Source organism: Photorhabdus viridis (assembly GCF_040256935.1).
Classification (GTDB): Bacteria; Pseudomonadota; Gammaproteobacteria; order Enterobacterales; family Enterobacteriaceae; genus Photorhabdus; species Photorhabdus viridis.
Genome location: NZ_JBEJZY010000022.1, coordinates 1 through 57,671 on the forward strand (window position 1 = coordinate 1; position 57,671 = coordinate 57,671).

Genomic DNA, 57,671 nt, shown 5'->3' on the forward strand with positions numbered 1-57,671 from the left:
GCCGAGATCGATACCAATCAGTGCGATAGTGTTCATGATGATGGCCTCTTAAAAAAATAAATCACACGCTGTCAATATATCGCTAACAGGGTGAGGGCGACCATCTCATTACCTTGTGGATTGCATCAATAAAGGTTTGGCATTTTTTACCATCTGCCTTTCCACTTTTTTGGTGTTTTGTGTCACATGGCAGGTGGTTTCCCGCTATGTGCTTGGTACGCCGAGTACGGTAACGGATGAGCTTGCCCGTTATCTGTTTATGTGGGTCGCCATGATTGGCGCGGCATATACCACAGGTCAACACCGTCACTTAGCTATCGACCTGTTAATGATGAAACTTAAGGGGATAGGTAAAAATATTGTGGGTTTGGTGATACAGGCGGCGATAGCGTTGTTTGCTGCGGTCGTACTGGTGTATGGCGGATCGGTACTGGCTATCTCAACGCTTGAAACCGGGCAAATTACACCGGCGCTAGGGCTACAGATGGGATATGTCTATTTATGTTTGCCAATCAGTGGAGTGCTGATGATTTTCTATGTACTGGCAGACATTGTTTCTCTGATTCAGAATTTTTCAGGTAAAGACACCGCGGTTTCTGCAAGTCATTAACATCACCAGACAAAAGAGGGGGAGCTTATGGATTGGCAAGTGGTTTTAGCGTTGTTTGGTAGCTTTGCTGTGCTGTTAGCACTTGGTGTACCGGTATCCTTTGCGATTAGTTTGTCGTCATTACTGGCAATTATGATGACTCTGCCAATGGAGGCGGCAATTACCGTTGTCGCTCAACGTATGGCGGCGGGTGTTGATAACTTCTCTTTATTGGCGATCCCGTTTTTTATTCTGGCGGGAAATATTATGAATCAGGGAGGGATCGCTGCCCGGCTGATTAATCTGGCAAAAGTCATTGGTGGCCGTTTGCCTGGCTCTTTGGTTCACGTCAATATTATGGCGAACATGTTTTTCGGGGCGATTTCAGGTTCAGCGGTGGCATCAGCTGCGGCAGTCGGTGGAACGATGGCGCCAATGCAGAGAAAAGAGGGCTATGAGCCGGAATATTCTGCCGCTGTCAACATTGCTTCCTGTCCTGCGGGTTTGTTGATCCCGCCCAGTAATACCTTGATTGTTTATTCACTGGTTTCTGGTGGTACATCCATTGCCGCCCTGTTTCTGGCAGGGTATGTTCCCGGCATTCTGATGGGGGTATCTCTGATGATTGTGGCGGCGATTATTGCCAGGCGCCGTAATTATCCGGTATCGCCAAAGCCGACATGGAACGAGTTTTTTACTACCCTGGTTCGCGCCTTGCCTTCTCTGATGCTGGTTGTGGTCATTATGGGCGGTATCATTGCCGGTATTTTTACCGCGACAGAGGCTTCGGCGATAGCTGTGTTATACAGCTTTATTTTAGCAATACTGATTTATCGTGAAGTCAGTATCACTAAACTGCCAAAAATCATTCTCGATTCTGCTGTGACCACCTCCATTGTTCTGTTGCTAATTGGTGCCTCAATGGGAATGTCTTGGGCAATGGCGAATGCTGATTTGCCCTATTTAATCGCTGATGCATTGACGGCGGTTTCTGAAAACCCACTGGTTATTCTGTTGGTTATTAATCTTATTTTGTTGCTGGTCGGGACCTTTATGGATATGACCCCGGCGATTCTGATTTTTACCCCGATTTTCCTGCCGGTGGCACAGAATATGGGGGTTGACCCGGTACACTTCGGTATCATTATGACTTTCAACCTGGCTATTGGTATCTGTACGCCACCGGTGGGTAGTGCGCTGTTTGTTGGCTGCTCTATCGGTGAGGTCAGCATTAATAAGATCCTGAGACCGTTGGTGCCCATGTACTGTGCTTTGATTATCGCTCTGATGCTGGTGACTTTTATGCCACAACTGAGCTTGTGGTTGCCTCAAATGTTACTGAGTTATTGATTATTCAGATAATCTGCGTCGTTAAAGGAATTATTCCATGATCCGTAATATAGCCAACGGTGAAATCAGTCCTGTTGCTTCTTTTCCTGCTTATGATCGCCAGAAACTGGTTACCCGCATTGTTCATCTGGGATGTGGCGCTTTTCATCGGGCGCATCAGGCAGTTTTTACTCATCACATGCTGGAAAAAACTGGCAGTAACTGGGGGATTTGTGAAGTCAGTTTGTTCTCCGGTCAGACGCTGATTCAGCAACTTAAAGATCAAGATTGCTTGTGTACCATTGCGGAAAAAGGGGCAGAACAAACAGAGCTGAAAATTATCGGCTCGATGATCGATGCTTTACACCCTGAATTGGTTGGTCAGCAAGGTATTTTGGAAACTATGGCACAGCCGCAGGTGGCGATTATCTCGCTGACAATTACCGAGAAAGGCTATTGTACCGATGCTGCCAGTGGCAAATTGGATATAAATAATGCGTTGATTCAACAGGATTTAGTTAATCCAGCCGCGCCCAAATCGGCTATTGGATATATTGTTGAAGCGCTTCGCTTACGCTATGAACGTGGCTTATCGCCGTTGACGGTGATGTCCTGCGATAACGTCAGAGAGAATGGCAAAGTTACCCGTGAAGCGGTGATCGGTTTTGCCCGTTTACGAGATGAAAAACTGGCGCAGTGGATTGATCGGAATGTGGCTTTCCCATGCACTATGGTTGACCGCATTGTTCCAGCGACTACGCCAGAATCACTGGAGGAAATAGCTGAACAATTGGGTGTTTATGACCCATGCGCAATTGCCTGTGAGCCTTTCCGCCAGTGGGTGATTGAAGATAATTTTGTGAGTGGCCGCCCAAACTGGGATGTGGCAGGAGCACAATTTGTTGAAGATGTGGCGCCTTTTGAAACCATGAAATTGCGAATGCTCAACGGCAGCCACTCATTCTTGGCTTATCTGGGCTATTTGGGAGGATATGCGCATATTGCTGACGCAATAGCGAATCCCGATTACAGGCAAGCCGTTTTGGATCTGATGCTGAAAGAGCAGGCTCCAACTCTGACGATGCCGGCAGGAACGGATCTTTGCCAATATGCGCACCTGCTTATTGAGCGTTTCAGTAACGCCAGACTTAAGCACCAGACCTGGCAGATAGCAATGGATGGCAGCCAAAAATTACCCCAACGTATGCTTGATTCTATCACTCATCATCTGGCGAATGGCAGCGATTATTGGCATCTGGCCTTGGGCATTGCTGGCTGGATGCGTTATATCAGCGGTAAAGATGAGCAAGGCGAATGGATTGATGTACATGATCCGTTGGTTGACCAATTTAACGCTATTTATCGGCAACATGGATTATCTGTTGGTGTGGTTCCCGCATTGTTGGCTGTTTTTGGTAACCCATTGTCAGCCAACCCGCATTTTGTCCGGGTAGTGAGTGACGCTTACCAACAATTATTAGACTACGGCGCACGTCGCGTTGTGGCGACACGCTGATCTGGGCGCAGGAAAAAGACATGAAAAATTTTATGTGTGAAGATTTTCTTCTGAACAATGAAACCGCCCGTCAGCTATATCATGAATACGCCGCAGCTATGCCGATTTATGACTATCATTGCCATCTTAACCCGCGTGAAATTGCCGAAAATCGCCGGTTTGATAACCTCGGTCAAATTTGGCTTGAAGGGGATCACTATAAATGGCGGGCAATGCGTTCTGCGGGGGTTGATGAATCACTGATTACCGGCAAACAAACCAGTGATTATGAAAAATATCAGGCATGGGTGAAAACAGTGCCACTGACGTTGGGGAATCCGCTTTATCACTGGACTCATCTGGAATTACGTCGTCCATTTGGTATCGCCGGGAAATTATTCGGGCCGGAAACTGCGGATGAAATCTGGCATCAATGCAATGAAAAGCTGGCGACACCGGAATTTTCAACTCGTGGCATTATGCAGCAAATGAATGTGCGCATGGTTGGAACAACGGATGATCCGGTGGATTCTCTGGAATATCACCGTCAAATCGCCGCAGATGACAATTTCGATATCGAAGTATTACCCAGTTGGCGTCCTGACCGCGTATTTAAAATCGAACTGGCGGGTTTCACGGATTACATCAAACAGCTTGAGGCGGTGGCTGATGTGTCGATCTCTGCTTTTGCTGATGTGTTGCACGCGCTGGAGCGCCGTCTTGATCATTTTGCCGCGCATGGTTGTCGGGCTGCTGATCACGGCATAGAGAATCTGCGCTATACAGCGGTTCCTGATGAAGCTGTATTGGATAAAATCCTGCAAAAACGGCTGACAGGCGATATTCTCTCTGAACTCGAAATTGCGCAGTACACAACGGCGGTTCTGGTGTGGCTTGGGTGTCAATATGCAGCTCGTGGTTGGGTCATGCAGATGCATATTGGCGCTATCCGTAACAACAATACCCGCATGTTTCGTCTGCTTGGTGCGGATAGTGGCTTTGATTCCATTGGTGATAACAATATCGCTTGGTCGTTATCCCGCTTGCTGGATAGCATGGATGTAACAGACGAATTGCCGAAAACAATTCTCTATTGCCTGAATCCACGAGATAACGAAGTGATTGCCACGATGGCAGGCAACTTTCAGGGGGGCGGTGTTGCCGGTAAAGTGCAGTTTGGTTCGGGCTGGTGGTTCAATGATCAGAAAGATGGCATGTTGCGCCAGCTTGAACAACTTTCCCAACTTGGGCTGTTGAGTCAGTTTGTCGGCATGTTGACCGATTCCCGTAGCTTCCTTTCATATACACGACATGAATACTTTCGTCGGATTCTTTGTAACTTATTGGGCCAATGGGCAGAAAATGGAGAAATTCCTCATAACAGAGCAATGTTAGGGCAGATGGTCGAGAATATTTGCTTTAATAATGCCCGCTGTTATTTTGCCTTGCCGGGAGAAAACCAATGAAGCGGATTGCATTTCTTGGGGAATGTATGATTGAACTTAATGGTGCGCCTTTCGGCACTATGCATCAGACTTTTGGTGGTGATGCGCTGAATAGTGCGGTTTACTTAGCACGGGCAAGTCAGCAAAAGATTGCTGTGAATTTTGTTACTGCGCTGGGAATGGACTCACTCAGCGAAGGCATGATCAAATGTTGGCAAAATGAGGGCATTCATACGCATCTGGTGTTGCGTGATCCTGCTCATCAGCCAGGGTTGTATCTGATTCAGCTTGATGGGCAGGGAGAACGCACTTTTCTGTACTGGCGTAATGATTCCGCCGCTCGTTATATGGTTCGCCATCCTGATTTCTTTTCTATTATTCAATCGTTGCAGCGGATGGATGCTATTTATCTCAGTGGCATCAGCCTGGCTATCTTGCCTGCCGATGATCGTGAAATATTACTGAATCAATTGGCTGCACTGGCTGCGCAAGGAAAAACAGTGGTTTTTGACAGCAATTACCGTCCGACATTATGGGAAAGTGTGGCAGAAACCCAAGCCTGTTATCAGAAATTGCTCTCTTTCACTGCATTAGCTTTGGTGACAGATGACGATGAAGGCAATTTGTGGGGTGATAAATCAGTGACAGAAATCATGACTCGCCTCAAATGGTCAGGGGTTAAAGAAGCTATTGTTAAAGTGGGTGCCGCCGGTTGCTATTATCAGAATTTGGTGCAAGGTACGCCGATTGAGCAGATCCCAACCGATCCGGTTGATAAAGTGGTCGATACCACGGCGGCGGGAGATGCTTTTAACGCCGGGTTTTTGGCCGGATATCTGACCGATTGCTCAGTACAACAAGCGGTAAAAATGGGGCATGGTCTTGCGGGTATCGTTATTCAGCATAAAGGGGCGATTATTCCAATCAGCGCCACCAAAACGATAACAGACAGCTTCTTTTAAGGGCAGGAGAAAAAACGATGAAACAAATGATTGAGCAGTTACGCCAGCTAAAAATTGTTCCTGTGATTGCGGTTGATCGTGCGGAAGACATTATTCCGCTGGGTAACGCGCTGGCTGACAATGGCTTGCCGGTAGCAGAAATTACTTTCCGTTCTACGGCGGCGGTGGCAGCGATTCGTCTGCTAAAAGCAGCTCGGCCGGATATGCTGATTGGCGCAGGAACCGTTCTGAATCGTGAGCAAGTGGTTGCGGCCAAGGAAGCGGGAGCGACTTTTATTGTTTCTCCGGGTTTTAATCCAAATACCGTCAAAGCCTGTCAGGAACTGAATATTCCCATTATTCCGGGTGTGAATAACCCAAGTGTTATTGAAGGTGCAATGGAATTAGGGCTGAAACTGTTGAAATTCTTCCCGGCAGAGCCTTCCGGTGGTTTGCTGATGATTAAAGCGATACTGGCTCCTTATACTGAACTCCAGATTATTCCTACCGGAGGTATCGGGCTGAAGAATGTCCGTGATTATCTTGCAGTACCGCGTATTGTGGCGTGTGGCGGCTCATGGATGGTGAGTAAAGCGCTGGTGGATAGTCAGAATTGGCAGGAAATTGGTCGTCTGACCCGTGAGGCGGTAGATTGGGTGAATGTTTAGTCACTAAATGGCTAAACTTCCAACGACCTGCACCTCGGTTTTTTTCTCAGCTATTTGGTAAGCTTGGTAGATTAGAAACAGAATAGACGGGCAGTAAGGAAATAATTCGATGGGCGTAACCCTACAGGAAATACTCGATCTCCAAACATTGGTTGAAACCAGCGAAGTTGAATTCAAATTAGCCAATGGCAGAGACGGCAAAGGCGAATTGCCCCGCGATTTTTGGCCAAGTTACAGTGCTATGGCGTATACGTCATGAGAAAGAGCCTTAAAACCTCCATGATTATTTGTACGTAATGACTTTCGATTGTTTAAATATGCTTTAATTTGAATGTCCCTTTGCTGATAATAGTCTAGGTCAATCTGGCCCAGGGTTATTATACCCTTCATCTTTCAAGTTGCTGCTTTGTTGGCTGCGTTCACTTGCCGCCGCGCTGCAACTTGAAATCTGTTGTTTAATTTTTGTGATAATTCTTCAGGTTGAAAAATAGACAATTGAACTGATGAGGTATATGATGTGTATATCTGATGTGTGACAGGGGGAAATAAATATGGTTGCTATGGTAAGAATCAATATAGATCTGCCGGAAGAAATGATTAGAAAGCTTGAAGTTTTAAAGGAGCGTTCTCCTGATAAGTCACGTGCCGCGCAGATTCGAAAAGCAATAGATGCTTATCTTGATGCTAATATTTCAGAACAGAATAATAGTGCTTTTGGTTTATGGGGAGATAAAAAGTTAGATGGATTGGAATATCAAAATAATTTACGCGAGGAATGGCAATGATTGCTATGAAGTCGCTATTCGATACTAATATATTGATTGACTATTTAAATGGATATGAACAAGCTGCCGAAATATTAAGAAAATATGGGAATAACCCAGCTATTAGTTGCATAACATGGATGGAGGTTATGGTGGGAGCTAAGAAGCTGGATAAGGACAAAGAAAACGCAACAAGAATCTTTTTGGATGGTTTTGAGATTCTTAATGTCACAAGTGACGTAGCAGAACGTGCGGTAATTATCCGACATGAGAAAAAAATAAAGCTCCCTGATGCAATAATCTGGGCGACAGCTCAAAAAAATGGGCGGTTATTGATTACCAGAAACCCTAAAGATTTTAAAGATGGTGATGGGGTTATTCTTCCTTACGATCTGTCCGGCTCAAAAATAGGTTAACACTTTTATATATTCTTCGTGATATAAAATGCCTGATAAGTTTCCTCGGATATTTTTTGTTTCGGTAAATAATACTGTTGTTCGTTGGCTAAATCGTCCATTCTATGGAGTGGAAATTATTCTTTCAATATATTATTAGTTTATTTTTATTAATTTAATGATTACTCTGAATTTTAATATTTAATAATAGAATTTCTATATTTTTTGTATTAATGGTTACTGGAATAATAAGTAATAAAATTATATTTATCCATCTGAGATATTTTTAGTTGCAACTTGGGTGAGCATAAATAGAGAACAAGAACAGGCGCAGTATATATTTTGCGCCTGAAGTTTACGTCAATTTAATTTTTGTTCACAATAGCTTCGCATTCTCTGCTAGCCATACTGCAATGCGCTGTTTCTGCTCTTCATTCAGCCACATACCCAATTTGGTACGGCGCCAAATTGCATCATCCAGTTCAACAACCCACTCATTGTTAACCAAATAACAAAGTTCTGCTTCATATAGACCTTGGCCGAAGAATTCACCCAGATCAGCTAGACTGTTGGCACCTTGCAGAATCAGTTCACTATTGCTGCCGTAAGTACGGGCATAGCGCACGGCAATGCCTTCTGGCAACCAGTTGTAACGTTTACGCAGTAAGCGGGCGTAACCGTCGCGATCGCAGCCTTCCAGATTACCGCCCGGTAATTGACCATTTTTAGTCCAGGCTTCCCCGGCATTTGGATAGTATTGAATCATCTTCTCCATTGCGTGTTCTGCCAGCTTACGGTAAGTGGTCAATTTACCGCCGAATATAGACAGCAATGGCGCTTTGCCCTGCTCATCATGAATATCGAGTGTATAGTCACGGGTAATTGCCTGAGGTGAATCAGATTCGTCATCACACAGTGGGCGTACGCCGGAATAGGTCCAGACAATATCTTCACGGCTAATTTGCTTCTTAAAGTGATTGTTATAGACTTCCAATAGATAGTTTATCTCTTGATCGTCAATTTTCACCTCTTTTGGATCGCCGTTATATTCCACATCGGTTGTTCCGATAATGGAGAACTCATCCATCCAAGGAATCACAAATATAATACGATTATCTTCGTTTTGCAGAATATAAGCTTGCGGCTCATCATGCACTCTTGGTACCACAATATGGCTGCCTTTGATCAGACGAATACCATAAGGTGATTTCAGTTTCAGACCATCGTCAAAGAATTCTTTAACCCAAGGACCAGTGGCGTTAACCAGACCTTTTGCACGCCAGGTATGGGTTTTACCTGTCCGCAGATCTTCGGCTTCAACCATCCAGCCATCTTGTTCACGCCATGCACGGGTAACTTTTGTTCGTGTACGGACTTCCCCACCGTGTTTTTTGACTTCCTGAGCGTTAAGGACAACTAAACGAGCGTCATCAACCCAGCAGTCGGAATATTCAAAGCCACGGACTAATTCTGGCTTCAGAACGGAATTAGCGCCGAATTTTAGCCCTCTACTGCTCGGCAGGCTGACACGCTTGCCTAAATTGTCATAAAGGAACAGACCAATGCGGATCATCCATGCCGGGCGCAGGTGTGGCTGGTGCGGCAGACGAAAACGCATTGGGAAAGCGATGTGTGGTGCGAGATTCAATAAAACTTCACGTTCTGCCAGCGCTTCGCTGACCAAACGGAATTCATAATGTTCCAGATAGCGCAGGCCACCGTGGATCAGCTTTGAACTGGCGGATGAAGTGGCTTTAGCTAAGTCTTGCGCTTCCAGCAGCAGAACAGAGAGTCCCCGGCCAGCGGCATCTGCCGCGATACCGGCGCCGTTGATCCCGCCACCGATCACAATCAAGTCTTTGGTTTCCATGCATCCCCCTAAAATGTTCGAAATAGTTCTTTAATGTTCGTTTTCGCTCACAATTGTAATCAGAAATTGCTTAATAGCCAACTATATAACTAAGAAAAAATATATTCGCGTGATATAGGTAACAAATATTATCGTACTAGCATGATTTATATGGCATTAATTAGAAGGCTATTAAAGATAGTATTCCGTGGAATGAGAAGAGAGAGCTGGGGATAGAGTTATCCCCATAAGAGAGAAATGATCAGCAGAGTTCGAGCTGAACATTATGTTGTTCAATCACTTTTTGGATGCCCGGTGGGGGAAGTTGGTCAGTAAATAAGTAATCAATGAGATTCATGTTACCCAGATTGACCATAGCGTTGCGACCAAATTTAGAATGGTCAGTCACCAGCATGACGCAACGGGAATTTTCGATAATCGCGCGTTTAATGCGTACTTCATGGTAATCAAACTCCAGCAGTGAGCCATCCATATCGATACCACTGATGCCGAGAATGCCGTAATCGAGCCGAAACTGGGAGATAAAATCCAGTGTAGCTTCACCGATAATCCCCCCATCACGGGTACGAATCTCCCCACCCGCCAGGATTAAACGGAAGTCTTCCTTTGTCATCAATAAGGTAGCGACGTTGAGGTTGTTAGTGACAATCCGCAGATTTTTATGATTTAGCAGTGCGTGGGCGACGGCTTCCGGTGTCGTGCCGATATCAATAAACAGTGTTGCGCCGTCTGGGATATGGCTGGCAACACGTTGGGCAATACGGGCTTTTTCTTCTGACCACATGCTTTTGCGGTCATGATAAGCGGTATTGACTGAACTTGATGGCAATGCGGCACCGCCGTGATGTCGCTGTATTTTGTTTTTGTCTGCCAGGTCGTTCAAATCACGGCGGATAGTCTGGGGGCTGACATTAAAGTGTTCAACCAACTCTTCAGTACTGACATAGCCCTGAAGACGTACCAGCTCAACTATTGCATCATGCCGTTGAGTTTGCTTCACGATAGTCCCCTAATATTCTTAAAAATGCCGGTTGTGAGTGTTATTTTTGAAGGTATGACGGTTATCCCACAGCGCCATCAGTAAGCCGATAATTAAACCGGAAAAATGGGCCGCGTTGGCAATAGCGAGTCCAAACGTGTCGAAGTAGCCAATAATCAGCCAGAGGATCGAAAAAGCCATCAAACCGCGGGGAACGCCAATGCCGCGCTCGGGTGCACGTTCGCCGGTTAACCAGACATAACTAATTAAAGCGTAAACAACACCGGAAAGACCGCCAAAATGAGAACCACTGAATAATGATTGTCCCCAGCCACTGAAAACAGCGGAAACGATAGTGATAACAAACAGCTTTCCTGTACCAAGGCGCTTTTCTGTTTGTCCGCCAAGATACCACCACCACATCAGATTAAAGATGATATGCAATAGTGAGAAATGCAGTAAACCGTGAGTAACCCAACGCCATAGCTCCAGATGTTGACTGTTGTCAGGCCAGGCCAGCCAGGACATAACCTGATAATCCCCAGAGAATTGCATCCAGAGATAAACGGCGATATTCAGGATCAGAACTGTCATGGTCAGCGGGCCAGCCTGACGACTCAAATATTGCCAATTCAGGTTGTTATGGTATTTCAATGAGTGATTCACATCGCCGGATTGCCAGCTGGCCGCCTGGTAACGTTCGTTCAGCGGATCTCGGGTAAATTGTTCCAGCTCTTGTTGAACGATGGTGAGTTTAGTGTCATCTTCCAGCCACAATTCTACGTGCTGCCCATCGTGACCCGGACGCATGGTCAGATGTACTTGATGGGTTGCCATATAATCGATAAAAGCTTGCGCCAGGCGCGGGTTTGAAATAGCTATTACGCGGATCATGAGGTGTTGTTATGCCAGATTATGTAATGAGGAATCAACAGTTTGAGGATAGTCTCTCTGCCAGGCTTCAAAGCCGCCATTAATGCTGTAAACCACTTCAAAACCCATGTTCAGTAAATACTGAGCGGCGCTCTGGCTGCTGTGACCGTGGTAACACATGACCATGACAGGTTGCTCGAAATTGGTCTGCAACATAAATTCATTTAATGTGTCATTGGTTAAATGAAAGGCCCCGGATGCATGACCGCCCCGGAAACTTTGTGGATCGCGAATATCCACCATAATGGCGGATTTATCTTGCCAATGTTGATAAGCCTGCTCAGGGCTGATTGTTTGAAAATGTTCCATATATATATTCTGAATTACTCCTTAGAACTTAGAGATTATCCCATTAGATTATTATTGTAGTGACATTTTCCCGACGGTTATCCGAACGGGAAAGTCAGTTGTCAGTAATAAGAGTGTTCACCGCGTTGATGCTCAGTTAAGTCTCTTACACCTTTTAATTCCGGGAACATGTTCAGCAACTCTTTTTCAATTCCTTCTTTCAAGGTGACATCGACCATTGAACAACCATTACAACCGCCGCCGAACTGAAGGATAGCAAAGCCCTCATCAGTGATTTCCATCAGGCTGACGCGGCCGCCGTGACCCGCTAATTGTGGGTTAATTTGTGACTGTAAGACATATTCCACCCGTTCGATCAGTGGAGAATCATCAGAAACTTTGCGCATTTTGGCGTTAGGGGCTTTTAGTGTTAGTTGAGAGCCTAATTGATCAGTGACAAAATCGATTTCTGCTTCTTCAAGGAACGGCGCACTCAGCTCGTCAACGTAAGCGGACAGTTTCTCAAATTTCAGCTCAGTATCTGTTGCTTCAACAGCGTCAGGCGGGCAGTAAGACACACCGCATTCTGCGGTAGGTGTGCCCGGATTGATGACAAATACGCGGATTTGAGTACCAGGTTCTTGGTTTGCCAGTAATTTGGCAAAATGAGTTTGCGCTGCTTCAGTAATATTAATCATATCATTTGCTCAATAGTTGACTGCTTTAGTTGGTTATAATACGCCCATTCTCATCTTGACTACAAGGTTCGGCAAATCGCCCAGACCTGCACTGAGCGGGCGCCAGCACGAATTAACAAACGGGAAATTTCGGTCATCGTCGCTCCAGTGGTAATCACATCATCAATTATGGCTATGTGTTGTCCTGTGACGGGGCCACAAAGCCAGAACGCTTTCCTGAGATTAGTTTTACGACGTGCCGCTGATAAATTTCTTTGTGGTAGTGTAGCACGCGTCCGTTGCAGAATGCTTTGCTGATAATCGCATTGTAGCCATTCTGATAGTTGCTTTGCGATTAATACACCTTGATCAAATCCCCGTTTCCAGCGTCTGTGCCGATGCAGTGGCACACTGAGCAGAATATTGGGTTTATATCATCGTCCATCACGGTAGCCTTGTTGCCAGTGCAGCAGAAACAGACGCGCCAGAACGGATGCGAGTTGTGGGGTACTGTAATATTTATAGCGGCGAATAAGGCCGCTCAATGGCGGGCTATAATCTGTCACCGCGATCATATGTTTCCACAGCGGGGGATTCTTGATACAGCGTCCGCAAGGCAGTGAAGTCAATTCTGAGGGCAAGGCGCAGCATGGACACACGTTTGTCAGACGTTTCAGCCGCTTGTTGCAAAAGCTGCATATTCCGTGATGTGGAAACCAAAGGGGCTGATGGCATAGCCAACAGTACCCAACCATTGTTAGCATAAGCTTCTTCCTTGATGGCAAATAAAGTCGAGAATAACAATGGCTGATCTGTTTTGGCAGACTTCTGCGAGAGATTCACGTGATCTTGTGTTGCTGCACGGATGGGGGTTGAATGCGGAAGTTTGGCGTTCCATTGAAATGCGATGCGCTCCGCATTTTCGTTTACATTTGGTGGATTTACCGGGCTATGGCCGCAGCCAGAAATACGGTCCGATGAGCCTTGATGATATGGCGGATGAAGTCTGGCGGTATGCACCTGAAAATGCGTTGTGGCTGGGTTGGTCGTTAGGTGGGCTAGTTGCCAGCCGGATTGCGCTTGACCATCAGGATAAGGTTGCCGGATTAATTACTGTGGCGTCTTCACCACATTTCAGTGCAGAAGGTGACTGGCCGGGGATCAAACCTGAGGTTTTGAGCAGTTTCGAGCATCAGCTTAGTGAAGATTTCCAGCGCACAGTGGAGCGTTTTCTTGCTTTACAGACATTGGGTACAGACAGCGCCCGTCAGGATGCGCGGTTACTGAAATCCGTTGTATTGGCGCAGCCGATGCCTTCTGTTGAAGTGCTCAATGTTGGTTTGGAAATTTTGCGTACCGAAGATTTAAGGGAACCTTTAGCTGAACTTTCCATACCGTTCCTACGGATTTACGGTTATCTGGATGGTTTGGTACCAAAAAAAGTTATCAGTATTCTTGATGAGAAATGGCCGCGTTCAGTGTCAGCGATGATGCGTCATGCCGCCCATGCGCCTTTTATTTCTCATCCTGATGAATTTGTTGAATTATTGATTGAATTTGTCAGAAAAGAATCGTTTTTAGGCTGATAATGTAACAAACTTATTATCGGCGTGGTTTGGAAGAGTAAAACGTCCGCCGCATGGATGCGGCGGTTCGATTTTACGGGTTGAGATTAACAGAGCGTTAATAAGAAACAGGTGACTGCTCCCCGCCGTAAAAAACGGCGAGGCTTCCCACTTCTCAGGCCGCAACCGTTGGTGCAACAGATTTACGCAGGCCTCCATGAGCAGAGACGACGTGTCCCGCCGCCTGTAATTCAACTATCCCTTTTTGCCGAATGTTGATCGCCGCATTGATGTCGCGGTCATGTTCTACCGCGCATTCAGGGCATTGCCAGCGCCGTTTATGCAGCGGCATTTCCGACATCTTGTCACCACAACAATGACACCTTCTGGAACTGGCGTACCACTGATCGAGTTTCACCACATAAACGCCTTTTTGTTCCGCTTTGTATTCCAGCCTGCTGATGAAACTATGCCAGCCTGCATCCCCGATGGCACGGGCAAGTCTGTGATTTTTCATCATGTTTGCCGTTTTCAGCGTCTCCACAATGATCGCTTGGTTTTCGTCAATCAGTGTTAGGGTGGTAGCTGGATTGTTTGCCATGCTTGCTTTTAAAGCGGGGGAATTTTGCCCGTTTTTGGAAGAAATTTTGAAACGCCCTGTCCAGATTAATGACCGACTGCTGTAAGGCTTGAGAATCATAGTCTTTTAGCCAGTGATAACGGCGAGATTTTTTCGCTTTCACCAGTAACGGCTTTAAGTCGCGTTTCGGATTTAACGATAATCCATGGCGCTGGTACATGTGGCGGCTGATATGGAGCGCTTTGTTAAAGACGCAACGCACTGCACCGAACTGGGCATTCAGAAATTCAGCCTGTTCAACAGTGGGATAGAGGCGGACTTTAATGGCTCTTTTCATGATAACCGCTCATTGATAGCATTCTATCATTCTAGGGATTTTCAGAACGCATTTCAAATGAGTGCGCACAATGATGAATTAAAAAATTATCGACGCCGGCGACACAGTGTCAGCAGGTTAGTTGTCCATTTAATCTTTACAACAAAATATCGTCGTCAGCTCCTCGATGGAACGATGATCCAACAAATCCGAGAGGCTTTTTTATCCGCAGCCGCCATGTCAGAATTTTAAAAACGCATTTATCTCGTCAGTTAAAAACCAGTGCACTATGGTCACGATCTTATTTTGCATGTAGTGCAGGCGGCGCAACGATTGAAACGTTGAAAACCTATGTCAGATCGCAGGAAACCCCCGGTTAGCTCCCCTTATATCGTCGCCCGATTGGGCGACGATATAAGGGGCAATTGCTAACGTACCTTGGCGATCCGATAAACCGCCGTATCACATTTCTGGGTTTCAGGGCATTGTTTGCAACTGCCGCTCAGGCAGGCAGTTGCATCAACCTTTTCCAGTTTGCCCATCACGGTAAGCTGTTCAAGCATAGCGGCAATCATCTGTACGGACGCACAAAGCTGGCGGCTCAACAGCCTGGCATCTGCCCGTCCATTTAGAGCGACTGCGTCCCTTACTTGTAACAGGCTAATCATTTTTAATTCCTAGTGACAGTTTCCACTGGAGCAGTGGCAGCTATTTCCAGTATTGCTGCTGCTCAGTTTCATCGTCACGCGGCTGCGTGTGCGTCGCAGGAAGAAAAACACCAGTGCGTTAAAGAGGGTTACTGTCAGAATGATGATCAAGCTGCTTTGTCGGTGCTGTGAGAAAGTCCCCATCTGATAGAACAAGGCTGAGATTGAGTAAGCGACATTCAGCCCCCACAGGATGGAGAATGTCATCCAGCCACGGCTTGTTTCACGGGCGATAGCGCCCATTACAGAAACACATGGTACATACAACAGGACAAAGATTAAGTAGCTGTAAGCTGAAATAGCGGAGCCAAATTTTGTACTCATGACTCCCATAGAACCGCTATCCATCTCTCCGTCGCCTTTACTGGCTTCGATTGGGTTGGAAAGCACACTCAAAGTGAAGGTGTCTTTCAGGCTCCCCCAGGTTTCACCAACAGCCTCTCTCAGTTCACCAAGCAGGTTGAACCCCTCTGCGTCAAATGGCTCATTTGTAATGCTTTCTGCGGTGTACAAGGTATTCAGCGTTCCCACGACCACTTCTTTTGCCATCGCGCCGGTTATCAGTCCCACGGCGGCCTGCCAGTTATCTGGGTGAACGCCAATTGGTTGTAACAATGGTGTAATAACTTTGCTAACCGAAGCCAGTGCTGATTCGTTGATGCTATCCACGGTTTTACCAGAGAAAGAGAAGCTATTGAGCGCGCCAATAAACATACTGGCGATAACGATAACTTTACCTGCACGGATAACAAAACCTTTTAGGCGTTGCCATGTTTGCAACAACAGGGTTTTTAGGTGTGGAATATGGTAAACCGGAAGTTCCATAACGAATGGCGAGGCTTCACCACGCATGATGGTGTATTTCAGCATCAGGCCAGTCAAAATCGCGACGACAATGCCTAATATATAAAGAGAGAAAACAACGGTTGCACCGTTTTTGCCGAAGAATGCAGCGGCAAAAACGGCAAAGATTGCTAGCCGTGCACCACAAGACATAAATGGCGCCATCATAATCGTGATCAGACGTTCACGCGGTGCATCCAGCGTTCTCGCGCCCATAATTGAGGGTACGTTACAACCAAAGCCAACGATCAACGGAACAAAAGATTTACCTGGCAGCCCCAGAACCTGCATCAGACGGTCCATGACAAACGCAGCCCGCGCCATATAGCCGGAGTCTTCAAGGAAAGAGAGGAACAAATACATCATGCCGATTTGTGGTACCAATGGCAGAACTGTGTTGATACCGCCGCCAATACCTTGCGCGAGGAAAATAGTCAGCCATTCAGGAAAACTTAATGTATGACCAAGCCATTGAACGCCATGAATGAAAACAGCGATAGAACCACCGTCGAAAATAGGCTGTAATGCACCACCGATATTAATCGCCAGTACGAACATTAAATACATAACAGCCAGGAAAATGGGCACACCCAACCAGCGGTTGAGAATGACGTTATCAATTGCCTGGGTCAGTTTGTTTGGCATAGCTTTTTGGCTGTCGATCACCGCCATGCATAATGTGTTAATACTTTGATAGCGTGAATCGGCAATAACCAGTTCAAGTTCTGCGTATTGCTGTTGTTGCAAGCGTTCTTTGGATTCAGCCAGCATTGAAGTCGGAAGGCCGGAATGTTCCAGGCTGTAAATGTCCCCTTCAAGTATCTGAAGAGCTAACCAACGGCGTTGTTGAGCATTAAAATCGTCTGAAATTGTACCAGATAACTGATCAACTTCTTGCAACAAGCAATCAGGATAGCGAATCAGCGACTGCCCGGAGTTCTGTTTATGGCGGTCAATCGCTTGTTTCAGCTCATTGAGTCCGGTTGCACGGGTCGAAACCATTGGAATGACCGGGCAGCCAAGGCGCTTCTCCAATTCAGCAATATTGATTTGAATATGCTGGCTTTTAGCGATATCCAGCATATTCAGCGCAACAATGCATGGAATGCCTAATTCCAGCAGTTGTAATGTCAGATAGAGATTTCGCTCAAGGTTAGAAGCGTCTACGACGTTAATTAGCATGTCAGCATCACCGCTCAAGATATAGTGGCAGGCTATCTGCTCATCAAGTGATGTTTGTTCAGAAATTGTGGTCAAAGAGTAGGTTCCCGGCAGGTCAACCAGCTCAATTTTATGGTCTTCAGTGGTAAAACGGCCAACTTTGCGTTCTACCGTGACGCCTGCCCAGTTGCCTACACGTTGACGGGCACCAGTAAGTTGGTTAAATAATGTCGTTTTGCCGGCGTTGGGATTGCCGATTAAGCCAATGGTTAGTGCTTTCATGTTCTTGGTGCCAGATTAGGAGTAACAGTTTTATTGCTTGCAATGGATTATGCATTGCATTGGACGTTGTCTAATGTGAGAAATTCCAAGTCTTTTTTTCTCAGAATCAGGTTAACTCTACGGGTCTCAATTTGTATCGGATCACCTAAAGGCGCTAAACGAACAACATGAAAAGAGGAACCGGGCAACATGCCTAATGACAGTAATTTCTGTCGGTAAGCCGGGCTGATCTTGGGAGAAAAGCCAATAATCTTGTAACTGTGGTCTGGAAGAAGTTGCATATAACCTTCCGGGATGTGTGATAAATAAAATAATCTCGAGAACCAGGGCCGTACTAAGATAGTATATAAAGTACGATTTTTATCCTATGTATGTTAATTGCAAATAAGAATAATAACCAACATTAATTTCAACGTTAATCGCATTTTCAATCATTGATGTTCAATAAGTAACCGAAATTGGCAGAGGTAAGTGCATTTGGATTTTGCTTGATCACCGAACCGAGATGAGATACGCACTGCCAAAGCAGTGCATATTGTTGCGATTATAAAACTATCAACGTTTTTTTCCGAATGCGGCGGCCAGTGCGTCGCTCATGGCACTGTTTCCGGCTGGCGTTGAAGCGCGCGGAGGAGTACGGTTTCTGTCATTGCGCTCAGGGCGGCGGTCAGTTTGAGTATTGCTACTGCGGCGCGAGTTGGTCTCTCCCGGTTGTTCATCAAGACGCATGGTCAGAGCGATACGCTTACGGTTCAGGTCAACTTCCAGCACTTTGACTTTGACGATATCGCCTGCTTTTACCACAGTGTGAGGATCTTCCACAAAGCGATCTGACAGCGAAGAGATGTGCACCAGGCCATCTTGATGAACACCAATGTCAACAAATGCGCCGAAGTTAGTCACGTTAGTGACCGCACCTTCTAGTACCATCCCCGGGCGCAGATCATTCATCGTTTCCACACCGTCGGCGAAGGTCGCGGTTTTAAACTCTGGGCGTGGGTCACGGCCTGGTTTTTCCAACTCTTTCAGAATATCGGTAACGGTTGGAACACCAAATTGTTCTGTGGTGAAATCCTGAGGCTTCAATCCACGCAGTGAGGATGGATTGCCCATCAATTCCTGGAGTTTTTGTTCAGTGGCCGCCAGAATTTTCTCAACCACCGGATAGGCTTCCGGGTGAACAGTCGATGCATCCAACGGGTTATTACCGTGATTGATACGCAGGAAGCCGGCGCACTGTTCAAACGCTTTTGGCCCAAGACGGCTGACTTTCAGTAATTGTGCACGGTTATTGAAGCGGCCATTCTCATCGCGCCAGTTTATGATGTTCTGGGCAATCATACGGGTCAGTCCGGCGACTCTGGTTAATAGAGGAACAGACGCGGTATTCAGATCCACGCCGACGGCGTTTACACAATCCTCAACTACCGCGTCCAGTTTTTTGGCAAGTTGGGTCTGGCTGACATCATGTTGATATTGACCTACGCCGATAGATTTCGGATCGATTTTCACTAATTCAGCCAATGGGTCTTGCAGGCGGCGGGCGATAGAGACTGCACCGCGCAGTGAAACGTCCAGGTCAGGAAATTCCTGTGCTGCCAGTTCAGATGCAGAATAAACAGATGCTCCTGCCTCACTGACAATGACTTTTTGGGCTTTTATCTCCGGGAACTGTTTTTGGACATCTGCGAAGAAACGTTCTGTTTCGCGGGAGGCGGTTCCGTTACCGATAGCGACTAGTTCCACCTGATGTTTGATACACAACCCGGCTACGCTTGCGGCTGCTTTGGCCGTTTGCCCGGTGTGCGGATAGATAGTGTCTGTGGCAATCAGTTTGCCGGTTGCATCAATGACGGCAACTTTAACACCGGTACGCAGACCCGGATCAAGCCCCATTGTTGCGCGCATACCTGCTGGTGCGGCCATCAACAGATCTTGCAGGTTACGGGCGAATACCTTGATAGCTTCATCTTCTGCTTTTTCACGTAAAGTGCTCATCAATTCCGTTTCGAGATGCAGTAATACTTTGACACGCCAGGTCCAGTTTACAACGGCTTTGCGCCAGCTATCCGCCGGGGCATTATTCAGGCGCAGATTAAGATGTTGGGTAATAATCTGTTCGCAGTAACTCTCTTTGGGTGGTTCATCAAACTGGGGATCAGCATTTAGGGAAAGTTGCAGCATGCTTTCATTGCGGCCACGGAACATGGCTAATGCGCGATGAGAAGGGACCTGTGCGATAGGTTCATGGTAATCAAAATAATCACGGAATTTAGCGCCTTCTTCTTCTTTTCCTGAGGCGACTTTGGCGACCAGATGGGCATTTTTCCATAAATAGTCACGAACTTTTGCCAATAATGCTGCATCTTCAGCGAAACGCTCCATCAGGATATAACGAGCGCCATCCAGAGCGGTTTTCGTATCGGCTACACCTTTATCGGCATCAACAAAGGTGGCGGCAATTTGTTCTGGTTCTTGTTGTGGATCTTGCCACAGAGAGTTAGCCAGAGGTTCAAGACCTGCTTCAATAGCGATTTGCCCACGGGTACGACGTTTCGGCTTGTATGGCAGATAAAGATCTTCCAGTTCTGTTTTGCTCAGGGTTCCATTAATTGCTTCGGCCAGTTCTGGTGTCAACTTGCCTTGCTCGTCAATGGATTTAAGAATAGTTTGGCGGCGGTCCGACAGTTCGCGCAGATAACCAAGGCGGCTCTCAAGTTGGCGAAGTTGGGTGTCATCCAGACCGCCGGTGGCTTCTTTACGATATCGTGCAATAAAAGGGACAGTATTCCCTTCATCGAGCAGACTCATCGCTGAAAGTACTTGTTGTGGCTGGGCCTGTAGCTCACTTGCAATAATTCGGCTTAAAGATTCATTCATGTTGTGTTTTCTTCTGGTGGATAGGCTTCAAGTATTCACAAAAACCCCTTTATACGTTCTGAGAGAAACAATTTCCAGTTCACGTCCGATCTTATTCTGATGAGTTACGACATAATTTGGCTAACTTATTGTCGGTTACGTTATAGTGATTGCAATTAAATCAAATTTTTTCATTAGATTTTTCGTGTAAAGAATTGGCTACATTGCCTGCGAAGGTGAGTTTGCTCTAGGCTTTTACACAGAAATATTGATGGAAAAGGCTACACTCGTATGTGAATTAGGCTGTTATCGTAACTGTAGCCCATTATTGTTACTTTTCCCGCTTCTGGCATTAGAGGAAATTTAGAGAGAGAGATAATAAAGTTGTGGCACTTCTATATGCTGTTAATATAAAAGTGTTTATTATGTTTTAAATATGAATGATGATATTTCACACAGTCAAAGTGATTAGCTGCTATGATAGAAAATAATGGTTTATTTGACTTTTATCTGAATATTTCTAATGCTATCGAATATATAAATCACTATCGAAATATTAATGAAAATGAGTTCTATTTCGATAGGGAAGATATAATTAAAAAGAGATTTTGGATTGGTGGAGATAATTTAATTAAAGGAATTTGAAATGAAACATGAGTTCAGAGTAATTTGGTTTTTTTATTAATTCAGGCCAGAAGACTTTGAGGTCTTCCGGCTTTACTGATGATCTATCTAGATGAGTATCCACTCCAGGCCAATGTGGACAGGAGTTTACTTATTGTATCTTTAATCTGGCAAAACTATTTCTTTATTATTAGCAGCTCAGGCATATATCTCAGCTTTATCCCGTTGTGATAATATCAATGTTTCAATATGTATCAAATTGGAATAGTAATATCAATTCGCTTCGGTGATATATTTCTGATTGTATGTAGATTACTACCTGCCTTGATTGGCTCAATAAAATTGTGTACTAAAATTTGAACGACATTGCAGCAAAAACCATTCCACCGCTTCCTGCCCACCCCATGCAGAACTGCTCTTTCTCCAACAGACCTTGGTGAACAGCATCAATGATTCCAAAAGGAATAGATGCAGTAACAATGTTACCTGTTTTATGCCCAACATGATGCATTTTGTTCTCAACATCGATCGACTGTCCAAATTCATGCCACATTTTTGGTGAACCAGTGTGAATAAAGATCTTGTGAATATCATTGTTGGAAACTTGGTGCTTATTAAATACCCCTATTGTTCCTTCCCGGCCATATTCATGTAGTAGAGCTGCGTATGAATTAAACCGACATTGTCCACCAAGAGGTGAAATGCGTTCAACATCAGAATCGTTACAAAACAGTTCCCAGTTAGGTAAGGAAATGGTAGACAAATCACCTAAATCTGGTCTGTTGATATAAGAAAATTTGAAGTTATCAGGTGATTCATTACTCAGTATGGTAACAGTTGTTGCTTCTCCTATCGTAAAACTTGGAAATTTATAAGCCAGCTCTGATGAAGAATTCAAAGAGAAGTTCTGTGGGAAGATAGGTCCACCATCGGACATACCAAACTCCATATTAACAATAGCAGCATAGCGTATTTCACCTGCCTTCATTTTACTATTGATAATATCCATCGCAGTCACCCAACCATTACAAGCGTCTATGACATCGTAATTCCTGCAATTGAGTCCCAGCATTTTTGCGATAAAAGTACTATTGGCCGGCTCAGTGAAGCCTCGAGTGACGCTGGGGTAGATCAACAGATCGATTTCCGCTTTGCTTATATTAGCTTGTTCTAAAGCGCGATCGAATGTTGCTTCCATGAGTTGCATGGGTTTTTCACCTTCAGCAAGCCAATATCGGGTTTCTATACCGCTTTTATTGAGTAATTTTCCTATTGATTTTAAGGTCTTAGATAAATCTCCCTGAAAGGTTTCTTTTGAATGTTCCTCAATTAAATTAATAACTTCCTGATTTGTAACAAACCGTGATGGAAGTGTTCCTGCTATGCCTGCTATTTTCATTAACGTATCCTCTAGGTAAATCTCTTGAAAATTCTGTTTTGTTAGTTTCTTAGTGAAAAAATGAAATTTAATTTCCACCCTATATAGTACAGATTTATATTATAAATAATTAGAAATTAATTTTAACGAAATATAAACAAGGGAGTCACATGTCAGTAAAGTTTATTGTAGGTTTGAATTTCCCCATTGAAATAATTTGATCGCTTATATTTCTAACATAAGTCCAGCCCAAATCAAGGGAGAAATATTATTTTTTATTTTTTTATATTCAGGTCTTGTAAACTTTAAAATACATTAATTATTTGTGATTCTTCATTTATATACGTTATTATTATCAGGACTAAATAAAATCTAATTGTGTCATATTGAAATAGTATACAGACTATTTCACATATTCGATCTCATTCACGTACCACAAAACTTCTCCTTTCGGTGTATAAACGATTACACTGTCTCCAACCTCTTTCTTCAATAAAGCCCGGGCCATTGGAGAATCGATTGATATGTAGTCTTTGCGACCAAAGATTTCATCGTACCCGACAATACGGAAGCGTTTAATCTCCCCTTGATCATTTTCGATTTCTACCCATGCACCAAAGAACACACGCCCATCTTGTTGAGGGGAGTAATCAACACACCGCAGTTCTTCCAGACTCTTGGTCAGGTATCTGACTCTTCGATCAATCTCCCGTAGTCTCTTCTTGTTATATTGATAATCTGCGTTTTCGCTCCTGTCTCCGAGACTTGCCGCCCAAGTGACTTTTTTAGTGACTTCCGGGCGTTCTTCACGCCATAAATAATCTAATTCTTCCTTTAGTTTGTTGTAACCTTCGCGGGTTATAAGCTTAGTCTTCATTTTATGTTGTAGATACAGTGAATTGCATTGATAAACATCATTATAAGTAATTATGGCAATTCTTATATAGTAGACTTTGACGAAACTGCGGAATTTTCCCCCTAAATTCTCATTGAGAGTGAAGCGAACTGTTAGGATTAGGAGGCAATGGATAGCTAACAACCCATCGGGCTGTCAGCGGTCTGTCCAATGTGTGGACAACACCTTGACGATAATAAGAAAAAGGAAAATAGTAATAGATAATAGTGGAGAAAGTATCATGGCTACAAATGTTGGAAGAGCATGAACAGGCGCAGAGGCTGGCAGAGCTACGTGCAGCGGTGAGTGCTGGCATTGAAAGTGGGGAAGGTCTAGCGGCAGGTGAAGTGTTCGGAGAGTTAAAACATAAATATCAGCGGATGAACACAAACAGACAGGATGTCACAATGCTGCTGGGTAGGTAACAGGTAAATAACCTGTTACCTATAAGGTCGCCGGAGTGAGGTGCAGGGCAAGTTTGTTACCAGCCTTCCCACCTTCTATTAAAAGTATGATGACATCGGAATGTGTCCGATGATATCAGATAGGCATCTCAATGGTGGTCTGAACCTGTATCAGTATGCACAGGATTCGGTGACCTAGATTGAATTGCCATTTTATACTGTCTCAACCATCTAGGGTAAATATCAGGGAGCTTTTGATATTCTGTTTCAATGTTGATTCAGGCGCTAAACGCATGGACAGATCTCGTTTCAGTCGAGGGAAAAAACGCGCCTCCTGCTCAATATCACTCATCGATCTTGAGGCATTGACCATCATTTCTGCTCTTGGGATGCGTGTTTTTTCATAAAAACGCAACGCAGCTATAGGATCAGCTTTCTGTATGATAGCGTGAGCCAGAACAGCTGCATCCTCCATTGCCATTCCGGCGCCTTGCCCTAAGCTGGCCAGCATGGGGTGCGCGGCATCGCCTAATAATGTGATACGGCCTTTTCCCCAATGTGGAGAAAAATGACGATCCTGAGCGGGAACGGCGATAATGTCTGTCGAAGGCGTTTTTAAGATGATATCTGAGACAATATTTGGCCAGCCTTGGTAGAAACCTGCAACGTCTTGGTTGGAGCCTTGCCATGTTCGCGCCTGTTTGTCTTTCATATTGGCCGTTCCCCACCAATAGATTTCTCCCCCGCCAATGTCAATTAAACCAATCCGTTTACCGGCTCCCCAATAATGCACGATATAACCTGGCGTAATTTGCTGATGCTGGTAACGCGTGATAGCCAGCCAGCAAATATAATCAGCAGTGCGGATAGGTTCTGAACCATGCATTAGAGTTCGCACAGTAGAATAAATACCATCGGCACCGATGAGTATGTCTCCCTGGGCTTCACGGCCATCAGTAAATTTCACAGATATACCAGTGGCAGATTGGTTAATCTCAACCGCCCTGGCGGACACTTTGACTTCAATATCAGGTAACTGTTGCAACAATGCCTGTTGTAACGCCTTACGTGAGATACAAACACTGGCAGCGCCATTTTCTGCGGAAACCTCTGTCACAGGTAGTCGCCTTAATAAGCGATCACTCGCGGTACGTATTTCAAAGGTTTCGACAGGAGCACCGAAATGCTCCAAATTAAGATTGATGCCCAGGGCGCCAAGCGCAACTGAAGCATTAGACATCACTGATAACCCAGAACCACTGGTCCTCAGCTCTGGTGCTTGTTCGTAGATCTCAACGGTGCAACCGATGTGTTGCAGAGCGACGGCGGTCGTCAATCCACCAATTCCTGCACCTATGATAATGACTTTCAAAGGTTTATTCATTTTATGCTCTTAATTGATGTTACGGTTAGAGAGGAGGAGATACGCATTTCATTCAAGATCACTTTTGCTACCTCGGCAACGTAGGGTTCTTCCATTATTTCCAGATGATCGCCAGGGACATCAATGACATTTAACTTACCTGTGGTCTTATTACCCCAGCCATTTTTGGGATCATGATATTCACTGCGAGCAGCGTCATGCATCGAACGTAATACGTCTGGTAAAGGCCGGGTTGCATGCAACAATGTCATATCAATATCGGCAATATTTTGAGTTGAATAATCTGCCGCAGCCTGCCAGTTAGCCTTGTAGACATTAAACAGTCTCTGCACCACAGCTCTTGAACTCGCTTGTGGAATGGCTCCGGTAGCGATGGCATGTTCGGTAATATGTTCAAAACGCCCCTGTAAGGTGGTGATGTATTCAGGAACAATTTGTTCAGGTAAATCCGCCCCTTGGTTAAGCCATAGCAGTTCCCAGAAGAACCAATTCAACAAGGCATTATCATCTGTTTGCCAGCGTGAGTGTGTATTCAGCGTCATCGTATCCAGTACAAATAGATTAGCTGTTTTTTCGCCTGACTCTTGCAATTGCCGGGCCATTTCAAAAGCGACAAAACCGCCATATGACCAGCCGCCGAGTGAATAGGGTCCTTGTGGCTGTACCTGGCGGATAGTTTGAATATAATTAGCGGCCTGCTGCTGTACCGTGGCGAGAGGTGTTGATCCAGCGTCAACACCATGAGCTTGCAATGCATAAAATGGCTGGTCAGCTGGAAAGTGTTTCACTAAACGCAGGTAAGACAGAACGTTACCGCCCATAGGATGGACAAAAAATAGCGGGCGGTGTTTACCGGTGGTACGCATTGGCACCAGTGGGCTAAAGTGCGCTTGTGCATCACTGTGGCGAACCCGCAGAGCCAACTGAGCAATTGTTGGATCACTGACAAATACCGATAGCGGGATATTGACGCCAAAATGTTTTTCAACCAGTACCACCAAACGCATGGCTGTCAGAGAGGTTCCTCCCAGATCGAACAGATTCTGATGTACAGAAATCGATGAGATCTTTAATAAATCGGCGGCCAGTTCGCATAATATACGCTCATAGCTATCGTCAGGTTTCCCATCATGACTGTCGATATGTTGCCGGGTGATAGCGGTTTGGCTTAATTTACGGTCATCCCTTTTGCCACTCGGTGTTTTAGGCAGGGAATCCAACCATTCGATATGGCTGGGGATCATATATTGCGGCAGAGTGGCAAGCAGATGCTCAGATACCTTATCAACTATATTGTCACTCTTTTCTCCTACCAGAAATGCCACTAGGAAACGGTCATTGGTGTTACGTTGTTGAACAACAACGGCGACGTCTTTGATGAATTTATCTACACCTAGTGTACTGGCAATAGCGAGTTCCACTTCGGCCAGCTCGACCCGGTAACCACGAACCTTAACTTGGGAGTCTTTACGTCCTAGGCACAATATCACGCCATTATTCAATTTGATGCCCAGATCGCCGGTACGATACCATTTCCCCGGGGAGTTTGTGAGTGTGATAAAACGTTCAGCGCTCAGTTCCGGTTGATTGTAATATCCCAAGGCTAATGAGGGGCCGCTGACATAAATCTCGCCGCGTACTCCAGGTAAAACTTCCTGTAATTTGTCATCCAGGATCAATACGTTAGCATTATCAATCGCGGTTCCGATAGGCGGCAATGCCGGGAAAGCTTCAGTATTGCCGCTCATGGTAAATGAAGTAATAACGTGTGTTTCCGTTGGTCCGTACTGGTTTTCAAGGAGCCCATCTTCGAGTTTGCCAATGAACTTCCTGATTTCATCCGTAACGCGTAACTGCTCTCCTGATGAAATCACTACTTTTAGCTTTTCAGGGTAAATATTCAATGTATCCGCTGTTTCTGCCAATTGTTGCAAGGCAACATAAGGCAGATAAATGCGCTCGATTTGGTGCTGATGAAGCAATCGGAGCAGGTTAGCCGGATCTTTGCGCTGCTCATCACTGACAAGATGTAATGTTCCGCCCGAGGCTAATGTGGAGAAAATTTCCTGGAACGAAACATCAAAACTCAGTGGCGCATATTGCAGTGTCGATGATGCCCGGATTCCACTGGCTGTTGCGTTTTGCCATTTCACTAAATTAGCCAGACTTCGATGCGGCATGGAAACGCCTTTTGGTATACCGGTAGAGCCGGAAGTGAAGAGTAAATAAGCTATCTGTTCAGGAGCAATAGTAACGGCAGTAGGTTGTATTAATGAGTCTGGCCCTTGAAGCAGCTTATTCACATCAATTAATGGAGTAGAGGAAAGTAGAAGGCTTGCTGGCGGCTGTTCTGTATTGGTAATAATGATCAATGGCTTTACCTGCTCAATCATTACTGCAATACGTTGGGCTGGATAACTTAAATCCAGCGGTAAACAGATCCCTCCTGCACGTAATACACCGATCAATGTTGCAATCAATTCCGGAGAACGTTTCAGCGCAATTCCTATTGGTGTTTCTACGCGAACGCCCCGTTTTACTAAAGCATCAGCGATAAATGCCGATTTATGCCAAAGTTCATCAAATCGCCATTTTTCATCACCATATTTCAGTGCGATTGCCGACTTATGCTGGCTGACAGCCCAACTGATCGCATCAATAACAGATGTGAAAGTTGAAGAAGGAGTAATAGCATGAGTGGGTACTTTGGGTATTGTGCTAAGTGAGGCTTTTTCGTCACTCCGGCTGACAATATTTCTGAGAATGGTTAAGTAGGTATCAATAAACATATCAGCCTGAACTGATGAGAACACCGTACCATCAAAGTCACAGCGTAATACGTTACGGCCGGTAGCAAAATCGGTCATAACGTTGACCAGGATTTCAAAGTTGGTTTCTTCCCAGGGCGTGAATGAAATCAAACGTAAATCGGGAGAATTAAAGACTTCTGCTAACGCATGGAAATAGACATAGTTAAAAGCGGTGCTGATTTTTGCTCCATCCCCCGCAGCTTGCTGGATAGCATTCAGAGGGTATTTTCTATGTGGTGAATGGCGTTGCTCTGTGATAAAGACGTCATTGACACATTCTATCCAGGTTTTACCTGTTGCTGAAAAACGAACCGGTAATGTATTAAGGAATAATCCCAATAAATATTCTGAGTTCTGTACCTCAGGCCGGCTATGAGTGATCAAGCCTGTTGCAATTTCATCTTGTTCAGCAAATAAGGCAATTGTGGCGCAGTGCGCAGCGAAAAATACGGATTTAGTTGATACATGTTTTTGTTGTACCCAGTCTTTTAGCTGTTCTTTTATATCATCAGGTATTGATACTGATTTCGATATCAAAACTTCATCAGATGGAACATCATAGAGTCTATAGCCTGTGACTTGTGTTCGGGATAATCCGGAAAGTTCATTCTGCCAATAGATTTTGTCCTCTATGGATGCCAACGATAGTAGCTCATTCCGCACAGATAATGCGGGTGACGGCAGACGGATATCAGTAATACCATTACTATCGCTATCAATATAGTGATGCAGTAATTCGCGTATCAGATTAGCCACACTGCCGCCATCCAGGATTGCATGGTGAAAACTCAAAATGAGTTCAAGCGCTTCTGCTGTTTTAAATAATCTGAGGTTAAATAGTGGGGCACGATCGAAGAGATAATGATGGTGTGTCTGCTGATGCATATATTGGATAATTTGATATTCAGCGCGGACAATATTAATTTCACTGAGATCAATAATTACAACGGTTGAATCAATATCAATAGATTCATTCACAATTTGCAGAGGTTCTTTAAAATCAGCCAGATTAAAGTGTGAACGCAGGGCTGAGTGTCTTTGAATCAATATTACAGCACTTTTCCTGAAGTGATTGGGTTCCCACTTAGCTTGAAGGGTATAGCGGAAAACATCTTTGTACTTTGCTGAATCATTGGCCTGCTGGCTATGATAGATCAAACCCAGTTGTAGCTGTGTCGCCGGATAGGCATCCGCAAAACCAGATAATCTGGCCTTTTCAGCTTCATCAATCAGGGCAAATGGCAACAGATCCAACGTGTCTGCAATAGGTTGTGAGAGTTCAACCTGATGGCTCAACGCAGAAATGGTCGGGTATTGCGTCAACTGTGACAGAGTGACTTTGATACCTGCTTTTTCAGCTTCAGAACGGATTTTCAGCATCAGGATTGAATCACCACCGATAGCGTAGAAACTATCCTTGATCCCAACATTGCTGATGTTCAGAACGCTTTGCCATATTTTAACCAAGGTTTTTTCAAGTTCGGTCGAAGGCATATGTACCGTCTCAAGAACTTTATCCAGCGTTAGCTGACTCAGCGCATTGCGATCCGCCTTACCATTCGGCGTCAGGGGAATAAAGGGTACAGCAATAAATTTTGCGGGTACCATAAATTCAGGTAAGGAGTCTAACAGGCGGTCACGCAGCGTATCAGCGGTATAATTTTTACTGGCGACATAATAGGCGCAAAGATAGGCGCCACGTTGTTCATCATGCTCAGGCAGGACTTCTGCACTGGTAATGCCTGATATTCTCTCCAGCGTGTTCTGGATTTCGCCCAGTTCGATCCTGTTTCCGCGGATCTTCACCTGATTATCAATACGTCCAAGATATTCGATGCTGCCATCAGGCAACCATCTGGCCAGGTCTCCTGTGAGGTACCAACGCACTGTTGTTGCTAAACCGGATATATCACGGATAAACTTCTCATCGGTTAATTCAGGATTGTTAAGATATCCACGAGCCAAGCCTACGCCGCCAATTTGCAGTTCCCCTGCTACACCAATCGGCTGACGGGTGTTGTGAAGCGACATAATACGCAGCGCGGTATTATTGATCGGATAACCAATTGGCACCCGGGTAATGTTTTCTGTTGAATTAGGAAGGATCTCATAATAGGAAACATCGACTGTTGCTTCGGTTGGCCCGTACAGATTAACTAATAACGGCATGTCTTTGCCAAATTGCGTAAATATCCTCCTGAATTGATTTACCCGGGCGGGGGATAATGCTTCGCCACTGGTGAAAATTCTGCGCAAACTGCCGATCTGAGTGATCAACTCAGGTTGTATTTCCAGTGCGTTAAGAAAAGGAAACAGCATCGAAGGAACAAAATGCACGGTCGTTACATCATGTTCTTTAATCGCTTGAATGATCTTTAAAGGATCTTTTTGTGCTCCGGGCGGCAGCAAAGCGACAGAAGCGCCAGTCATTGACCACCAGAATAGTTCCCATATGGAAACGTCAAATGAGATCGGTGTTTTTTGCAAAATAACATCGGTTTCATTTAACGGATATTTTTCCTGCATCCATTCCAGCCGGTTAACAACTGATCTGTGCTCAATCATCACACCTTTCGGCCACCCGGTGGAACCTGAGGTATAAATGATATAAGCCAATGAATTGGGGGCAGAACGGTTAAGTAACGGTAATGTTGCGGTATCAGATGAATACCGGCTGTTTAGTACTCGATAATGTTCAGCAAATGTTCCATTTATCGGGTGTTCTGTCAGAATGACGGAAACGCTGCTGTCTTGCAGAATATATTCTATTCTTTCAGCAGGGTAAGAAATATCAATGGGCAGGTAAATTGCCCCTACTTTTAGAGTGGCAAAAATGGCAGCCAGCATTTCCTCGCTGCGTTCCATCATAACGGCAACAACATCCCCGAATTGCACTCCATGCCCGACCAGCATAGATGCGATACTATCGGTATGCGCTTGTAATTGTTGATAGTTACAGGATTGTGGCGCGTGTTTTGCCGACTTAATGGCAATTGCCCCAGGATGTAAAGCAGCCTGTTTTTCAAATAAGGTAGAAATGGTTTCTCTGTCAGAGAAAGAGATGTTTGGCCCCTGTTCAAAGGCTTGCAGTTGTTGTCGCTCCTCTATTGGAGAGATATCAATATGTGAAATACAACTGTCCGGTGCGGTGATGATTTGTAAAATTATTTGTGAGAGTGATGCGGCAAACCGTTCAAATGAATAGTCAGGATTGAAAACATCAGCGGCACCCCAGAAATTAATAGCGACATCATTGTTATCACCATTGGTAATCATATGAATAGCTAAAACATCTGCTTCATGACCATTGGCACAAATATTTGAATGATATTCAATTTTTTCGAACGCAGGAATCTTCTGTAATTGAAGATAGGAAACGGTGACATCAAATAGCTGGCGGGAAATATTGCCGGCCTTATTATTGCGTGTTTTTATCAGTTGGCTCAGAGGAACATGTTCATATTGTTTCAGAAATTTAATTTTTTTCTTAATTTGCTGTGCTAATACCCGCAAGCTCATCTCGGAGTCAACTGTTACGGAAATTGGCAGTGTATTGGCCCATTCACCAGTGATATTGATATTACTTTGCTGACGGTTAAATAGCGGGATGCCGATAGTGATATGAGAATTATTGTGTATCCGTGATAATAAAATAGCAAGTGCCGTGGTCATAACAGTAAGAGGGGACATTCCAGTTGATAATGCACTTTTAACCTGAGAACCGGTTAATGTCATCTGTTGTTTTATAAATTGGGTATTTTCGGCTGACTTCTTACGGGTAAATAAAACGGGTTCAATCCCCTCTATAGTTTTCGTCAGCGCAGAGACATCATTCACCATGGAATGATGTTTTAACTGTTCTAACGAGCGGATAATAGCTGCCAGATACTTTTTTTGAGCGTTAACATATTCTGGGACAGGTTCTGAACTTTGATATTGCTGGAGGATTTTTGTACTGATTAAATTCATCCCCCAGCCATCGCAAACAATATGATGGGTACGTAACAAAAAGGCGACATAATTAGCCTGGTTCGGGGCAACAATGGCGACTTCTAACAGAGGAACACCGGTTAAACTGAATACCTTAGCCGGCCATGCCGAAATAAAGTCTTCACCAGTTTGAGATTGTGATTGTAAATATTCGCTGTTGATTATCTCGACTTTAACCTCAGCCATACAATGATTGATACACTGGGTTAATAACTCATTTTCTTCTAAAATTTGTATTTTGCCGATGATTTCCTGATTAATAACATTGTTTGCCGCCATAACGAGCTTATCAAGATTAATATCCCTAAAAAGGTACCGTATCTGTGCCAAAGTGTATTGAGCGCTTTGTGGGTTGCGCTGATTTTCAAAAAAGATATCTTGTTGATATGGAGTAAGAGATATTACATTTTGTAATTGTTTCATATCGTAATCCTTGGAGACGAATAGGAACACTCTATGTCATTGCAATTATGTCGAATTTTCATCGTCAAGCAAAAAATGACATAACAAATTGATTCATTATAAAAATAATCATATTTTTATTCTGGCTGAGTGATCTCTGTATTATCTTTCATATTTACTGATAATAGCTATAATTTGTCATCTGTGACATAACGTATGAATTATATTTATGTCTTTTAACCCCTAAAGAGTAAAGTTTTTGCTCCGAAATTGTGAGTCAATAAATCTTTCCCATTTTGCAAGGTCAGCGCATTGGCTACATTTTAGTGGTCAAGGCATCGTCGTTCCTTCAGGCTACTGCCAGCGAAAAAGTGAGTAGCTATTCAGTTGTCTGGGTAAATTTATTTGTATCAGCGTTGAAGAATTGTATTGGTTGCATGACAGAAAATGTGACGCGCTTCCTACTTTACTGATAATGAAAAACAGGCCAGAGGGTTCAATTGGAGAAAAAGCGAACTAAATTGTTTATTATAGGAAGAAAAAGTTTACGCTAGTGCGTGGATCAGATAGGAAGGTGATATGAAACGGAAAGCATTATTCGTTTAGCCTGCCTGATGAATTTGATTCAGTTAGCTGGTGGATTTAGGTTAATTCTCCGGTAGCCGGAATACTGATGAGCAAACCAACAGGTGACGAAATTATCGTAAAAAAATCAATGCTTAACAGTCAGTTGTAGGATTTTGGCAGTCAGTGGTTTACCACTGAATTAATCATTCAGATTAATAACGTACGAAAATAAGTCCTATAGAAATTATCTTAAAATATATATATCTGGATTCTATCTTTGGTTTAATCTTCTTCATAATGATAAATTTAGCAAAGCATGTAGTATTTATTTGGAGTTCAATAATGCAAGAAGGTAACAAAATCCTTGTGGTGGATGATGACATGCGCTTACGAACGTTATTAGAGCGTTATCTGACAGAACAAGGTTTTCAGGTACGTAGTGCTGCTAATGCGGAGCAGATGGACCGCTTATTGACACGGGAATCTGTTAGCTTAATTGTATTGGATCTCATGTTACCTGGGGAAGATGGGCTTTCTGTTTGCCAAAGACTGAGAAAACAAAATAATCCGGTGCCAATTATTATGGTGACGGCAAGAGGGGAAGAAGTAGACCGTATTGTCGGGTTGGAGATCGGCGCTGATGATTATATTCCTAAACCATTTAATCCTCGTGAGTTATTGGCGCGTATCCGGGCAGTATTACGCCGTCAGGCGAATAAGTTACTAGGCATACCCGCTGAGGATGACGCAATTATTAATTTTGGTAAGTTCAGTCTTAATCTAAGCACCCGGGAAATGTTTCAGGGAGATGAACATATGGTACTGACCAGTGGCGAGTTTGCCATATTGAAAGTGCTGGTTTCTTATCCTGGTGTACCGCTGTCCCGTAATAAGCTGATGGGATTAGCCCTCGGCCGGGAATACAGCACTATGAAGCGATCTATTGATGTTTTGGTTTCACGTCTGCGCCGTGTGATTGAAGAAGATCCTGCACACCCGCGCTATATCCAGACCATTTGGGGACTGGGTTATGTCTTTGTGCCTGATGGAAGCCGTGTATGAAGAGATTGCGATTCTCCTCTCGCAGCACTTTTACCCGTACTTTATTTCTGGTCATGGCTATGCTGTTTATCAGTCTGGTAACCAGTTACCTGATCGTTGTGAATTTCGTTATCATGCCAAGCTTGCAGCAGTTCAATAAAGTGCTAGCGTATGAAGTTAGTACTTTAATGGCTGAAAGATTAAAGCTGGAGGACGGAATCTCACCGGTAGTACACCGGGAGATTTATCAGGAGCTGGGTATTACGCTGTATTCTGAGTCTGATGCGGAGATACAAGGTTTACGCTGGGCCAAACATTATGATTTCCTGAGTGAGAAGATGAGTCAATACCTCGGTGGCAAAGCTGATCTGCGTCTGGAAATAAACAAAGAGAGCCCTATACTTTGGCTTAATTCTTATTTGGCTCCCGATATTTGGGTCAGGGTTCCTTTGACTGAGATCGAGCAAAATCAATTCTCACCCATTTTCCGTTATATATTGGCAATTTTATTACTGACGTTTGGTTGTATCTGGCTTTATATCCGTTTTCAGAACCGGCCTTTGCTGGAAATGGAGTATGCTGCCAGACAGACGGGTAAAGGTATTATGATGCCTACGGTGCGGGAAGCGGGTTCGCTGGAAGTTCGCGCTTCTATTCGTGCATTTAACCAAATGTCCGCAGGAATAAAGTTATTGGAAAGTGACCGGACGATATTAATTGCCGGGGTAAGCCATGATTTGCGTACTCCACTGACACGTATCCGGTTGGCAACAGAAATGATGAGCAAGGAAGATGCTTATTTATCTGAATCTATCAATAAAGATATTGAAGAATGTAATGCCATTATTGCGCAATTTATTGATTATCTCCGTACCGGGCAAGAAATGCCAATGGAATTCTGTGAACTGAATTCTATTCTCAAAGAGGTTATTTCCGCGGAGAATGGCTATGAGCAAGATATTGAAAATAATCTGTCTCTTCCCCCAATAACCGTTAACGCGAATCCGATTTCTATTAAACGGGCATTGGCTAATATGCTGGTTAATGCCAATCGTTATGGTAATGGTTGGATTAGAGTCAGTAGTGGTCAGACTCATGAATTTGCCTGGTTTCAGGTGGAGGATGATGGAGCAGGAATTAAGCAGGAAGATTTGCCACGGTTATTTCAGCCATTTGTCCGAGGTGAAAGAGCGCGCAGCAACAGTGGAACAGGGTTAGGTCTGGCTATTGTTCAGCGGATTATTGATGCTCATGACGGGAAAATTGAAATTGGTACCAGCCCCAGAGGGGGATTATCTATCCGTGCCTGTATTCCTGTTGTGGAAGATAATTTTTGATAGCCTGAGAGGATAACTTCCGGCTTCAATTTCATGGCCTGTGGAGATGACAGTTTTATGTCAGCATCAAGCTGAGTTTGCATTGCGCTGTCATAAAACTGTCATAATTAAGACATTTTGCTGTAACTAAACTGACCTATTTTCCCTTCTGAACCTTTTTTAATCTGACGAACACATTTCTTTATTGATTCTCAATGTCCCATTAGGAGGGATTATGAAACTGATGCGTACCACTGTAGTCGGCATAATGGCAGCGACGTTTTCTTTGATAACCCTGCCTGTATTCGCGGCTTCCAGCTTGACGGGGGCAGGTGCGACATTTCCCGCCCCAGTGTATGCCAAGTGGGCAGATTCTTATCAAAAAGAGACCGGTAATAAAGTCAATTATCAAGGCATCGGTTCTTCCGGCGGCGTAAAACAAATTCTGGCAAATACCGTTGATTTCGGTGCTTCCGATGCACCCTTATCCGATGAAAAATTAGCGGCTGATGGTTTGTTTCAATTCCCGACGGTCATCGGCGGGGTCGTACTGGCGGTTAATATCCCTGGTATTAAATCTGGTGAATTAACACTGGATGGTAAAACGTTGGGTGATATTTATTTAGGTAAAGTGAAAAAGTGGAATGATCCGGCGATTACTAAATTGAATCCGGGGGTAAAACTACCGGAGCAGGATATTGCGGTGGTACGTCGTGCAGATGGCTCCGGCACCTCTTTTGTGTTTACCCGTTATCTCTCTAAAGTGAATAGCGAATGGAAAGAAAAAGTTGGTTCAGGTTCCACGGTAAGCTGGCCTGCTGGTTTAGGTGGTAAAGGCAATGATGGCATTGCTGCATTCGTTCAGCGCCTGACGGGTTCCATTGGTTATGTTGAATATGCCTATGCTAAACAGAATCATTTGGCTTATACCAAATTGGTCTCTGCTGATGGCAATGTTGTCAGCCCGACAGAAGAGAGTTTCAGCGCCGCAGCGAAGAAAGCGGAATGGCACAAAACGTTTGCTCAGGATTTGACACACCAGCAAGGTGAAAACGCGTGGCCGATCACTTCCACTACATTTATTCTGGTTCACAAACAGCAAAAAGACGCCGCCAAGGGGGCAGAAATACTGAAATTCTTTGACTGGGCTTACGAGAAAGGCAGTAAACAAACGAATGATCTGGATTATGCAACCCTGCCAAAAGAAGTGGTTGAGCAAGTTCGCGCGGCTTGGAAAACCCATGTGAAGGATAGCAGCGGTAAAATTCTGTATTAAATCGTGTTGATGGCAACGGTTTAAAGTATCGATTAAATTTGTAGTTTTGATTTCTCCCCCGTTTTAAAGGGGGAGTTAACCCTGATGAGAATAAGCTCTATGGCCGAACAGAAAACGGCAATAAAAGCACCCAGTAAAAACGGCGATATTATTTTCAGTGCACTGGTTCGGCTAGCTGCGCTGATGACTTTGTTTTTGCTGGGAGGCATCATTATCTCGTTGATTATTGCCTCCTGGCCTAGTATCCAGCAGTTCGGCATCTCTTTCCTCTGGCATAAAGAGTGGGATGCCCCGGCAGAACAATTTGGTGCATTGGTGCCTATTTACGGTACGTTGGTCACTTCGTTGATTGCTTTGATCATTGCGGTGCCTGTCAGTTTCGGGATTGCACTGTTCCTGACGGAACTAGCGCCTAATTGGCTGAAACGCCCGCTTGGTGTAGCAGTTGAGTTGCTGGCTGCAATTCCCAGTATTGTCTATGGCATGTGGGGGTTGTTTGTGTTTGCGCCTCTGTTTGCCGCCTATTTCCAGCAGCCGGTCGGTAATGTCCTTTCCGGTATGCCAATTGTGGGCGAACTGTTCTCCGGTCCTGCCTTTGGTATCGGCATTCTGGCGGCGGGCGTCATTCTCGCTATCATGATTATCCCTTATATCGCCTCGGTTATGCGTGATGTGTTCGAACAAACGCCGGTTATGATGAAAGAATCTGCTTATGGTATCGGTTGTACTACCTGGGAAGTTATCTGGCACATTGTGTTGCCTTACACCCGCAATGGCGTGATTGGTGGTGTCATGCTGGGCCTTGGCCGTGCGCTGGGGGAGACAATGGCAGTGACTTTTATCATTGGTAATACTTACCAGCTCGACAGTTTTTCACTGTTTATGCCGGGCAACAGTATTACTTCTGCGCTGGCGAACGAATTCGCTGAAGCTGAATCTGGCTTACATACCTCAGCATTGATGGAGCTTGGTCTGGTTCTGTTTATGATCACCTTTATTGTGCTGGCGTTGTCAAAATTAATGATCATGCGTCTGGCGAAGAATGAGGGGCGTTGATATGGCAACAATGGATGGACAAAAGCCTGTTGATGAAAATGCACGCAGTCGTAAGCAGGCATGGCGCCGTCAGAAAAACCGGCTCGCTCTGCTGTTATCAATGGCAACCATGTTGTTTGGTTTGTTCTGGCTGGTGTGGATTCTGTTCTCCACAGTCACCAAAGGCCTCGATGGTATGTCACTGGCGTTGTTCACGGAAATGACGCCGCCACCGAATACCGAAGGTGGTGGCTTGGCAAATGCCATTGTTGGCAGTGGATTGTTGATTTTATGGGCGACGATTATCGGTACTCCGTTGGGGATCATGGCGGGTATCTATCTGGCCGAGTATGGCCGCCGTTCATGGCTGGCAGAGGTGATCCGCTTTATCAACGATATCTTGCTGTCAGCGCCTTCTATTGTCGTCGGCTTGTTTGTTTACACTGTCGTTGTAACGAAAATGCAGCACTTTTCCGGTTGGGCAGGGGTGATTGCCTTAGCGTTGTTGCAAGTGCCGATTGTCATCAGAACCACTGAAAACATGTTGAAACTGGTTCCTGATAGCTTACGTGAAGCCGCCTATGCCTTGGGAACGCCTAAATGGAAGATGATTTCGGCCATCACGCTGAAAGCTTCGGTATCCGGCATTATCACCGGTGTGTTGCTGGCAATTGCCCGAATTGCTGGGGAAACAGCGCCGTTGCTGTTCACCTCTCTTTCAAATCAGTTCTGGAGTACTGATTTGAGCCAGCCAATTGCCAACTTGCCGGTCACTATTTTTAAATTTGCGATGAGTCCATTTTCCGAATGGCAACAACTGGCGTGGGCAGGCGTATTATTGATAACCCTGTGTGTATTGCTGATTAACATTGTAGCGCGTGTGCTGTTTGCCAAGAAAAAGCACTGACTGATATTTTCAACAGAGAGAAATAAATGAACATGGCTAATGATATCGCTGGCAGTAAAATTCAGGTACGTGATCTGAACTTTTATTACGGCAAATTTCACGCGCTGAAAAACATTACGTTGAATATTGCAAAGAATAAAGTAACGGCTTTTATTGGTCCGTCTGGTTGCGGTAAGTCTACGTTGCTACGGACTTTCAATAAAATGTATGAATTGTATGGAGAGCAGCAGGCAGAGGGAGAAATTTTGCTGGATGGCAATAATATCCTGACGGATAAACAGGATGTAGCGTTGCTGCGTGCCAAAGTGGGAATGGTATTCCAGAAGCCGACCCCATTCCCGATGTCTATTTATGACAATATCGCTTTTGGTGTCCGTCTGTTTGAGAAACTCTCAAGAGCAGAAATGGATGAACGTATTCAGTGGGCTTTGACCAAAGCCGCATTGTGGAATGAAACCAGGGATAAATTACATCAGAGCGGATACAGTCTGTCTGGTGGTCAGCAGCAGCGTTTATGTATTGCCCGCGGCATTGCGATCCGTCCGGACGTTCTATTATTGGATGAGCCTTGCTCCGCACTTGACCCAATTTCTACCAGTCGTATTGAGGAGCTGATCAGCGAATTGAAATCTGAATATACCGTGGTAATTGTGACTCACAATATGCAGCAGGCCGCGCGTTGTTCAGATCATACCGCGTTTATGTACCTTGGTGAATTGATTGAATTTAGTGATACAGACACATTGTTTACCACACCAAAAATGAAACAAACTGAAGACTATATTACCGGTCGTTATGGTTGATTATGGGGCGTAACATGGACAATCTGAATCTCAATAAACATATTTCAGGTCAGTTTAATGCTGAACTGGAGCATATCCGTACTGAGCTGATGGTGATGGGCGGGCTGGTGGAAGAACAACTCTCCAAAGCGATTACCTCAATGCATAATCAGGATGCGGAACTGGCGCGTGAAGTGATTGAGGACGATCATAAAGTCAATATGATGGAAGTCGCTATTGATGAAGCATGTGTTCGTATCATAGCCAAGCGCCAGCCGACGGCCAGTGATCTGCGGCTGATTATGTCAATCTCGAAAACCATTGCTGAACTGGAAAGAATCGGTGATGTGGCAAAGAAAATTTGCCAGACGGCACTTGAGAAATTTTCACATCAGCATCAGCCACTGTTGGTGAGTTTGGAATCGCTTGGCTGCCATACTATCCAGATGCTGCATGATGTTTTAGATGCTTTTGCCCGCATGGATCTGGAAGAGGCTATTCGTATCTATCACGAAGATAAAAAGGTGGATAAAGAATATGAAGGCATTGTCCGCCAACTGATGACTTATATGATGGAAGATCCCAGAACCATCCCAAGTGTGCTGACAGCTCTGCTTTGTGCCCGTTCTATTGAACGGATTGGCGACCGTTGCCAGAACATCTGTGAATTTATTTTCTACTTTGTCAAAGGACAGGATTTCCGGCATGTAGGTGGTGATGAATTGGAAAGGCTGCTGACTAAAGATAACAAGTAACTCGCTGACAATGCTGGCATTTTTTGCCGGCATTGTTTTGTCTTATAATTCTTAATAGTTATAAATATAGTTTTTTATATTATTTCCTGCACTATAGTGAAATTGATAGCTTGTGATGATTAATAAATATTTAATTACCGTCAGGAGTTTTCAATGAAATCCCGCGTTCTTGTCGTGGCGTTGCTGGCTGGGTTAACACTGGTTACTGGTGTTGCGAAGGCCGATAAACTGGATGATATTAAAAAAGCCGGTACAGTGCGGATCGCTGTTTTTGACAGTAATCCCCCGTTTGGTTTTATTGACCCGCAAACCAAAAAACTGGCGGGTTATGATGTGGATATCGCAAACGCGATTGCAAATGACCTTGGTGTTAAATTGGAACTGCGTCCGACTAACCCGGCAAACCGTTTACCCCTGTTGGCATCAAAAAAAATTGATCTGATTGCCGCCAACTTTACGGTAACGGATGAGCGTGCTAAACAAGTTGATTTTTCAATCCCTTATTTTGCCACTGGGCAAAAATTTATTGCCCGTAAAGGCGTTCTGAAATCTCCGGATGACATTAAAAACCTACGTATCGGTGCTGATAAGGGAACAGTACAGGAAATTACTCTGCGTGAGCATTATCCAACGGCAAAAGTCATCTCTTATGACGATACGCCTTTGGCATTTGCTGCGCTGCGTAACGGCAATGTACAAGCAATCACTCAGGATGACGCTAAACTGGTCGGTCTGCTGGCTAACGTACCGGCAGCACAAAAAGCGGAGTTTGAGATCTCTCCTTTCAGCATCACCCGTGAATATCAGGCTGTGGCTGCGGCAAAAGGGGAAGAACATCTGGTTGAAGCAGTGAACCAAACGCTGCTGAAACTGGAAAAAGAGGGTGAAGCAGAGAAAATTTATAACCGTTGGTTTGGCCCGGAGACCAAATCGTCTCAGCCGCGAGGTGACTTTAAGTTTGCGCCTTTGGAGCAGCAAGCTAAGTCCTGATAGTTATAAACCTTGGTAATCAGCCCTGCGCCTTGTGTTGCGGGGTTTTGCCATTGGTAATGTTTGGTAATCGTAAGATATGTTTGAGTTATTTGTTACAGAATACGTGCTTGCTCCCCAATACCTGGCGTGGCTTTGGCAGGGTTTCCTGATTACGCTGTGGATATCCGCTTGTACCGTTGTGGCTTCCACATTGCTGGGCTTTGTTCTGGCTGCTGCCCGTGACAGCCAACTAAAAATTCTCCGTTGGCCGGTGACGGCTTACACCACCTTGTTTCGCAATACGCCTCTGCTAGTGCAACTGTTTTTCTGGTACTTTGCATCAGGGCAAATATTGCCGCAAGAGGTGATGTTCTGGCTGAATACACCTCATGAAATCAATCTGTTAGGTCTATCATTGGCATGGCCTTCGTTTGAATTTCTGGCTGGATTTATCGGTTTGACCCTCTATTCTGCCCCATTTGTCGCGGAAGAATTACGGGCAGGTATTCAGGGCGTAGGGCGGGGGCAGAAGTATGCGGCTCATGCATTGGGACTGACCGGCTGGCAGGCAATGCGTTATGTCGTACTGCCGCAGGCGTTGAAGATAGCAATGCCGCCATTACTGGGACAGTACATGAATATTGTGAAAAACTCGTCGCTGACAATGGCGATTGGTGTGGCTGAACTGTCATATGCTTCGCGTCAGGTGGAAACTGAAACACTGAGAACATTTGAAGCATTCGGTGTTGCGACGGTGTTGTATATCGTCACGATTGCGGTCATGGAAGGCTGGGGACAATGGCGTCAACAACAAGCTATAGCAAGAGGACATTAAAATGGATTTTTCAGTCATTGCAGAAAACTGGCGCTACCTACTGTTAGGAACCTTCCCTGATGGCCCCCTTGAAGGCGCGGCATTGACATTAGTTATTAGCCTGATGGCTGGTGTGATTTCTATTGTATTGGGTACAGTTGCAGGTGTTGCTTTGGCAATGCTGAAAGGCTTCTGGGTTAACCTGTTAGCCGCAGTATTGGGCTTTTTCCGTGCAATTCCCGTCATTATGCTGATTTTCTGGACTTACTTCCTGTTGCCTGTGATGCTTGGTATGGAAATTCCTGAAATCACTACAGTGGTTTGTGCTCTGGCGTTGATCACCTCTGCTTATCTGGCTCATGGGGTGAAAGCGGGAATTATTGCGATTGGTGCGGGTCAGTGGCAGGCTGGGTTATCATTAGGTTTCAACCGTTGGCAGGTACTTTGGTACATTGTTTTGCCACAGGCATTACGCATGATGGCGCCTTCCTTTATTAATCAATGGATCGCTCTGATAAAAGACACTTCTCTGGCCTATATTGTTGGTGTGGCAGAACTGTCATTCCTGGCAACTCAGGTGAATAACCGCAGTATGGTTTATCCGACAGAAGTCTTTTTATTTGTCGCGTTGATTTATTTTGTGATGTGTCTGACGCTGGAATTGACAGCAAACTATATTGTTCGCCGTTTTTCTCTGCAACCCAGGAAAATGTCTATTTTCCGTTTTTGGCGGAAGGAAAAATTAATTTTGGCTCCCCAATATTAATTCTTTCTTTATTTAATGGTTTGTATTTACGGCATAATCTCCCTATTTTAATTATAGGGGGATTTTTAATGTTAATTTATTTTTCTGGTTTTATGTTATTGAAACGTAAATAATAATTAACTCATTGAATTAAATAAATAAGTGGTTATACCCAATAGATTTCAAGTTGCAGCGCGGCGGCAAGTGAACGCAGTCTGTTGCCAGACTGCGCTTATCCGACTTAAATACCGTCAAAGAGGAAATCGAGTGCCGCTTTTACCTGATTACGATATTGCGATGCATCGCAAAATTCAGCACCCAAAGCATGAACAGATATACTGGCCAGTTCGTGAGTCATGACAGCATATTCTTTGTCGTTTATCAGCCTGATAAGGGGGATCATTCGAACAGGGCGACTGTTGTCAGGATATTTTTCAACTGGCAGCAGTGGGATCACAATTCGGCGGTTTAACCGCCCGATAATGTCACTCGTGACGTCCAACAACAGGGGATAAACAACGTTTTTCCCAGTATTACGGTAAACAGTGAATTGCATCGTTAAAATGTCCTGTATTCATCACTGAAACAACCATGTTCGTCATGGAAACGGTTTAACGCCTCCAGAGCCTCCCTATTATCTTCCTGCCATTTCAGCGCTTCGTGATGGCGTAATTCAGCATCCAAGGCGGCGGTCAGTGTGGCGCTAAAGTTAATACCTGCTTCACGAGCCCGGTTCAGTAAGCCTCGTTCTACGGTCATTGTGACGCTCTGTGTGTTGCGTTGTCTTGCTGTCATGATTTATCTCCGGCATTTGAGTATGCGTGTAATATACACGTATACTTACACGAACTGTAGTTCTGAATGTCGGTTTTTTCGTCTTGTTTAACATTATGGAAAGCTACTTACACGCCAGCGTATTTATCAAATTATTAGCAAAATATTCATGCAGCCGTGTCGATTTCTATTGTGATCACCACGGTAATTGGCCTGATATTGGGAGATGTGGAATATAACGGGATATTTGATTTACCGCCAAGTTTGACAACGGTTGTTTGTACTGAAAATGGTGTTTATTGATGCACATTAAAGGCGTATGAAGTGTTGAAAGCCTGTTAAATCAGGCTTTCAAATTTCAGAGAAAACTACGGATATTTTTCTGGCGACACAAAACCTACGCAGATCAGTATTGGTTGCGTTTCAGGTTCAGGCTGGAAAAGAAACTCCTCAGTGCTGTTTATTTTCAGTTTGGGCCAGTCTTGTAAAACGTCGTGAAAATCTTCCTGTTCACAGGTTTTGCCCTTTCCTCCGATCAAAATAGCGCCGTCACGTACAATATCGCTTGCTTTAACATGGCGGTTATAGACATTTGGCGCTTGCCCTTCCAACGTCCAGGGTTGGATCGTATCTGGTTGACTTGGTGCGTAGAAAGTTAGCCACTGATGCAAGTATTCGCCCCCGACATAATGCAATGGTGTTGAATAGAGCTGATGCCAGCGTTGATCCAACTGCCAGGAAAAATCTTTGATACCTTCAAATTCATGGCCGGCGCCACGGATATTAGCGGCCATAACAAAAACATATCCCATCAAAACCAATACTGCGGTGACTGCCAACCCGCGCAGAGTGCTGAGTAATGATTTTTGTGGAAAACGGGTGATAGAACCAACTAACAGCGCTGATGAAACAGACATAAAGGGCTGCAACCATTCAGTCATTCTTCCGCCCTCATTGAATGAGAACCAGCAATAGATAATCAGTAATGGCAACAGAACAACCATGTTTGCCAGTCGGCCCGCTTGCTCTTTTGGCCAGCCAATACGGCCTCCAAGAGTGTAGATAATGATGCCAACAATAATCAGTGGATAAAACACAGATAATAACGATCTGGTAGTATGCAAATTAAAACCACGATCAATCTGTGAATCTACCCATTTGAAAGCAGCAAAATCATTGTTCCACAACCACCAAACATTAGGTAATACCAGCATAAACCAGATAGCCAGGGCGATATAGAGAGCGGGTTGGCGGTAACACTGACGAACTTTGGGTACAAACAGGGTCAGTAGAAAAACCGAACCAACCAGTGCCAGGGAGGAATATTTCCCCATTGTTGCCAGCCCGGAACTGAGTGCAAATGCCATCCACCAGCGTGGATTGTCATATACCGCTCGTAGGAAGAACAGCATAGTCCACGGCCATAGCATAACCAGTAGATAATTATCGTTGTAAGGAATAATATCAAAATTGATAATACCGGATAGGTTCAATGTCATCATGGCGAGCCATGCTAGCTCTTTTTTCCCTGTCAGCCGGAACGCCAGATGCCATACACCCAGCATACCAATAGCGATAGCGACAAAGTGTATGAAGTACCAGTAAAAACTTAATGAAATACCGTTTATATGGATAGCCGGCAGCATCATTGCGCCCACCAGCCACGGATTTTTAGGTGAGCCCCATTCTCCATTTTTACCCCAGTTCAATGCTTCGACGGCATCATAGGGGACAGTTGGGTCAAATGAATAGCTCACTATAATCCATAACAAAGCATAACTAATTACCCATAAATAGATGGGCTTGTAGGAAGAAGTATCAGAAAAAAGCATATCAATTCATCACTTATTGAAAGCCAAGATTAATAGAATATTCGCTGATGGTTAAACCAATCATGAATAATAAAGGACTTTGGCTAGATTTTTAAGAGAAAGAATTGCTTGTGGCGCTTTTCTATACGTGTGGTTTCTGCTAGATTCCGCCGCAGCAATACCCTGATAAACCAAACTGAGTAACGGGCTATGAACCAGTTAAAGAAAAAAGTACCGGCGAAAGCATCTGCTGGTAAACAGAAAAGAAAAAGCCGCGAAGAATTGAATGCGGAAGGGCGTGAGCGTAAACGCCAGAAAAAGCACAGTGGTAATCCGGCAGGCAGTCGTCATAAGGAACAAAGCAGCGACAAACATCAAGCAGGCAGGAAGCTGCGTGATCCACGTCTTGGCAGTAAAGTGCCCGTTCCACTGATTGTCGGAGAGAAACCGATGAAACCTGTGGCGGCCAACGCTAAAACTGAGACAAAACCGCGTCTGTCGCTACAGGAAGAGCTGGCAATGCTGGAAAACGATGATCGTTTGGATGCATTGTTGGAGCGATTGGAAAATAGCGAAAAACTGTCTGAAGAAGATAATGTTTATGTTGACGCCACACTGGATCGCATTGATGTTTTGATGGAAGAGTTGGGGATTGAGCTAGGTGAGGAAGAAAGCGAAGAAGAGAAGCCAGATAATATTATGCAACTGCTGAAAGGCAATTAATTTAATCCTCCATGATCAAAGGCGGATTAATCCCAATAACCATACTTTTAGTGTGTTATCTGTTGTGGTTATTGGGTAAACTATGGCGATTATCGCGGCGTAAAACCCGGCTGCGCAGAGTCACCATCGCGCAATATATCAAACATCTGCAAGCATTGCGCTTTGGTAGACAGAAACATCGGAAGGAATAAGAATGTCTGAGCAAGCCATAGTTTGGGATCTGCCTTTGATCCAGAAATACAACCACTCCGGCCCCCGTTATACTTCATACCCTACGGCGTTGGAATTCAATCAACAGTATGATAATTCTGCATTTATGCAGTCAGCTGCCCGTTATCCTGAACGACCGCTTTCTCTCTACGTCCATATCCCGTTTTGCCATAAACTCTGTTATTTCTGTGGTTGCAACAAACAGGTGACTCGCCAGAAGCATAAAACAGATGAATATCTGCAACTGCTTGAACGTGAAATCCGTGAGCGTTCGACACTGTTTTCTGGCCGTAACGTTAGCCAGATGCATTGGGGTGGTGGTACGCCAACCTATCTTGACAAAAACCAAATCAGTAAATTGATGGGAATGTTGCGTCACCATTTTAATTTTTTGCCGGATGCTGAAATTTCTATTGAAATCGATCCGCGTGAAATTGAATTAGATGTGATTAATCACCTGCGCAGTGAAGGTTTTAACCGTCTGAGCATGGGAGTGCAGGACTTTAATAAAGAAGTACAACGTCTGGTTAATCGAGAACAGGATGAAGATTTTATCTTTGCTCTGGTAACACGAGCCCGTGAAACCGGTTTCAATTCCACCAGTATTGACCTGATTTATGGTTTGCCGAAACAGACGCCTGAAAGTTTTGCTTTCACTTTGAAACGAGTATTAGCGTTATCACCGGACAGAATGAGTGTTTTCAATTATGCTCATTTACCGAATCTGTTTGCCGCCCAACGTAAAATCAAAGAGCATGATTTACCAAGCGTCGAACAAAAGTTAGATATTTTGCAAGAAACCATCGCAACACTGACGCAAAATGGTTACCAGTTTATTGGCATGGATCATTTTGCTCGCCCAGATGATGAGCTGGCGGTAGCTCAGAGGGAAGGGCGGTTGCACCGCAATTTTCAGGGTTATACCACTCAGGAAGCGTGTGACCTGCTGGGAATAGGCGTTTCTGCTATTAGCATGTTGGGTGATAGCTATTCTCAGAACCAGAAAGAGTTAAAAACCTACTATACACAGGTCGAAAAACAGGGGCATGCCCTGTGGCGTGGTTTAACTCTGTCTCAGGATGATTGTATCCGCCGTGATGTGATTAAAGCGCTGATCTGTAATTTCCGGCTAAATTTTGCTGATATTGAGCAACAATATAATCTGAGTTTTACCCAGTATTTCGCGGAAGATTTGCAATTATTGGCACCATTGGTTGCAGATGGGCTGGTGGAAATGGATGAAAAACAGATCCGGGTGACATCACGGGGCCGGTTGCTTATTCGTAATATCTGTATGTGCTTTGATATTTACCTGCGCCAGCCGGTTCGCCAGCGACAGTTTTCGAAAGTGATTTGATTATTCAACTGAATAGGGCTGGGTGATTATCCCTGCCCTTATATCTTAAAAATATCAATATCACTTGGCAGGTTTTGGACAATCTTCTGACCATTTAACGAATTTAGTGTTACTTCCAACTCTTTTGATAGCCATTGAGAGATCAATTATAAATTGCTTTACGCCATGTTTTTACTCTGCTGATGTTTTGGTACTTTTCAGTAAATTATACCGGAGATGTTTATGGCAAAAACTATATTATCTATTACAGTTAATATCGATGATCTAACTAAAAGTATAAGTAGATATAGTTATGGCATTGTCGGATATGAAAAAGATTATCCTCTGGCTATTTAAGCAAAATAATTTTTTAAAATAATATACAGGAGCCACCTATGATTGATTTACGTAGCGATACTGTTACCCAACCCTGCGAGGCTATGCGTAAGGCCATGGCATTAGCAGAGGTAGGCGATGATGTGTATGGCGACGATCCTAATGTTAACCAGCTTGAACACGAAGGAGCTGTACTGGCTGGTAAAGAAGCTGCGCTGTTTCTGCCTACTGGTACGCAAGCTAATTTAGTGGCGTTGCTCACCCATTGCCAGCGGGGTGATGAATATATTGTGGGTCAGAAAGCGCATAACTACCTATATGAAGCGGGTGGTGCTGCCGTATTGGGCGGTATACAGCCGCAACCGATTGATATGGCGGCTAATGGAACATTGCCTCTGGATGTTGTCGCCAGTGTTATCAAGCCAGACGATATTCATTTCGCCCGGACCCGTTTACTCAGCATAGAAAATACATACGATGGTAAGGTACTACCACTTGCATATTTGCAGCAGGCCAGAGTTTTTACGCAGGAGAAAGGCTTGGCATTGCACGTTGATGGGGCGCGTATTCTCAATGCGGCTGTGGCGTTAGATGTGCCACTGAGTACTCTCTCTCAGTATTGCGATACTCTGACCATCTGTCTGTCCAAGGGGTTGGGAGCGCCGGTGGGTTCTTTACTGTGTGGTGATGCGGAATACATCAGGCAGGCACGGCGTTGGCGCAAAATGACTGGAGGAGGAATGCGTCAGACGGGAATATTAGCTGCCGCAGGGCGTTATGCATTGCAGCATAATGTTCAACGGTTACGCGAGGATCATGATAATGCCCAGTGGCTTGCTGAACAATTGAGTGAGCTGGGTGTGGAAGTTTTGGCGCCTGGGGCACAGACTAATATGGTATTTTTACGCATACCAGCACATGAAGCCACGCAGTTGGGGCCTTGGATGAAAGAACGAGGTGTGATGCTGAGCGTAGAGTCTATCACCCGCTTAGTGACACACCTTAATGTTTCTCGTGCTGATCTTGAGCGACTGATTACGTTGTGGCGTGAGTTTCTTACTGTTGCTGGATCTGATAAGTGCGAGAATGTGACTGAAACTCGTGCTATTTATGGTTAAATTTTTTGAATAGTTTTTACAGTATTTTGAGTACTATTTATCAAATTCTGCTCTATTTATTTATACATGAAGGAGTGCTATTGTCATTAATAGAATTTTCTTGATTAATATAAGAAGATAAGTAATTAATCGTTCCCTTTATAAAAAGGGAACGACAGAAGATTTAAAATTTGTTTTTGTAATGATTATTGTTTATTAAGTCTATATTACAGAGTGATTTAACTATTCAAGGCACAATTTTAAATAAAAAGCATTTAACTTTTCAAGAATAGATTTATTTTGCAGCGAATATGGCCGTATCGACAGTTATCACATCGCAGAGTTCTTCATTGCCCTGCGTGAAACCTATCCGGTCAATCAAAAGGTTCATATTATCCTTGACGGAGCCGGTTACCACCGGAGTGGGCAGGTAAAAGACTGGTTAAAGTTAAATAAATTAAGTTTGCCATTTACATTCCTATTTAGTGTTTTATCAATCTTCATAACACCTGAATTTGACTGTTTTTCGCTCTACAAAATTAAATTCCAGATTGGAAGCAAATTCATGGCATTGGTACTTCCCCCCTATCTCATATTAACTCAGTCATAAATTTAGTTACCTACAATGAGTTAGACATGAAAATCAGCAGAACACACAAAAAAGCCTTATTTCCCACTACATTGAACTACTCAGTGGTTACAACAACTCAAATAATGGAATTTATGATTAATTTCATTATATAAACCGTACTTATTATCAAAATATCATCACATTAAGGGATTAACGCTTCTGACTATTACCATCTGGTATCGGCAACAATCACCACAACTTGACCGCCATTTTATGTCTTTGCCCAAATTTAAGCCACCCGAAAGGGTTTTTTTGTACTATCTGACTATCTTTCCTACAATAAATATAAGGCGTCACCGCCTACAGTTTTGATTTTTTTCCTTTTGTGACAGCTTTGGCTAACCATTCTAAGGAGGGGATTATGTTCAGTTCAATTGCACTGTTTTGGGCGCTGTGTCTTGTCTGCATTATGAATATGATGCGCTACTTCTCTTCACTGCGGGCATTGTTGTCTATTCTTCGCCAGTCCGATCCCTTGCTTTATCAATCAGTAGACGGTAACGGTTTTTTTACTGCTCATGGACAGCTTAATAAGCAGATAAGGCTTGTGCACTATATCAATTCGCAACGTTACCTGGATCATCATGATCCAGCAGTGGTGCTTCGCTGTGAGCGGCTGAGGAGGCAATTTATTCTGACGAGCGCGCTGAGTGGATTAGTTGTTGTTTGTCTGATTTCGATGTTGATTTGGTATTAAAACAAAAGGCGGTATAGTTAACCCATACCGCCTTCAAATTATTCGTCAAAACAATTAAATCAGTTTCAAAGCGAACCAGTAGAAAATACCGGATAACCCAATTGAAACCGGCAGGGTCAGTATCCAGGCCAACATGATGCTCTTGATTGTTTTACCCTGAACACCACCACCATCAACCAACATCGTCCCCGCTACCGCAGAGGAAAGAACCTGTGTAGTCGAAACCGGCATCCCGGTATAACTCGCCACACCAATTGAAACAGCCGCAGTCATCTGAGCTGAAACACCCTGTGCGTAGGTCATACCTTTCTTACCAATCTTCTCGCCGATAGTCACCGCAACGCGTTGCCAGCCAACCATAGTTCCCAGAGATAGTGCCAGCGCCACTGCAATGATGATCCAGATAGGTGCATACTCAACAGTATACAATAAGTCTTTACGCAGTTTATTCAGGAAACGGGCATCTTCAGCACTGGTTTCCGGCAGTTTAGCCACAGATTCCGCAGTATCGGCAATACACATCAACATGCGGCGCATATTATTACGCTGTTCAGGATTCAGCCCACTATAGCTCTGAATGCCCTTCAATATGCTTTCTGTCTGGTTAAGAACAACTACAGCGCGAGTGCTGTCACAATGAAATCGCTCTTCCGACTCATCTTCTGCAACAGCAACCAATGGCGTCAGTTCAATGGCATGAGATAACGCGGTACCATGCCGCTGATAATATTGTTGCAGGTGAGTAACCGCATCGTAAGTACGGGCAATGTCATAGCCATTAGCATTCATGTTTACGACAAATCCCGCCGGAGCTACGCCGATCAGCACCAGCATAATCAAACCGATGCCTTTCTGACCATCATTCGCCCCATGAGAGAAACTGACTCCTACCGCAGACAAAATCAGCGCAGTACGCGTCCAGAACGGCGGCTTACGCTTACCATCTTTCTTTTCGCGTTCAGCGGGCGTCAGATGAATACGTTTGCGTTTCTTAGTGCTACTCCAGTAACGGCGTAGCAGAAACACAATTGCCCCGGCAATGATCAATCCGATTACAGGAGAGAGGATCAACGACAGGAAAATCTGTATCATCTTCGGCACATTCAGCGCATCAACCACAGAAGAATTGGTCACAATGGCATTGGTCAAGCCAATACCAATAATGGAACCAATCAGGGTATGAGAACTGGATGCAGGTAAACCGAAATACCAGGTACCAAGGTTCCAGACAATGGCAGCCAGCAGCATGGAAAACACCATGGCAAGACCATGAGCAGAACTGACATTGAGCAGAAGATCGGTAGGGAGTAAATGTACAATCGCGTAGGCGACACTTAATCCACCAAGAAGAACACCAAAAAAGTTAAATACCCCAGCCATGACGACTGCGAACTGTGCTCGCATAGCACGGGTATAAATAACTGTTGCTACCGCATTCGCGGTATCATGAAAGCCATTAATGGCTTCATAAAACAGCACAAACAGCAGTGCCAGTACTAACATTAGGCTGGTGTGAAAATCCAGGCCAGTAAAAAGATGTAGCATAAACGTTAAGCCAGTTAGTTGGACATGAACGCGGCGCATTATCAGTGACAAATGCTAGCGGGGAAAGTGAAATATGAACTTTTTTTGATTTCATGACAACCAGATAACAATAAGAAATGGGAATATTCCTTATATATCATAAAATTGCATATCTTTTAAAAAATTGACAATTTTAAGACAAAAAATAAGTTTACCTGACAAATTCAGGTCATACGGGGACTTTTTTCCGCAAAATTATCAAAAATGCAACACTTTAAGGGAAGTTCCCGCTAAATTATTCGGTTATAAAGAGAGAAACAGTGGAAAGATTTGATGTAGTTATTGTTGGTGCCGGCGCAGCCGGTCTGTTTTGCGCAGCTCAAGCTGGGCAACGTGGTTTACAGGTGCTGGTTCTGGACAATGGCAAAAAAACCGGGCGTAAGATTTTGATGTCCGGCGGTGGGCGTTGTAACTTCACTAATATGTACACAGAATCATCAGCTTATCTTTCCGCTAATCCCCATTTCTGTAAATCTGCCCTAGCCCGCTATACACAGTGGGATTTCATTGAGCTGGTCCAACGCCATGGCATTGTCTACCACGAAAAAACCCTAGGACAGCTTTTTTGCGATGATTCAGCCCAGCAGGTAGTTGATATGTTGTTAAAAGAGTGTGAGGCTGGTCAAGTCACTATCCGCCTACGCAGCGAAGTTAGCCACGTAGAAAAAAAGGAGCTGGGTTTCGTTATCACTGTTAACGGAAAGGAAGTAAGTACACGCTCACTGGTCATCGCTTCCGGTGGGTTATCTATGCCGGGTCTTGGCGCAACCCCTTTTGGTTATCGGATTGCAGAACAGTTTGGTCTGAAAGTCTTGCCAACCCGCGCCGCTCTCGTGCCTTTTACTCTGCATAAACCACTTCTGGAGCAACTTCATGTGCTTTCCGGTGTGTCCGTTCCCGCCATTGTCACCGCGGAAAATGGCACGCTGTTCAAAGAAAATATTCTGTTCACCCACCGAGGACTTTCTGGTCCAGCAATTTTACAAATTTCCAGTTATTGGCAACCGGGAGAGTTTGTGAGTATTAACTTACTTCCAGACATTGATCTGGAAACGTTTCTGGAGACAGAACGGAGTGCTCACCCAAACCAAAGCGTAAAGAATACCTTGGCAAAATTATTACCGAAGAGGCTGACAGAATGTCTGCAAACACTCGGCCAACTCCCGGATGTTTCTCTTAAACAGCTGAACTCAGTTCAACAAAAACAATTGATGACAAACCTCCAGTCATGGCAAGTACAACCCAACGGTACTGAAGGCTATCGTACTGCTGAGGTTACTATGGGCGGCGTGGATACTCATCAGCTTTCATCCAAAACAATGGAGGCTAATCAGGTAAAAGGACTCTATTTTATCGGTGAAGTGGTAGACGTCACCGGCTGGCTTGGCGGCTATAATTTCCAGTGGGCATGGAGTTCCGCCTGGGCATGTGCGCAAGCGTTGTGACTTTTGTGGAGAGACAATAAAGTTTGCCCGTAAGGAGCAGTTTTTGATGCGCAATTTACTGATATTTCTGTATTCAACCCATCAAAAACTGCAAATTTAGCATAATCTATTTCATCGGATAAAATTGGCATTATTGAAATAAATGAACACTGGTGTAACGGGGCGCACGTTGCACTTATTGCGTTAATCCAGCTCTAACTACCGGAATCATGACTTGGGTGGTTTAGCGCTGTCAATTGACGCAATCATCATTCTGAAAATGACAGATATGGAGCATATTTTTAATTGAAGATTCTAATATCTTTCTAGGACAAGCAAAATTCAATCTCGCAAACCCATGTCCTTCCGCACCAAATTTTTCACCATTATCTAACCAAACTTTTCCTTGTTGAATTAATGTATTATTCAAACTATCTAAATTGATATTTGTTTGCCGAAAGTCTATCCAAGATAAAAATAATGCATCAGATTCAATCACTCGAATACCCTCAACACCATTCAGCATAGTATGTAATAAATTATAATTTCCCTTTAAATATAGTAAAAGCGCTTCTAACCACTCCTGCCCTGTTTTATAGGCTGCTTCACACGCGGCTAATCCTATCATGTTGGGGCGGGACATATCGTATCGCAGAAATTCTTTTTTTACTCTTTCACGTAGCTTATTATTTTTAATAATAATATTAGATGTTTGCAGCCCTGCTAGATTAAAGGTCTTACTTGGTGAGGTACACGTAATACATATCTCAGAAAAATAAGGGTGCAGAGCTGCTAAAGGTGTGTATTGCGAACGGTTATTGAAAATTAAATCTTGGTGAATATCATCTGATATGATGATTATTTTATGTTTCAAACAGATATTACCAATGATATTGAGCTCGTCAATAGACCAAATTTTACCAATTGGATTATGGGGATTACAGAGGATAAGCATTTTTGTTTTTACTGTAATGCTTTCTTCTAGCTCATCAAAATCAAGTAAATATCGACCAGTAATATTATGAAGAGAAACAGTTATTGCGGAGCGTTGATTGGCGAGTATAGAGCGCGAAAATGCCCCATAAACAGGTGTCATTATAATGATAGAATCATCGGGCTCCGAAAGTGCATTAATTATAATATCAATCGCAGTAACAACACCTGGGCTCTGAACAATCCAATCAGGTTCAATTGTCCAGTCATGCCTGTTTTTTTGCCAGTCTATAATCGCATTTAATGTTGATAAGCTACAATTAGTGTAACCCAATATACCATAATCAATGATGTTCAAAAGCGCTTTTCTGACAGAAGGAGGACACTGAAAATCCATATCTGCTACCCATAATGGTGTTGGCTTGTTATCGGTATACAGCGGGTCTTGAGGGTATGTCCATTTAGTAGATGAAAAAATAGAACGATCGAATATAACATCAAAATTGAAATTCATACATCCGCCATTAATTATTTTTTTTAATTAAAAAAGTATAATAAATCAATAGAGTTATCAAGCTAGTTAGAGATAATAATGAAAACAGTAGAGTAGCATTAAATAAATCAAGCATAATCCCTCCGTAAATAGGGGCTAAAGCTGATCCAATACTTGACATATTGGAAGCACCAAAAAAAGCTCCCCTTAAATGGTGAGGTGTGAGCCTATCAACTTCGACATTAAACGTAGGTATGGCAATTATTTCTCCAAAACTCAGAATGACAGTTGCGACACAAAGATAATAAACTGTATTAATAGGTGAGAATGCAAAAATGATTTGAGCTACGGCAATTAACATGATACCAATTAATATTTTTATTCTTGGGGTAAAATTTCTTAATAAAAATAAAATTGGCATTTGCAAAGTGATAATTGTCAATGAGTTGACAATAACTAATAAAGCAATAAAACTAGTAACATTGTTGATATTTGATCTAGATAAATATTGAACAAGCGTAGAATCAAAGTTAGCATAAACAAACATAACAAGAACATTACATAATAGAAGTATCACGAATGTTCGGTGAGAAATAATTATGTTCAATGTTTTTGTAAAACTAATATCATTGCTGACTTTTTTTATTTTTTCTTCTTTTTTTGAAGATAATAAAAAGACACGCAACATAATACCATAAACAAAATAAACAATGGCTGTAATTAGAAAAGTTTCTCTCTGTGCCGATAGGCCAGAGGCTAATCCAATATAAGGACCAATTGCAGCGCCAACATTGACCAAATAATATCGATAGTATTGTATTGACTCTCTCTCTTTAGGGGAGTTAATATAATCGCCAATTAAGGCTTTGCTACACGCTTCTAACAGAGCACGACCAATACTAATTCCGGATATAGAGATTAAATATAATATAGGTGAAGATGAGAAGGAAATCATGATGAATGAAATAATGCTTATCATCACCCCGATAAGCATTATTGTTCTGCGGCAAAAAATATCAGACAAATATCCGGTATAAATGCCCGTTACTGAGCCTAAGATACTTGACAGCGCCAATAATCCGCCAATTCCTGTCGCTGACATGTTAAACTGCCGATAAAGGATCATCGCTAAAAAAGGCCAAACCATAAAATAGGCGGCTCTTGTTAACAGTGTCCCCAGTAACATGATAAAAATTGGGGGAGGTAAATGTTTTAATAAAGATAATCTGAATAGAGATGCCATTAGTTCACCAGGATACGTATTGAGTTACGCTGACTCTATTTCGATAATAACACTCTCTTTAAGGTGGTGACTTTCAAATTCAGCTTGCTCCGCTGTTACGCCACACGCAATAGCATATCCTAATCGTTGAGAGCTATTTTTCAGTAATTTAATATGTTCTCCAATGTTAACATCAAAATGGACAAAGTCATTCTTTGTGTAATTTATCTTTTTAACAATGCCAGAAGGTGCAGTGATATAAGAAATAGCGGCATATTTATTGAACTTCTTACTCAAGTCAGGTGAAATATCTAACGAAACTTGGATAACTGCTTTCCACATATCAATACCGGTAGCCATTTCCACTAATTCAGGAATATGATCTCCTCCTAACCGAGCTCCTACTTCAATGACTTTGACACCATCACTTGTTACCTTAACCTCGGTATGTCCTCCTCCATTATAAATACCTAACGCGAGCAAAGCTTGTGTTACCACTTTTTCTATTTCGATTTTTTGTTGTAATGGTAGATTAGCAGGTAATGTATGCCCTAATTCAACAAAATAACCATTATTTGATACGTATTTTTTAGTAATTGTGATAATGTTCACAACACCATTAAAGGAAATAGATTCAATACTGTATTCTTGTCCTTCTAGATATTCTTCTATCAAAAATAAAGAAGCTTTTTTTACTCCAAATGGAGGAGTTATTTCACAGACTTCACGGAAATTCCTTTCCAATTCGATGACATTATCATTACGTAAAACACCTCGACTTCCGGCCATGTTAATAGGTTTTATAATGTTTGGATACCCAATTTTGGCTGCTTCTATTTTTGCACTGTCAACATTCGAAATTAGAGCGTATTTAGGGATAGGAACATTTTTTTGCCTAAAAGATTCTCTCATTAGGTGTTTGTTTCTTGCTTTCAATGCATTTTCATATGTTATTCCTTTAAGGCCTAATGTTTCTGCTACTTTAGCCGCAAGGGGAACATAGAACTCCATAAATGTAATAACACCCTGTATTTTTTTCTTAGCATTGATATGCTTAGCCATATTTACAACAAGTTCATTATCATTAGTATCTGCTTCGAAGAATTCATCAATATAGAGTAAATCATTGTCAGATACTTTATTATAGTACTTCCTTGATCCAATGAATATAATATAAGCGCCCAGTTCTTTTGCTTTTTTTAACCCAATCGAACCGGATGGGTTTTTTTCTATTACTAATAATCTATTAGACATTTCTAATCTCTATCGATCTACCAGAGAGGTTATTCATTAGCTCACGAGAAAAACACCCATTCTTTAACACACCGTTTAATCTTTTATTAACAAGATCGTTAATTTCATCAAGATAAAAATTAACTTTATATGTTATCGTTTCATTGTGGACATTAGTCACTCTAGTTAAGTTTCCTACTTTAGGTTCAAAAATATTCACACACCCTACAATGTCGCCAATCTCTTCATAAAAATAATTTTTATGCTTTTCTCTACTTTTTTTATTTTTTAACGGAATAATGGCAAAAAGTTGTTTGCCCGCCTGGCAATGACCAACAGATGGCGGTAATCCTAAAACATCTATCCCAAAAGAACCAAAGTCCT

Annotated in this window: 49 protein-coding genes and 4 pseudogenes (1 of these 53 running past the window's edge); 29 read left to right on the forward strand and 24 right to left on the reverse strand. The window is 43.7% G+C overall.

Translation table 11 applies throughout. The features are described from left to right. Window positions 1-136 precede the first annotated feature (136 nt). The 9 genes from ABR397_RS11025 to ABR397_RS11065 all read left to right on the forward strand — a co-directional run bounded on the left by ABR397_RS11025 (window position 137) and on the right by ABR397_RS11065 (window position 7,647). Window positions 137-610 (forward strand): TRAP transporter small permease, encoded by a 474-nt coding sequence (locus ABR397_RS11025; protein WP_350305796.1) that lies wholly within the window; start codon window positions 137-139, stop codon window positions 608-610. A 27-nt stretch (window positions 611-637) separates the two neighbouring features. Next, complete coding sequence (locus ABR397_RS11030) at window positions 638-1,939, forward strand: TRAP transporter large permease (RefSeq protein WP_350305797.1); 1,302 nt, start codon at window positions 638-640, stop codon at window positions 1,937-1,939. A 37-nt stretch (window positions 1,940-1,976) separates the two neighbouring features. Continuing rightward, complete coding sequence (locus ABR397_RS11035; RefSeq protein WP_350305798.1) at window positions 1,977-3,434, forward strand: fructuronate reductase; 1,458 nt, start codon at window positions 1,977-1,979, stop codon at window positions 3,432-3,434. 20 nt (window positions 3,435-3,454) lie between these two features. Beyond that, window positions 3,455-4,879 carry a glucuronate isomerase gene (gene uxaC, locus ABR397_RS11040; RefSeq protein ID WP_350305799.1) on the forward strand — a complete coding sequence of 475 codons (1,425 nt, stop codon included), beginning with the start codon at window positions 3,455-3,457 and terminating at the stop codon, window positions 4,877-4,879. Then, the gene (locus tag ABR397_RS11045; RefSeq protein WP_350305800.1) at window positions 4,876-5,820 is read left to right on the forward strand and encodes a sugar kinase; all 945 of its coding nucleotides are present in this window, start codon (window positions 4,876-4,878) and stop codon (window positions 5,818-5,820) included. Before uxaC ends, ABR397_RS11045 begins: the two co-directional genes overlap by 4 nt. A 17-nt stretch (window positions 5,821-5,837) precedes the next feature. Next, window positions 5,838-6,467: a bifunctional 4-hydroxy-2-oxoglutarate aldolase/2-dehydro-3-deoxy-phosphogluconate aldolase gene (locus ABR397_RS11050; RefSeq protein WP_350305801.1), complete on the forward strand. Its 630-nt coding sequence runs from the start codon at window positions 5,838-5,840 to the stop codon at window positions 6,465-6,467. 109 nt (window positions 6,468-6,576) lie between these two features. Beyond that, window positions 6,577-6,726 (forward strand): hypothetical protein, encoded by a 150-nt coding sequence (locus tag ABR397_RS11055; protein WP_350305802.1) that lies wholly within the window; start codon window positions 6,577-6,579, stop codon window positions 6,724-6,726. A gap of 292 nt (window positions 6,727-7,018) precedes the next feature. Next, a complete protein-coding gene (locus ABR397_RS11060; protein ID WP_350305803.1) occupies window positions 7,019-7,252 on the forward strand; it encodes a ribbon-helix-helix protein, CopG family in 234 nt (77 codons plus the stop codon). Next, window positions 7,249-7,647 (forward strand): type II toxin-antitoxin system VapC family toxin, encoded by a 399-nt coding sequence (locus ABR397_RS11065; RefSeq protein WP_350305804.1) that lies wholly within the window; start codon window positions 7,249-7,251, stop codon window positions 7,645-7,647. Before ABR397_RS11060 ends, ABR397_RS11065 begins: the two co-directional genes overlap by 4 nt. A gap of 355 nt (window positions 7,648-8,002) precedes the next feature. Here ABR397_RS11065 and glpD read toward each other — a convergent pair whose 3' ends face one another. From glpD to ABR397_RS11100, 7 genes and pseudogenes are all read right to left on the reverse strand, one after another. Next, window positions 8,003-9,496 carry a glycerol-3-phosphate dehydrogenase gene (gene glpD, locus ABR397_RS11070; protein WP_350305805.1) on the reverse strand — a complete coding sequence of 498 codons (1,494 nt, stop codon included), beginning with the start codon at window positions 9,494-9,496 and terminating at the stop codon, window positions 8,003-8,005. Window positions 9,497-9,737: 241 nt separating this feature from the next. Continuing rightward, a complete protein-coding gene (locus ABR397_RS11075) occupies window positions 9,738-10,496 on the reverse strand; it encodes a DeoR/GlpR family transcriptional regulator (protein ID WP_350305806.1) in 759 nt (252 codons plus the stop codon). Window positions 10,497-10,514: 18 nt separating this feature from the next. Then, window positions 10,515-11,369, reverse strand: a complete 855-nt coding sequence (gene glpG / locus ABR397_RS11080; protein ID WP_350305807.1) for a rhomboid family intramembrane serine protease GlpG — start codon at window positions 11,367-11,369, stop codon at window positions 10,515-10,517. 9 nt (window positions 11,370-11,378) lie between these two features. Then, a complete protein-coding gene (glpE, locus tag ABR397_RS11085; RefSeq protein WP_350305808.1) occupies window positions 11,379-11,717 on the reverse strand; it encodes a thiosulfate sulfurtransferase GlpE in 339 nt (112 codons plus the stop codon). A gap of 101 nt (window positions 11,718-11,818) precedes the next feature. Then, window positions 11,819-12,394 (reverse strand): Fe-S biogenesis protein NfuA, encoded by a 576-nt coding sequence (nfuA, locus tag ABR397_RS11090; RefSeq protein ID WP_046974698.1) that lies wholly within the window; start codon window positions 12,392-12,394, stop codon window positions 11,819-11,821. A 59-nt stretch (window positions 12,395-12,453) separates the two neighbouring features. Beyond that, window positions 12,454-13,014, reverse strand: a pseudogene (locus ABR397_RS11095) (phosphoribosyltransferase family protein). Continuing rightward, window positions 12,926-13,177 (reverse strand): hypothetical protein, encoded by a 252-nt coding sequence (locus ABR397_RS11100; RefSeq protein ID WP_350305858.1) that lies wholly within the window; start codon window positions 13,175-13,177, stop codon window positions 12,926-12,928. Before ABR397_RS11100 ends, ABR397_RS11095 begins: the two are co-directional and overlap by 89 nt. Between ABR397_RS11100 and bioH the strand changes: the two genes are divergently transcribed. Beyond that, complete coding sequence (bioH, locus tag ABR397_RS11105; RefSeq protein WP_350305809.1) at window positions 13,177-13,959, forward strand: pimeloyl-ACP methyl ester esterase BioH; 783 nt, start codon at window positions 13,177-13,179, stop codon at window positions 13,957-13,959. The genes ABR397_RS11100 and bioH overlap by 1 nt on opposite strands. Before the next feature lie 154 nt (window positions 13,960-14,113). Here bioH and ABR397_RS11110 read toward each other — a convergent pair. Continuing rightward, window positions 14,114-14,855, reverse strand: a pseudogene (locus tag ABR397_RS11110) (RNA-guided endonuclease InsQ/TnpB family protein). Window positions 14,856-14,912: 57 nt separating this feature from the next. Between ABR397_RS11110 and ABR397_RS11115 the strand changes: the two are divergent. Continuing rightward, window positions 14,913-15,214, forward strand: a pseudogene (locus ABR397_RS11115) (transposase). A 48-nt stretch (window positions 15,215-15,262) separates the two neighbouring features. Here ABR397_RS11115 and ABR397_RS11120 read toward each other — a convergent pair. The 6 genes from ABR397_RS11120 to greB form a co-directional block, all read right to left on the reverse strand. Further along, the gene (locus ABR397_RS11120) at window positions 15,263-15,502 is read right to left on the reverse strand and encodes a FeoC-like transcriptional regulator (RefSeq protein ID WP_350305810.1); all 240 of its coding nucleotides are present in this window, start codon (window positions 15,500-15,502) and stop codon (window positions 15,263-15,265) included. A gap of 9 nt (window positions 15,503-15,511) precedes the next feature. Next, the gene (gene feoB / locus ABR397_RS11125) at window positions 15,512-17,827 is read right to left on the reverse strand and encodes a Fe(2+) transporter permease subunit FeoB (protein WP_350305811.1); all 2,316 of its coding nucleotides are present in this window, start codon (window positions 17,825-17,827) and stop codon (window positions 15,512-15,514) included. Window positions 17,828-17,874: 47 nt separating this feature from the next. Next, on the reverse strand, window positions 17,875-18,108 hold the full coding sequence (feoA, locus tag ABR397_RS11130; RefSeq protein ID WP_350305812.1) for a ferrous iron transporter A: 234 nt from the start codon (window positions 18,106-18,108) through the stop codon (window positions 17,875-17,877). Between the two features lie 274 nt (window positions 18,109-18,382). After that, the gene (locus ABR397_RS11135) at window positions 18,383-20,707 is read right to left on the reverse strand and encodes a Tex family protein (RefSeq protein WP_350305813.1); all 2,325 of its coding nucleotides are present in this window, start codon (window positions 20,705-20,707) and stop codon (window positions 18,383-18,385) included. Between the two features lie 952 nt (window positions 20,708-21,659). Beyond that, entirely contained in the window at window positions 21,660-22,709 is a 1,050-nt protein-coding gene (locus tag ABR397_RS11140) for a 3-oxoacyl-[acyl-carrier-protein] synthase III C-terminal domain-containing protein (RefSeq protein WP_350305814.1), read from the reverse strand. Between the two features lie 382 nt (window positions 22,710-23,091). Further along, window positions 23,092-23,565 carry a transcription elongation factor GreB gene (gene greB, locus ABR397_RS11145; protein ID WP_350305815.1) on the reverse strand — a complete coding sequence of 158 codons (474 nt, stop codon included), beginning with the start codon at window positions 23,563-23,565 and terminating at the stop codon, window positions 23,092-23,094. A gap of 245 nt (window positions 23,566-23,810) precedes the next feature. On the opposite strand from greB, the gene ABR397_RS11150 reads away from it, so the two are divergent. Further along, complete coding sequence (locus tag ABR397_RS11150; protein WP_350305816.1) at window positions 23,811-24,008, forward strand: hypothetical protein; 198 nt, start codon at window positions 23,811-23,813, stop codon at window positions 24,006-24,008. Between the two features lie 202 nt (window positions 24,009-24,210). On the opposite strand, the gene ABR397_RS11155 is transcribed toward ABR397_RS11150, so the two are convergent. Beyond that, entirely contained in the window at window positions 24,211-25,371 is a 1,161-nt protein-coding gene (locus ABR397_RS11155) for an FAD-dependent monooxygenase (RefSeq protein WP_350305817.1), read from the reverse strand. Continuing rightward, entirely contained in the window at window positions 25,368-32,594 is a 7,227-nt protein-coding gene (locus ABR397_RS11160; protein ID WP_350305818.1) for an amino acid adenylation domain-containing protein, read from the reverse strand. Before ABR397_RS11160 ends, ABR397_RS11155 begins: the two co-directional genes overlap by 4 nt. An 888-nt stretch (window positions 32,595-33,482) precedes the next feature. On the opposite strand from ABR397_RS11160, the gene ompR reads away from it, so the two are divergent. From ompR to ABR397_RS11210, 10 genes are all read left to right on the forward strand, one after another. Next, the gene (ompR, locus tag ABR397_RS11165) at window positions 33,483-34,202 is read left to right on the forward strand and encodes an osmolarity response regulator transcription factor OmpR (RefSeq protein WP_021323367.1); all 720 of its coding nucleotides are present in this window, start codon (window positions 33,483-33,485) and stop codon (window positions 34,200-34,202) included. Next, entirely contained in the window at window positions 34,199-35,518 is a 1,320-nt protein-coding gene (gene envZ, locus ABR397_RS11170) for a two-component system sensor histidine kinase EnvZ (protein ID WP_350305819.1), read from the forward strand. The genes ompR and envZ overlap by 4 nt, the downstream gene beginning before the upstream one ends. Window positions 35,519-35,732: 214 nt before the next feature. Further along, window positions 35,733-36,773, forward strand: a complete 1,041-nt coding sequence (gene pstS / locus ABR397_RS11175) for a phosphate ABC transporter substrate-binding protein PstS (protein ID WP_350305820.1) — start codon at window positions 35,733-35,735, stop codon at window positions 36,771-36,773. Between the two features lie 99 nt (window positions 36,774-36,872). Further along, window positions 36,873-37,829: a phosphate ABC transporter permease PstC gene (pstC, locus tag ABR397_RS11180; RefSeq protein ID WP_350305856.1), complete on the forward strand. Its 957-nt coding sequence runs from the start codon at window positions 36,873-36,875 to the stop codon at window positions 37,827-37,829. A 1-nt stretch (window position 37,830) separates the two neighbouring features. Continuing rightward, window positions 37,831-38,715: a phosphate ABC transporter permease PstA gene (gene pstA / locus ABR397_RS11185; RefSeq protein ID WP_350305821.1), complete on the forward strand. Its 885-nt coding sequence runs from the start codon at window positions 37,831-37,833 to the stop codon at window positions 38,713-38,715. Between the two features lie 32 nt (window positions 38,716-38,747). Beyond that, the gene (gene pstB, locus ABR397_RS11190; RefSeq protein ID WP_407072875.1) at window positions 38,748-39,518 is read left to right on the forward strand and encodes a phosphate ABC transporter ATP-binding protein PstB; all 771 of its coding nucleotides are present in this window, start codon (window positions 38,748-38,750) and stop codon (window positions 39,516-39,518) included. 14 nt (window positions 39,519-39,532) lie between these two features. Further along, window positions 39,533-40,252 (forward strand): phosphate signaling complex protein PhoU, encoded by a 720-nt coding sequence (phoU, locus tag ABR397_RS11195; protein ID WP_350305823.1) that lies wholly within the window; start codon window positions 39,533-39,535, stop codon window positions 40,250-40,252. 153 nt (window positions 40,253-40,405) lie between these two features. Next, window positions 40,406-41,242 carry an ABC transporter substrate-binding protein gene (locus ABR397_RS11200; RefSeq protein WP_350305824.1) on the forward strand — a complete coding sequence of 279 codons (837 nt, stop codon included), beginning with the start codon at window positions 40,406-40,408 and terminating at the stop codon, window positions 41,240-41,242. 79 nt (window positions 41,243-41,321) lie between these two features. Further along, window positions 41,322-42,059 (forward strand): amino acid ABC transporter permease, encoded by a 738-nt coding sequence (locus ABR397_RS11205; RefSeq protein WP_350305825.1) that lies wholly within the window; start codon window positions 41,322-41,324, stop codon window positions 42,057-42,059. Window position 42,060: 1 nt separating this feature from the next. After that, the gene (locus ABR397_RS11210) at window positions 42,061-42,804 is read left to right on the forward strand and encodes an amino acid ABC transporter permease (RefSeq protein ID WP_350305826.1); all 744 of its coding nucleotides are present in this window, start codon (window positions 42,061-42,063) and stop codon (window positions 42,802-42,804) included. 220 nt (window positions 42,805-43,024) lie between these two features. Here the strand turns inward: ABR397_RS11210 and ABR397_RS11215 are convergent, their stop codons facing one another. Both ABR397_RS11215 and ABR397_RS11220 read right to left on the reverse strand, forming a co-directional pair. Continuing rightward, window positions 43,025-43,339, reverse strand: coding sequence for a CcdB family protein (locus tag ABR397_RS11215; RefSeq protein WP_350305827.1), 315 nt, complete (start codon window positions 43,337-43,339; stop codon window positions 43,025-43,027). Between the two features lie 2 nt (window positions 43,340-43,341). Next, complete coding sequence (locus tag ABR397_RS11220; protein ID WP_350305828.1) at window positions 43,342-43,578, reverse strand: type II toxin-antitoxin system CcdA family antitoxin; 237 nt, start codon at window positions 43,576-43,578, stop codon at window positions 43,342-43,344. A gap of 156 nt (window positions 43,579-43,734) precedes the next feature. On the opposite strand from ABR397_RS11220, the gene ABR397_RS11225 reads away from it, so the two are divergent. After that, the gene (locus ABR397_RS11225; RefSeq protein ID WP_350305829.1) at window positions 43,735-43,860 is read left to right on the forward strand and encodes a hypothetical protein; all 126 of its coding nucleotides are present in this window, start codon (window positions 43,735-43,737) and stop codon (window positions 43,858-43,860) included. 65 nt (window positions 43,861-43,925) lie between these two features. On the opposite strand, the gene ABR397_RS11230 is transcribed toward ABR397_RS11225, so the two are convergent. Beyond that, entirely contained in the window at window positions 43,926-45,389 is a 1,464-nt protein-coding gene (locus ABR397_RS11230) for a glycosyltransferase family 39 protein (protein WP_350305830.1), read from the reverse strand. Window positions 45,390-45,578: 189 nt separating this feature from the next. Between ABR397_RS11230 and yihI the strand changes: the two genes are divergently transcribed. The 5 genes and pseudogenes from yihI to uspB all read left to right on the forward strand — a co-directional run bounded on the left by yihI (window position 45,579) and on the right by uspB (window position 50,398). Then, complete coding sequence (yihI, locus tag ABR397_RS11235; RefSeq protein ID WP_350305831.1) at window positions 45,579-46,091, forward strand: Der GTPase-activating protein YihI; 513 nt, start codon at window positions 45,579-45,581, stop codon at window positions 46,089-46,091. Window positions 46,092-46,284: 193 nt separating this feature from the next. Further along, window positions 46,285-47,658: an oxygen-independent coproporphyrinogen III oxidase gene (gene hemN / locus ABR397_RS11240; RefSeq protein ID WP_350305832.1), complete on the forward strand. Its 1,374-nt coding sequence runs from the start codon at window positions 46,285-46,287 to the stop codon at window positions 47,656-47,658. Window positions 47,659-48,032: 374 nt separating this feature from the next. After that, complete coding sequence (gene ltaE, locus ABR397_RS11245; RefSeq protein ID WP_350305833.1) at window positions 48,033-49,091, forward strand: low-specificity L-threonine aldolase; 1,059 nt, start codon at window positions 48,033-48,035, stop codon at window positions 49,089-49,091. Between the two features lie 265 nt (window positions 49,092-49,356). Next, window positions 49,357-49,542, forward strand: a pseudogene (locus tag ABR397_RS25035) (transposase); the annotation flags it as partial. A gap of 520 nt (window positions 49,543-50,062) precedes the next feature. Next, the gene (gene uspB, locus ABR397_RS11255) at window positions 50,063-50,398 is read left to right on the forward strand and encodes a universal stress protein UspB (protein ID WP_350305834.1); all 336 of its coding nucleotides are present in this window, start codon (window positions 50,063-50,065) and stop codon (window positions 50,396-50,398) included. A gap of 54 nt (window positions 50,399-50,452) precedes the next feature. On the opposite strand, the gene pitA is transcribed toward uspB, so the two are convergent. After that, window positions 50,453-51,943, reverse strand: coding sequence for an inorganic phosphate transporter PitA (gene pitA / locus ABR397_RS11260; protein ID WP_350305835.1), 1,491 nt, complete (start codon window positions 51,941-51,943; stop codon window positions 50,453-50,455). Window positions 51,944-52,242: 299 nt separating this feature from the next. Here pitA and ABR397_RS11265 point away from each other — a divergent pair, with 299 nt between their 5' ends. Next, on the forward strand, window positions 52,243-53,427 hold the full coding sequence (locus tag ABR397_RS11265; protein WP_350305836.1) for a BaiN/RdsA family NAD(P)/FAD-dependent oxidoreductase: 1,185 nt from the start codon (window positions 52,243-52,245) through the stop codon (window positions 53,425-53,427). A 232-nt stretch (window positions 53,428-53,659) separates the two neighbouring features. Here ABR397_RS11265 and ABR397_RS11270 read toward each other — a convergent pair whose 3' ends face one another. The 4 genes in view from ABR397_RS11270 to ABR397_RS11285 are tightly spaced (at most 24 nt apart) and all read right to left on the reverse strand, a layout consistent with a single transcriptional unit that may run on beyond the window. Next, window positions 53,660-54,853, reverse strand: a complete 1,194-nt coding sequence (locus ABR397_RS11270) for a MalY/PatB family protein (RefSeq protein ID WP_350305837.1) — start codon at window positions 54,851-54,853, stop codon at window positions 53,660-53,662. A gap of 10 nt (window positions 54,854-54,863) precedes the next feature. Further along, the gene (locus tag ABR397_RS11275; protein WP_350305838.1) at window positions 54,864-56,075 is read right to left on the reverse strand and encodes an MFS transporter; all 1,212 of its coding nucleotides are present in this window, start codon (window positions 56,073-56,075) and stop codon (window positions 54,864-54,866) included. Window positions 56,076-56,099: 24 nt separating this feature from the next. Next, the gene (locus tag ABR397_RS11280; RefSeq protein ID WP_350305839.1) at window positions 56,100-57,308 is read right to left on the reverse strand and encodes an ATP-grasp domain-containing protein; all 1,209 of its coding nucleotides are present in this window, start codon (window positions 57,306-57,308) and stop codon (window positions 56,100-56,102) included. Then, on the reverse strand, window positions 57,301-57,671 hold the 3' end of the coding sequence (locus ABR397_RS11285) for a radical SAM protein (protein ID WP_350305840.1). The gene runs 556 nt beyond the window's last position; only the last 371 of its 927 coding nucleotides appear in the window; the start codon falls outside the window, past its right edge — the gene reads right to left on this strand; its stop codon occupies window positions 57,301-57,303. The genes ABR397_RS11280 and ABR397_RS11285 overlap by 8 nt, the downstream gene beginning before the upstream one ends.

Coding starts and splice junctions, on each gene's coding strand:
- phoU (WP_350305823.1), top strand. CDS start 39,533: ATGGACAATCTGAATCTCAATAAACATATTTCAGGTCAGTTTAATGCT.
- ABR397_RS11035 (WP_350305798.1), top strand. CDS start 1,977: ATGATCCGTAATATAGCCAACGGTGAAATCAGTCCTGTTGCTTCTTTT.
- glpG (WP_350305807.1), bottom strand. CDS start 11,369: ATGATCCGCGTAATAGCTATTTCAAACCCGCGCCTGGCGCAAGCTTTT.
- ABR397_RS11140 (WP_350305814.1), bottom strand. CDS start 22,709: ATGAAAATAGCAGGCATAGCAGGAACACTTCCATCACGGTTTGTTACA.
- ABR397_RS11030 (WP_350305797.1), top strand. CDS start 638: ATGGATTGGCAAGTGGTTTTAGCGTTGTTTGGTAGCTTTGCTGTGCTG.
- bioH (WP_350305809.1), top strand. CDS start 13,177: ATGGCTGATCTGTTTTGGCAGACTTCTGCGAGAGATTCACGTGATCTT.
- yihI (WP_350305831.1), top strand. CDS start 45,579: ATGAACCAGTTAAAGAAAAAAGTACCGGCGAAAGCATCTGCTGGTAAA.
- feoB (WP_350305811.1), bottom strand. CDS start 17,827: ATGAAAGCACTAACCATTGGCTTAATCGGCAATCCCAACGCCGGCAAA.
- ABR397_RS11155 (WP_350305817.1), bottom strand. CDS start 25,371: ATGAATAAACCTTTGAAAGTCATTATCATAGGTGCAGGAATTGGTGGA.
- feoA (WP_350305812.1), bottom strand. CDS start 18,108: ATGCAACTTCTTCCAGACCACAGTTACAAGATTATTGGCTTTTCTCCC.
- ABR397_RS11055 (WP_350305802.1), top strand. CDS start 6,577: ATGGGCGTAACCCTACAGGAAATACTCGATCTCCAAACATTGGTTGAA.
- ABR397_RS11215 (WP_350305827.1), bottom strand. CDS start 43,339: ATGCAATTCACTGTTTACCGTAATACTGGGAAAAACGTTGTTTATCCC.
- nfuA (WP_046974698.1), bottom strand. CDS start 12,394: ATGATTAATATTACTGAAGCAGCGCAAACTCATTTTGCCAAATTACTG.
- ABR397_RS11135 (WP_350305813.1), bottom strand. CDS start 20,707: ATGAATGAATCTTTAAGCCGAATTATTGCAAGTGAGCTACAGGCCCAG.
- ABR397_RS11230 (WP_350305830.1), bottom strand. CDS start 45,389: ATGCTTTTTTCTGATACTTCTTCCTACAAGCCCATCTATTTATGGGTA.
- pitA (WP_350305835.1), bottom strand. CDS start 51,943: ATGCTACATCTTTTTACTGGCCTGGATTTTCACACCAGCCTAATGTTA.
- ABR397_RS11050 (WP_350305801.1), top strand. CDS start 5,838: ATGAAACAAATGATTGAGCAGTTACGCCAGCTAAAAATTGTTCCTGTG.
- uspB (WP_350305834.1), top strand. CDS start 50,063: ATGTTCAGTTCAATTGCACTGTTTTGGGCGCTGTGTCTTGTCTGCATT.
- ABR397_RS11280 (WP_350305839.1), bottom strand. CDS start 57,308: ATGTCTAATAGATTATTAGTAATAGAAAAAAACCCATCCGGTTCGATT.
- envZ (WP_350305819.1), top strand. CDS start 34,199: ATGAAGAGATTGCGATTCTCCTCTCGCAGCACTTTTACCCGTACTTTA.
- pstC (WP_350305856.1), top strand. CDS start 36,873: ATGGCCGAACAGAAAACGGCAATAAAAGCACCCAGTAAAAACGGCGAT.
- ABR397_RS11270 (WP_350305837.1), bottom strand. CDS start 54,853: ATGAATTTCAATTTTGATGTTATATTCGATCGTTCTATTTTTTCATCT.
- ABR397_RS11060 (WP_350305803.1), top strand. CDS start 7,019: ATGGTTGCTATGGTAAGAATCAATATAGATCTGCCGGAAGAAATGATT.
- ABR397_RS11200 (WP_350305824.1), top strand. CDS start 40,406: ATGAAATCCCGCGTTCTTGTCGTGGCGTTGCTGGCTGGGTTAACACTG.
- glpD (WP_350305805.1), bottom strand. CDS start 9,496: ATGGAAACCAAAGACTTGATTGTGATCGGTGGCGGGATCAACGGCGCC.
- ABR397_RS11220 (WP_350305828.1), bottom strand. CDS start 43,578: ATGACAGCAAGACAACGCAACACACAGAGCGTCACAATGACCGTAGAA.
- ltaE (WP_350305833.1), top strand. CDS start 48,033: ATGATTGATTTACGTAGCGATACTGTTACCCAACCCTGCGAGGCTATG.
- pstB (WP_407072875.1), top strand. CDS start 38,748: ATGGCTAATGATATCGCTGGCAGTAAAATTCAGGTACGTGATCTGAAC.
- pstA (WP_350305821.1), top strand. CDS start 37,831: ATGGCAACAATGGATGGACAAAAGCCTGTTGATGAAAATGCACGCAGT.
- ABR397_RS11045 (WP_350305800.1), top strand. CDS start 4,876: ATGAAGCGGATTGCATTTCTTGGGGAATGTATGATTGAACTTAATGGT.
- ABR397_RS11120 (WP_350305810.1), bottom strand. CDS start 15,502: ATGATTAGCCTGTTACAAGTAAGGGACGCAGTCGCTCTAAATGGACGG.
- uxaC (WP_350305799.1), top strand. CDS start 3,455: ATGAAAAATTTTATGTGTGAAGATTTTCTTCTGAACAATGAAACCGCC.
- pstS (WP_350305820.1), top strand. CDS start 35,733: ATGAAACTGATGCGTACCACTGTAGTCGGCATAATGGCAGCGACGTTT.
- greB (WP_350305815.1), bottom strand. CDS start 23,565: ATGAAGACTAAGCTTATAACCCGCGAAGGTTACAACAAACTAAAGGAA.
- ABR397_RS11065 (WP_350305804.1), top strand. CDS start 7,249: ATGATTGCTATGAAGTCGCTATTCGATACTAATATATTGATTGACTAT.
- ABR397_RS11160 (WP_350305818.1), bottom strand. CDS start 32,594: ATGAAACAATTACAAAATGTAATATCTCTTACTCCATATCAACAAGAT.
- ABR397_RS11275 (WP_350305838.1), bottom strand. CDS start 56,075: ATGGCATCTCTATTCAGATTATCTTTATTAAAACATTTACCTCCCCCA.
- hemN (WP_350305832.1), top strand. CDS start 46,285: ATGTCTGAGCAAGCCATAGTTTGGGATCTGCCTTTGATCCAGAAATAC.
- ompR (WP_021323367.1), top strand. CDS start 33,483: ATGCAAGAAGGTAACAAAATCCTTGTGGTGGATGATGACATGCGCTTA.
- ABR397_RS11205 (WP_350305825.1), top strand. CDS start 41,322: ATGTTTGAGTTATTTGTTACAGAATACGTGCTTGCTCCCCAATACCTG.
- glpE (WP_350305808.1), bottom strand. CDS start 11,717: ATGGAACATTTTCAAACAATCAGCCCTGAGCAGGCTTATCAACATTGG.
- ABR397_RS11210 (WP_350305826.1), top strand. CDS start 42,061: ATGGATTTTTCAGTCATTGCAGAAAACTGGCGCTACCTACTGTTAGGA.